This window comes from Paenibacillus sp. MAHUQ-45 (assembly GCF_058133325.1).
Map to the genome: position 1 here is coordinate 295,945 of NZ_JBYUPV010000003.1, position 57,671 is coordinate 353,615.

The 57,671-nt window shown below is 42.5% G+C and carries 50 protein-coding genes and 1 other annotated feature (1 of these 51 running past the window's edge); of the genes, 32 read left to right on the forward strand and 18 right to left on the reverse strand.

What is annotated here, in order from left to right; translation table 11 throughout:
• Positions 1-635: 635 nt before the first annotated feature.
• Positions 636-1,553 (reverse strand): LysR family transcriptional regulator, encoded by a 918-nt coding sequence (locus tag AC3Y23_RS08655; RefSeq protein WP_379197718.1) that lies wholly within the window; start codon positions 1,551-1,553, stop codon positions 636-638.
• Between the two features lie 134 nt (positions 1,554-1,687).
• Between AC3Y23_RS08655 and AC3Y23_RS08660 the strand changes: the two genes are divergently transcribed.
• The 9 genes from AC3Y23_RS08660 (at position 1,688) to AC3Y23_RS08700 (ending at position 10,492) form a co-directional block, all read left to right on the forward strand.
• Positions 1,688-3,514: a sensor histidine kinase gene (locus AC3Y23_RS08660; RefSeq protein ID WP_379197720.1), complete on the forward strand. Its 1,827-nt coding sequence runs from the start codon at positions 1,688-1,690 to the stop codon at positions 3,512-3,514.
• Positions 3,489-4,580, forward strand: a complete 1,092-nt coding sequence (locus tag AC3Y23_RS08665; RefSeq protein ID WP_379197722.1) for a response regulator — start codon at positions 3,489-3,491, stop codon at positions 4,578-4,580. The genes AC3Y23_RS08660 and AC3Y23_RS08665 overlap by 26 nt, the downstream gene beginning before the upstream one ends.
• Before the next feature lie 207 nt (positions 4,581-4,787).
• On the forward strand, positions 4,788-6,119 hold the full coding sequence (locus AC3Y23_RS08670; RefSeq protein WP_379197724.1) for an ABC transporter substrate-binding protein: 1,332 nt from the start codon (positions 4,788-4,790) through the stop codon (positions 6,117-6,119).
• 111 nt (positions 6,120-6,230) lie between these two features.
• Complete coding sequence (locus AC3Y23_RS08675; RefSeq protein ID WP_379197726.1) at positions 6,231-7,106, forward strand: carbohydrate ABC transporter permease; 876 nt, start codon at positions 6,231-6,233, stop codon at positions 7,104-7,106.
• A 19-nt stretch (positions 7,107-7,125) separates the two neighbouring features.
• Positions 7,126-7,953: a carbohydrate ABC transporter permease gene (locus AC3Y23_RS08680; protein WP_379197728.1), complete on the forward strand. Its 828-nt coding sequence runs from the start codon at positions 7,126-7,128 to the stop codon at positions 7,951-7,953.
• 130 nt (positions 7,954-8,083) lie between these two features.
• Complete coding sequence (locus AC3Y23_RS08685) at positions 8,084-8,485, forward strand: NUDIX hydrolase (RefSeq protein WP_379197730.1); 402 nt, start codon at positions 8,084-8,086, stop codon at positions 8,483-8,485.
• Positions 8,486-8,770: 285 nt separating this feature from the next.
• The gene (locus AC3Y23_RS08690) at positions 8,771-9,196 is read left to right on the forward strand and encodes a DMT family transporter (RefSeq protein ID WP_379197732.1); all 426 of its coding nucleotides are present in this window, start codon (positions 8,771-8,773) and stop codon (positions 9,194-9,196) included.
• A gap of 30 nt (positions 9,197-9,226) precedes the next feature.
• Positions 9,227-9,721, forward strand: a complete 495-nt coding sequence (locus AC3Y23_RS08695) for a DMT family transporter (protein WP_379197734.1) — start codon at positions 9,227-9,229, stop codon at positions 9,719-9,721.
• 198 nt (positions 9,722-9,919) lie between these two features.
• Entirely contained in the window at positions 9,920-10,492 is a 573-nt protein-coding gene (locus AC3Y23_RS08700; protein WP_379197736.1) for a TetR/AcrR family transcriptional regulator, read from the forward strand.
• A gap of 254 nt (positions 10,493-10,746) precedes the next feature.
• On the opposite strand, the gene AC3Y23_RS08705 is transcribed toward AC3Y23_RS08700, so the two are convergent.
• From AC3Y23_RS08705 to AC3Y23_RS08720, 4 genes are all read right to left on the reverse strand, one after another.
• A complete protein-coding gene (locus AC3Y23_RS08705; protein ID WP_379197738.1) occupies positions 10,747-10,905 on the reverse strand; it encodes a hypothetical protein in 159 nt (52 codons plus the stop codon).
• A 232-nt stretch (positions 10,906-11,137) separates the two neighbouring features.
• A complete protein-coding gene (locus tag AC3Y23_RS08710) occupies positions 11,138-11,437 on the reverse strand; it encodes a helix-turn-helix domain-containing protein (protein ID WP_379197740.1) in 300 nt (99 codons plus the stop codon).
• Between the two features lie 184 nt (positions 11,438-11,621).
• The gene (locus AC3Y23_RS08715; RefSeq protein WP_379197742.1) at positions 11,622-11,879 is read right to left on the reverse strand and encodes a JAB domain-containing protein; all 258 of its coding nucleotides are present in this window, start codon (positions 11,877-11,879) and stop codon (positions 11,622-11,624) included.
• Entirely contained in the window at positions 11,833-12,231 is a 399-nt protein-coding gene (locus tag AC3Y23_RS08720; RefSeq protein WP_379197744.1) for a JAB domain-containing protein, read from the reverse strand. The genes AC3Y23_RS08715 and AC3Y23_RS08720 overlap by 47 nt, the downstream gene beginning before the upstream one ends.
• A 362-nt stretch (positions 12,232-12,593) precedes the next feature.
• Here AC3Y23_RS08720 and AC3Y23_RS08725 point away from each other — a divergent pair, with 362 nt between their 5' ends.
• Genes AC3Y23_RS08725 through AC3Y23_RS08735 form a run of 3 tightly spaced genes read left to right on the forward strand, consistent with a single transcriptional unit; the run spans position 12,594 to position 16,194 of the window.
• A complete protein-coding gene (locus tag AC3Y23_RS08725) occupies positions 12,594-13,700 on the forward strand; it encodes an ABC-three component system protein (protein ID WP_379197746.1) in 1,107 nt (368 codons plus the stop codon).
• 5 nt (positions 13,701-13,705) lie between these two features.
• A complete protein-coding gene (locus tag AC3Y23_RS08730; protein ID WP_379197748.1) occupies positions 13,706-14,188 on the forward strand; it encodes a three component ABC system middle component in 483 nt (160 codons plus the stop codon).
• Between the two features lie 2 nt (positions 14,189-14,190).
• Positions 14,191-16,194, forward strand: a complete 2,004-nt coding sequence (locus AC3Y23_RS08735) for a DUF3732 domain-containing protein (RefSeq protein ID WP_379197750.1) — start codon at positions 14,191-14,193, stop codon at positions 16,192-16,194.
• Here the strand turns inward: AC3Y23_RS08735 and AC3Y23_RS08740 are convergent.
• The 3 genes from AC3Y23_RS08740 to AC3Y23_RS08750 all read right to left on the reverse strand — a co-directional run bounded on the left by AC3Y23_RS08740 (position 16,109) and on the right by AC3Y23_RS08750 (position 16,948).
• Positions 16,109-16,462 (reverse strand): IS3 family transposase, encoded by a 354-nt coding sequence (locus AC3Y23_RS08740; RefSeq protein WP_379197752.1) that lies wholly within the window; start codon positions 16,460-16,462, stop codon positions 16,109-16,111. The genes AC3Y23_RS08735 and AC3Y23_RS08740 overlap by 86 nt on opposite strands.
• Positions 16,420-16,653 (reverse strand): hypothetical protein, encoded by a 234-nt coding sequence (locus tag AC3Y23_RS08745; protein WP_379197754.1) that lies wholly within the window; start codon positions 16,651-16,653, stop codon positions 16,420-16,422. The genes AC3Y23_RS08740 and AC3Y23_RS08745 overlap by 43 nt, the downstream gene beginning before the upstream one ends.
• 121 nt (positions 16,654-16,774) lie before the next feature.
• Positions 16,775-16,948, reverse strand: a complete 174-nt coding sequence (locus AC3Y23_RS08750) for an IS3 family transposase (protein ID WP_379197756.1) — start codon at positions 16,946-16,948, stop codon at positions 16,775-16,777.
• Positions 16,949-17,190: 242 nt separating this feature from the next.
• Between AC3Y23_RS08750 and AC3Y23_RS08755 the strand changes: the two genes are divergently transcribed.
• Both AC3Y23_RS08755 and AC3Y23_RS08760 read left to right on the forward strand, forming a co-directional pair.
• Positions 17,191-18,672 carry an AAA family ATPase gene (locus AC3Y23_RS08755; protein WP_379197758.1) on the forward strand — a complete coding sequence of 494 codons (1,482 nt, stop codon included), beginning with the start codon at positions 17,191-17,193 and terminating at the stop codon, positions 18,670-18,672.
• Entirely contained in the window at positions 18,669-19,466 is a 798-nt protein-coding gene (locus AC3Y23_RS08760) for a hypothetical protein (RefSeq protein ID WP_379197760.1), read from the forward strand. The genes AC3Y23_RS08755 and AC3Y23_RS08760 overlap by 4 nt, the downstream gene beginning before the upstream one ends.
• Positions 19,467-20,335: 869 nt before the next feature.
• Here the strand turns inward: AC3Y23_RS08760 and AC3Y23_RS08765 are convergent.
• The 3 genes from AC3Y23_RS08765 to radC all read right to left on the reverse strand — a co-directional run bounded on the left by AC3Y23_RS08765 (position 20,336) and on the right by radC (position 21,771).
• Positions 20,336-20,521 (reverse strand): hypothetical protein, encoded by a 186-nt coding sequence (locus AC3Y23_RS08765; RefSeq protein ID WP_379197762.1) that lies wholly within the window; start codon positions 20,519-20,521, stop codon positions 20,336-20,338.
• Between the two features lie 112 nt (positions 20,522-20,633).
• On the reverse strand, positions 20,634-20,975 hold the full coding sequence (locus AC3Y23_RS08770; RefSeq protein ID WP_379198560.1) for a helix-turn-helix domain-containing protein: 342 nt from the start codon (positions 20,973-20,975) through the stop codon (positions 20,634-20,636).
• 187 nt (positions 20,976-21,162) lie between these two features.
• A complete protein-coding gene (radC, locus tag AC3Y23_RS08775; protein WP_379197764.1) occupies positions 21,163-21,771 on the reverse strand; it encodes a RadC family protein in 609 nt (202 codons plus the stop codon).
• 385 nt (positions 21,772-22,156) lie between these two features.
• Between radC and AC3Y23_RS08780 the strand changes: the two genes are divergently transcribed.
• The 7 genes from AC3Y23_RS08780 to AC3Y23_RS08810 all read left to right on the forward strand — a co-directional run bounded on the left by AC3Y23_RS08780 (position 22,157) and on the right by AC3Y23_RS08810 (position 34,784).
• A complete protein-coding gene (locus AC3Y23_RS08780) occupies positions 22,157-23,047 on the forward strand; it encodes a hypothetical protein (RefSeq protein ID WP_379197766.1) in 891 nt (296 codons plus the stop codon).
• 2 nt (positions 23,048-23,049) lie between these two features.
• A complete protein-coding gene (locus AC3Y23_RS08785) occupies positions 23,050-26,613 on the forward strand; it encodes a DEAD/DEAH box helicase (RefSeq protein ID WP_379197768.1) in 3,564 nt (1,187 codons plus the stop codon).
• 121 nt (positions 26,614-26,734) lie between these two features.
• Complete coding sequence (locus AC3Y23_RS08790) at positions 26,735-29,830, forward strand: sacsin N-terminal ATP-binding-like domain-containing protein (RefSeq protein ID WP_379197770.1); 3,096 nt, start codon at positions 26,735-26,737, stop codon at positions 29,828-29,830.
• A gap of 10 nt (positions 29,831-29,840) precedes the next feature.
• Complete coding sequence (locus AC3Y23_RS08795) at positions 29,841-30,677, forward strand: TIR domain-containing protein (protein ID WP_379197772.1); 837 nt, start codon at positions 29,841-29,843, stop codon at positions 30,675-30,677.
• 487 nt (positions 30,678-31,164) lie between these two features.
• On the forward strand, positions 31,165-31,368 hold the full coding sequence (locus AC3Y23_RS08800) for a hypothetical protein (protein ID WP_379197774.1): 204 nt from the start codon (positions 31,165-31,167) through the stop codon (positions 31,366-31,368).
• Between the two features lie 101 nt (positions 31,369-31,469).
• The gene (locus AC3Y23_RS08805) at positions 31,470-31,673 is read left to right on the forward strand and encodes a hypothetical protein (RefSeq protein WP_379197776.1); all 204 of its coding nucleotides are present in this window, start codon (positions 31,470-31,472) and stop codon (positions 31,671-31,673) included.
• 1,029 nt (positions 31,674-32,702) lie between these two features.
• Positions 32,703-34,784 (forward strand): penicillin-binding transpeptidase domain-containing protein, encoded by a 2,082-nt coding sequence (locus AC3Y23_RS08810; protein ID WP_379197778.1) that lies wholly within the window; start codon positions 32,703-32,705, stop codon positions 34,782-34,784.
• 154 nt (positions 34,785-34,938) lie between these two features.
• Here AC3Y23_RS08810 and AC3Y23_RS08815 read toward each other — a convergent pair whose 3' ends face one another.
• The 4 genes from AC3Y23_RS08815 to AC3Y23_RS08830 all read right to left on the reverse strand — a co-directional run bounded on the left by AC3Y23_RS08815 (position 34,939) and on the right by AC3Y23_RS08830 (position 38,235).
• Positions 34,939-35,316, reverse strand: coding sequence for a hypothetical protein (locus AC3Y23_RS08815; protein WP_379197780.1), 378 nt, complete (start codon positions 35,314-35,316; stop codon positions 34,939-34,941).
• A gap of 5 nt (positions 35,317-35,321) precedes the next feature.
• Positions 35,322-35,966: a PadR family transcriptional regulator gene (locus AC3Y23_RS08820; protein ID WP_379197782.1), complete on the reverse strand. Its 645-nt coding sequence runs from the start codon at positions 35,964-35,966 to the stop codon at positions 35,322-35,324.
• A 154-nt stretch (positions 35,967-36,120) separates the two neighbouring features.
• Complete coding sequence (gene trpS, locus AC3Y23_RS08825) at positions 36,121-37,116, reverse strand: tryptophan--tRNA ligase (protein WP_379197784.1); 996 nt, start codon at positions 37,114-37,116, stop codon at positions 36,121-36,123.
• Positions 37,117-37,219: 103 nt separating this feature from the next.
• Positions 37,220-37,481: a binding site (T-box leader), on the reverse strand.
• 52 nt (positions 37,482-37,533) lie between these two features.
• Complete coding sequence (locus AC3Y23_RS08830; protein ID WP_379197786.1) at positions 37,534-38,235, reverse strand: NADPH-dependent F420 reductase; 702 nt, start codon at positions 38,233-38,235, stop codon at positions 37,534-37,536.
• 101 nt (positions 38,236-38,336) lie between these two features.
• On the opposite strand from AC3Y23_RS08830, the gene AC3Y23_RS08835 reads away from it, so the two are divergent.
• From AC3Y23_RS08835 to AC3Y23_RS08855, 5 genes are all read left to right on the forward strand, one after another.
• On the forward strand, positions 38,337-38,927 hold the full coding sequence (locus AC3Y23_RS08835) for a TetR/AcrR family transcriptional regulator (RefSeq protein WP_379197788.1): 591 nt from the start codon (positions 38,337-38,339) through the stop codon (positions 38,925-38,927).
• Between the two features lie 91 nt (positions 38,928-39,018).
• Positions 39,019-40,179, forward strand: coding sequence for an MFS transporter (locus tag AC3Y23_RS08840; RefSeq protein WP_379197790.1), 1,161 nt, complete (start codon positions 39,019-39,021; stop codon positions 40,177-40,179).
• 543 nt (positions 40,180-40,722) lie between these two features.
• The gene (locus tag AC3Y23_RS08845) at positions 40,723-44,319 is read left to right on the forward strand and encodes a discoidin domain-containing protein (RefSeq protein WP_379197792.1); all 3,597 of its coding nucleotides are present in this window, start codon (positions 40,723-40,725) and stop codon (positions 44,317-44,319) included.
• Positions 44,320-44,686: 367 nt separating this feature from the next.
• Positions 44,687-46,990, forward strand: a complete 2,304-nt coding sequence (locus tag AC3Y23_RS08850; RefSeq protein WP_483874846.1) for a discoidin domain-containing protein — start codon at positions 44,687-44,689, stop codon at positions 46,988-46,990.
• A gap of 399 nt (positions 46,991-47,389) precedes the next feature.
• A complete protein-coding gene (locus tag AC3Y23_RS08855; RefSeq protein WP_379197794.1) occupies positions 47,390-48,166 on the forward strand; it encodes an SDR family oxidoreductase in 777 nt (258 codons plus the stop codon).
• 63 nt (positions 48,167-48,229) lie between these two features.
• Here the strand turns inward: AC3Y23_RS08855 and AC3Y23_RS08860 are convergent, their stop codons facing one another.
• Positions 48,230-49,237 (reverse strand): ROK family protein, encoded by a 1,008-nt coding sequence (locus tag AC3Y23_RS08860; RefSeq protein WP_379197796.1) that lies wholly within the window; start codon positions 49,235-49,237, stop codon positions 48,230-48,232.
• Positions 49,238-49,590: 353 nt separating this feature from the next.
• Here AC3Y23_RS08860 and AC3Y23_RS08865 point away from each other — a divergent pair, with 353 nt between their 5' ends.
• The 3 genes from AC3Y23_RS08865 (at position 49,591) to AC3Y23_RS08875 (ending at position 52,411) form a co-directional block, all read left to right on the forward strand.
• Positions 49,591-50,805, forward strand: a complete 1,215-nt coding sequence (locus tag AC3Y23_RS08865) for an MFS transporter (protein WP_379197798.1) — start codon at positions 49,591-49,593, stop codon at positions 50,803-50,805.
• A 207-nt stretch (positions 50,806-51,012) separates the two neighbouring features.
• Positions 51,013-51,615: a YkoP family protein gene (locus AC3Y23_RS08870; protein ID WP_379197800.1), complete on the forward strand. Its 603-nt coding sequence runs from the start codon at positions 51,013-51,015 to the stop codon at positions 51,613-51,615.
• 145 nt (positions 51,616-51,760) lie between these two features.
• Positions 51,761-52,411, forward strand: a complete 651-nt coding sequence (locus tag AC3Y23_RS08875) for a polysaccharide deacetylase family protein (RefSeq protein WP_379197802.1) — start codon at positions 51,761-51,763, stop codon at positions 52,409-52,411.
• A gap of 32 nt (positions 52,412-52,443) precedes the next feature.
• Here the strand turns inward: AC3Y23_RS08875 and folE2 are convergent, their stop codons facing one another.
• Positions 52,444-53,355, reverse strand: coding sequence for a GTP cyclohydrolase FolE2 (folE2, locus tag AC3Y23_RS08880; RefSeq protein ID WP_379197804.1), 912 nt, complete (start codon positions 53,353-53,355; stop codon positions 52,444-52,446).
• 207 nt (positions 53,356-53,562) lie between these two features.
• Between folE2 and AC3Y23_RS08885 the strand changes: the two genes are divergently transcribed.
• From AC3Y23_RS08885 to AC3Y23_RS08895, 3 genes are all read left to right on the forward strand, one after another.
• The gene (locus AC3Y23_RS08885; RefSeq protein ID WP_379197806.1) at positions 53,563-55,164 is read left to right on the forward strand and encodes a peptide ABC transporter substrate-binding protein; all 1,602 of its coding nucleotides are present in this window, start codon (positions 53,563-53,565) and stop codon (positions 55,162-55,164) included.
• Between the two features lie 87 nt (positions 55,165-55,251).
• Positions 55,252-55,896, forward strand: a complete 645-nt coding sequence (locus AC3Y23_RS08890) for an RNA polymerase sigma factor (RefSeq protein WP_379197808.1) — start codon at positions 55,252-55,254, stop codon at positions 55,894-55,896.
• A complete protein-coding gene (locus AC3Y23_RS08895; RefSeq protein WP_379197810.1) occupies positions 55,863-56,822 on the forward strand; it encodes a DUF4367 domain-containing protein in 960 nt (319 codons plus the stop codon). Before AC3Y23_RS08890 ends, AC3Y23_RS08895 begins: the two co-directional genes overlap by 34 nt.
• 156 nt (positions 56,823-56,978) lie before the next feature.
• On the opposite strand, the gene AC3Y23_RS08900 is transcribed toward AC3Y23_RS08895, so the two are convergent.
• Positions 56,979-57,671: the 3' end of an ABC transporter ATP-binding protein gene (locus tag AC3Y23_RS08900; RefSeq protein WP_379197812.1), read on the reverse strand. 1,134 nt of this gene lie beyond the right edge of the window; the window shows 693 of its 1,827 coding nt (coding positions 1,135-1,827); the start codon falls outside the window, past its right edge; the stop codon is at positions 56,979-56,981.

The following is a 57,671-nucleotide window of genomic DNA, read 5'->3' on the forward strand; positions in this document are numbered from 1 at the left end:
CAAACCTAAAGCACAAACCTAAAGCACAAACCTAAAGCACAAACCTAAAGCACAAACCTAAAGCACAAACCTAAAGCACAAACCTAAAGCACAAACCTAAAGCACAAACCCAAACCCAAACCCAAACCCAAACCCAAACCCAAACCCAAACCCAAACCCAAACCCAAACCCAAACCCAAACCCAATCTTTAAACCAAAGACCTGGCGTCACTCCGGTGAAGCCTGGGGCTTTCGGCTGTATTCATCCTATAGCGAATACTTCTCAACAATGAAAATAGGTCTCTATTCCAATTAAGTGCATTTTTGTACCTTATATTCCTCATTTGAAGAGAAAAATGGAATATAAGGGCATTATTGTACCTTATTTTTGCGAAAATACACTGAAGAAGCATAGTTCCGAAGAATTAACATGCAAAAATGCACTTATTTAACTTTTCCGATTAACTGCAGCTGATTTAAGGTACAAAAATGCTTCTATTTACACTTGGGGCGCAATAAAGCAATGTTACTCTTCAATCGACGTTGTTTGTTCATACATCCTATTACATCAAGCTATTGTTACTTATGACCTTAACGTTGGTGCGCCAACAGAAAAATGCCCGGACGCGAAGACCGCGTACCGGGCACATGAAAAGTTACTTGCTTGCAGGCTGTACAGTGGGATTACCAATCCCTTTTTCACGAACAAATTCCTGCAGCATCGAGAGATACGCCTTGACGGGGTGGCTCAGGAACTTACCACGATTATGAATAATCGCTACCTGACGGTTCAGCACGGGATGAACGATGGGGATAGCGCGGATACTACCGTCATTGTAGAGATGGATCAGCGATTTGGATAATACACTGACGCCTGCACCGGATTGGATGAGGCTGAAGATGGAATCGATGGTGTTCGTCTCGATGAATGGCTCCAGCGAGAAGCCGGAGGCGCTACATGAGGCGTCTACTAACTGGCGGCATCTATGCTCTTTAGGGAACATGATGATCGGCAACTTTTGCACCTCAGCAAATTCAATCGAAGGCGAGTCGGCTAAAGGATGTTCGGCGGGTACGGTCAAATAAAATTGTTCCTCATACAGCAGGATCTGCTCTAACCTGTCATCCTCAATCGGAAGGATGGTCACGGCGATATCCATTTCATTGTGAAGGATGGGATCTACGACATTTTCAGCGGCAACGATTCTGATCTTGATCTTCGGAAAACGACGGTTGAACTCCACCAGCAGCAGTGACACAAGATGATTCAGTTCGCCTGGAAGTGAGCCGATCGTAATGGTGCCGCGCTCGCCATCCTGCAATTCTTCCAATTGTTCCTTGGCGCTATGCATTACATTGAAGATGGTGCATGCATGGGTATATAGTATAGATCCGGCCTCAGTGATGGCGATTTTTTTGCCGATTCGATCGAACAGCGGAGTGCCTAATTCATCCTCCAGCGCTTTGATCTGATGGCTAAGTGTAGGCTGGGTAACGCCCAATTTGTCTGCCGCACGCGTAAAATGCAGTTCATCGCAGATGGCTTTAAAATATTCCAGTTGTCGCAGTTCCATGTGTCCGTCTCTCCCTGTTACATTATCGTTGCCTACTATAGCAGAAGCCCTCTTGACAGGCAAATGATTTAATACTTTATAGACAACATCCGTTATAATAAGCAATGCGGAATGTCAGCAAGGGAGAGGGAGAGATGAAGATTAAGCGGATTATCTGGAAATGGTTCAGCGGAATGACGTTCAAGAGTAAGCTTCTGACCGTCTTTATACCTTTAATTGTCGTGTCGCTCAGTATTTTGGGAGTGGTGTCCAGTGAGATTTTTAGCCGTTCTCTCATCAACCGTAGCGTCAATGACGTCATTGATCAATCGGGTCTAATTATCAACAAGCTGGATTCCATTACGAAAAATATGGAGATTTGCTCCAATATGCTGGTCACGGATGTGAATCGGTTATATGATAACTTTCCCACTGAACGAAATGCTGTAGAGGAGAATCAGTTCCGGTCCACCATACAGAGCCGTCTGGCGATTGATCTGTCCTTGTTCGCGGAAACTGATGCAGCCGTTTTCATTGACAATAACGGAAAAATCTATACATCCTATCCAGCACGAAATGATGAAAGCGGAGCCATTCGCAGTGGCGTTCCTGAAGAATTGCTAAAGCAGGGCAGCTACGGTTCAGCTTACTGGCTTCCTATGCAGAAACGGAATTACATGACACCAAGTCCTGATGTGCCTGTTCTGACTTTGGGAAAGGTTGTTATCAACATCAATACGGGGGAACGCTTTGGTACGCTTTTTCTGATTATTAAAGAGCCTACGTTGTCAGCTTTTCTTGTAAGCGGGAACAAGATTAATCAGAAGAACTATTTTCTCGTGGACGAGCGCAAGATCATCGTGGCTAGCCCGGATAAAGAGCAGGTGCTGACCCCAATCACGAATCCAGTGGAGCTTGAACTGCTCCAATCGACCTCCGGCCTAGCCGACACGGCTACTCGTAATACAGACGGTAAGCGATTAATCACCGTTACAGATTATCCAGGGATGCGTTGGAAGCTGCTCAATGTAGCAGATCTGGATGTGCTGACGAAGGATGTTGGCAAAAATACAAAGCTCACGATTCTGATCGGCTTCAGCTGTCTGCTCCTGTCTTTGCTCGGGGCTCATTTTCTCTCCAAGGTGGTTTTGAATCCGTTACAGGATCTGACCAAAAGAATGCGCCGAGTCATGGACGGCAACCTGTATGTGGAAGCACCGGTTCACACCAATGACGAAATCGGTTTGATTTCGCGGGTGTTTAACTCCATGATCAAGCAAATTCAGGAGCTGCTGCAGAATAAGGAGAAGGAACAGAAGCGGAAGCGACAGTATGAGCTGGCACTGATTACTTCGCAGGTGAAGCCGCATTTTTTATATAACACACTAGATACGATTTACATTCTGAACGACATGGACCGTAATCAGGAGGCGCGGGATACGACGAAGGCCTTGGCGGATTTTTATCGGGTGGTGCTGAGTAAGGGCCGCGAGCTTATTATTCTGGAACAGGAAATCAAGATGACCACCGATTATTTGTCCATCATGCAGATGAGGTACCCCGATGTGTTCCAGTATGAGGTTCGTATCCCGCAAGAACTGCGGAATGCTCCGATTCCGAAGCTATCGCTCCAGCCGTTGGTGGAGAACGCTATCTATCATGGCCTGAAGACCAAGGGAGAGCGTGGACTCATTGTGATCTCTGCTGTGAAAGAAAAGGGGAAAATCATCATCCGGGTGGAAGACGACGGAGTGGGCATGAACGAAGAACAGTTGAAGGAGGCCTGTTGCTTCCATGACGAGGACAAGGAGGTCAAATCCATTGGCGTCTATAGTGTTCAGGAGCGAATCAAATTGTATTTTGGATCGAAATACGGTATAACCATCTTCAGTGAAGAGGGAAAAGGAACAAGGGTGGATATTACCGTTCCAGGAAGAACAACAGGAGGGCAAGGAAATGTATCGGATCATGATCGTGGATGATGAACCCTTGTTTCGGGATTATTTACGGATGAAAATGGATTGGGGAGACTACGGCTACGAGGTATGCTGTGAAGCCCGCAATGGCAAAGAAGCACTGGAGGAGGCAGAGCAGCATCGTCCCCACTTGGCTCTAATTGATATCAATATGCCGTTTATGAACGGCTTTGAGCTAGCAGAACAGCTGAAGATTCGCTTCGCGGAGATGACGATTGTCTTCGTAACGGGGCATAATGAGTTTGAGTATGTACAGCAAGCCGTTCGGCTGGGCGTTCATGATTATTTATTGAAACCGTTTAATCGGGAAGAGCTGGCGTCCATGCTGGAACGGATTCAACCGAAGCTGCCGAAGCTTCAGGAATCGCCTGAAGTAGAGCAGACTGCCCCGCTGGGGTCCGATGCGACGATCAAGCAATATCCTGCGACCGCGATCCAGGAGAGTATTCTAATCTCGCTTAGGCTCAGTGATCAGGACACGTTAAGTGAGGTGAAGCGCGCCATTCAATCGCTCCGGTCCCATGATGTGAACAGTGAATACGTGTACACCATGCTTATGGGGTTGGTCTCGATCGGGCTGTCCTTCGCTGGAGAGCGGGGAGTGGCTTTAGAACATTTGCTTGAGAATATGACTGGACCGTCTCCTGACAAGTACCTCCGCGGGTGTTCGACCTGGGATGAGATCGAGGCTTGGCTCCTAAATTTCTTCGAACGGATCATCTGCTTGACGGAAAGCACCAGACAGACCAAGTCTTATAAGCTTTATACCGATGCCAAGGCATATATTGAGCACCATTACACCGAAGAAGAGTTATCCGTTGAGGCTGTCGCTGCCATCTTATTCGTGGACCCCAGCTATTTGCGGCGCGTGTTCCGCAAGGAATCCGGCTATTCGGTGCTGGATCACATCACCCACATCCGCATGAAGAAGGCTAAGGATCTGATCCAGAAGGGCAATATGAAGCTGTCGACGATCGCCTATGAAGTAGGATACAGTGATCCGAATTATTTCAGCAAAAGCTTCAAGAAGAAATTTGGCATGACACCGACGGAGTTTGAACAATTAAGATGAAAGGGAGCCGAGTCTGCTCGGCTCTTTTATTTCTTGCTGAAATGGATACTGTCCCTTAGAGACAGCAAAGCCGTTTCTACGTATTGTCCCGTTTTTTACTTATCCGGCCCGTTTTGCTCATTCTGCGGAAGGCATGGATCATTTTATAATGAAAGCGCAAACAAGAAAGCGCTAACTAAACTAAATTAAGCTACAGGGGGAAAAAAGATGAAGAGCACATGGAATAAAACGTGGGCTGGAGTACTTGCACTGACGCTGGTTGCGTCCCTTACCGCTTGTGGCGGCGGATCTTCTTCAAACAAACCGGCGAACACAGGCGCTTCAGCTTCAGGTGGTAACGAAGCCGGAGCGAACGACAAAGTAAAACTGAAAGTATACGCTCAACATTTTGATGATGACACCTCTAAGCCGTTTGACTATGCGGTTGAAGAATTGAAGAAGGAAATGCCGAATGTGGAGATTGAGCTTGATCCGGCGGTTCAAGACGGATACCAGAAGCTGAAGACTTATGCGGCGACAGGAAATCTGCCTGATATCTACTATACGGATTGGAACACACTGCAAACCTTCTCCAAATCCCAAAATGTACAGGTGCTCGATGATTATGATACCACCAAAGAATACAAGGCAAATCTTAATCCAGGTGTCGAATCCCGTATGGTTGCTCCAGATGGTCACGTCTATGCCTTCCCGGATACAGGTGTAGAGTTCGAGCTTCTGTATTACAACAAGAAGATTTTCCAAGAAGCTGGCATTTCGGTGCCAATCAAAACGATTGACGAACTCGCCGCAGCAGCCCAGAAATTAAAGGCTAAGGGTCTTGTACCACTCTCAATCTTTGCCAAAGAAAAATGGATCACTACAGCGTTCTACAATGCCTTCTTGACACGTGAGGATGGTATCGGAACAGGCGTATTCGAAAAGGGTAACCCTACGGAAACTCCGCAAAGTGCTGTTACTGCTGCTGAGCAAGTGAAAAAGCTGCAACAAGCCGGATTGCTTGATGTCAATGCAACCAATACGAACTATGACCAGGCCTCTTCCATGTTCTATACCGGAAAATCCGCTATGATGATTAACGGCCAATGGGAAATTTACAGTGCGCAAGAGAAGATGGGCGACAATGTTGACTTTATGTACTGGCCAGCCAAAGACGAGCAGACTTACGAGAACATGAAGTTCCAAATGAACGGTTCCGGTGGTCCTCAAGGATATGCTGTATCCTCCAAGAGCAAGAATGTAGACGTGGCTGTCAAAGTAGCTGCTTTCATCGCCAAGAAATCGGCTGAGTATAAATTCACAGTACTGGGCAACCCGATTGTTGCACCAAAAATTGATAAGCCTGTTACAGCTACAGATATTCCGGCAATGATGAAGCGCCTGACTACGGATGTACTGCCTAACGCTAAGGGCTACGCTGTAGCAGTCAGCAAGTTGAGCATCAGCACGGCGATTGATGATAACACGCAAAACCTGCTGGTTGATGGATTTAGTGTAGACGACTTTATTAAAAATATGAACCGCGCTTTGGGAAAATAAAGAGATAGCTACAGAGAAACGTTTAAGAACCCTGGACTTCAAGCTTCGGCTTGGGGCTTCCGGGGTTCTAAACCAGAGAATATTTATTTTGGAAAGGAGCTGTGGAGGGCCATGAGAAATTACTTGGGCAATAAAAAAGCTATTCTATTCTTCCTTCTGCCCGCCATGCTAATCTACACCGTCATTGTCATCTATCCTGTGCTGCAAACCGTATTCCGCAGCTTTTACAATTGGGACGGTCTCAGTGAAGCAACCTTCAACGGGCTGGGGAATTTCCGCGATTTATTCACGGACCCGCTCCTGATGACATCGCTAAAAAACGGCGGGATTTTTGCTTTAGTACTTGTTGTGTTTCAGATCGGCTTAGGTACGATTTTGGCTCTGGTCTGTGCAGACGTTACGGTTAAGGGACGCAAGCTGCTAAAGACAGCTTACTTTATTCCGGTCGTATTGTCCGTGACGGTTGTCTGCCAGCTCTGGATCGCGATCTATGATCCGACCAACGGGCTTATTAATCGCCTGCTGCAAATGCTTGGTATTCCTTATCAGCAGCATTGGTTAACTTCACCGACTACATCGATTATCGCGATTGCGTTCGTTAATGCATGGCAGTTTATGGGCTATCAATTCGCACTCCTGTATGCAGGCGTCAAGTCGATTCCTGAACAATACATGGAGGCCGCGACGATCGATGGCTGCAGCAAATGGAAGGCCCACTGGAAAGTGACTCTACCGCTTATGAAAGAAACGTACAAGTTCTGCTTTACGATCGCCATCACCGGCGGGATTAGCGCCTTTACACAAATGCTGATCATGACCAACGGTGGACCGGGAACGAGCAATTATACGATGACCTTCATGGTATACCGTTACGCTTTCTTGGAAAGCAATTATGGTTATGCTTGCGCCGTAGCGGTGGTTCTGGTAATCATCTCGCTCATTGCAACTGTGGTTATCAACAAAGTATTTGATCGTAACGAGGTCTAGGCAGAAAGGAGAACGTGACATGAAAAAAGCGTTAGGCTTACTTTACCAAGTTCCGCTCTGGATTTATTTTATCGTATCGGTATATCCGCTAGTCTGGATGATTTCGTATTCATTGAAAAATAACGATGAAATCTTCTCAACCAATCCATTTGGGTTACCGACACATTTCCGCTTTGAGAACTATGTGACTGCGTGGTCACAATTCAATATTCCAAAATATTTTATCAACAGTATTGTCGTTTCAACGATCGCTACAGTCTTTATTCTGCTCTTTGCACTGATGTTTGCTTTTGCTGTAGCACGGTTGACCTGGAAGTTCAGAGAGGCTGTTCGGGTCTATATGCTGGTGGGGATGTTCATCCCGCTTCAGGTCATTATGATTCCGCTTGCGATTCTGGTTCGAGACTTCCATCTGTCCAATACGTATGGAGCACTGATCGTGCCTTATATAGCCTTGGGACTACCTTTCTCAACTATGATCTTCTATGGATTTATGCGGGGAATTCCTACTGAGATTGAAGAGGCAGCTTGTATGGATGGCGCGAACATTTACCGGATGTTTTTGCAAGTCATCATGCCAATGGTTATGCCGGCAGTTGCAACGGTTGCAATCTTCCAGTTCCTCACGAACTGGAACGAATTCACCCTGGCGTATATCCTTATCTCTAATGAAGCAATGAAAACTCTGCCGCTCGGTCTCTTGTTCTTCCAAGGACAATACAGTACAGACTGGGGTGGTATGGGGGCTGTTATGACGATGGCTTCACTGCCGATGATTATCGTGTATCTGTTCTTCAGTGAGCAGGTAGAAAGAGCGATGACTGTCGGGTCCGCGGTTAAGGGATAAACTCAATACGCTGAAAATAGCACGGAGTATAAACTTTCTGTCTTTCGAGACAGAGAGTTTTTTTATGGTTTTTTTGAAATGAATCGCCCCCATGCTATAATGTTCAGAAAAACAAACACAGGAGACTGGAATGACTACATTAATTGATAAAATAGCCTGGGTTCATATCGTAGAAGGTCGTGTGCTGGCTGCCCGCTCCATTGGAAAAGATACATATTATTTGCCTGGGGGGAAACGTGAGCCCGGCGAGACCGATGAAGAGACACTTGTTCGTGAGATAGAGGAAGAGTTGTCCGTACAGATCAAGCCGGAGACGATCTCCGCCTTGGGCGTCTTTGAAGCAGAGGCGCATGGTAAAGCGGAAGGCGTGACCGTGCGAATGACCTGCTATTTTGCAGAATTTGAAGGGGAGTTAGCCGCTGCCTCGGAAATTGAGGAACTGGCTTGGTTAACCTATAGTGATCGGGATCGTGTATCTGCCGTCAGTCAATTGATTTTCGACAAACTGCATGAGTTGAAGCAGCTAATCTAAATGAAGTCCTGAAAATTCTAAACGAAGCTCTGAGTAAAAGTCCGTTTACAGCCTATAATAGGCATGAAGCGGGCTTTTTTTGTTCAAATATAAGAATTTATATGTTTCACTTTATAAATCATCCTTATATTTCTCGCTGAAACGGATACCGTCCCTTAGAGGACGGCAAAGCTGTTTCTACTTGCTGAAAGCGGAATTTTCGAATTAAGGACAGATGTCCTTCCCTGAATGGGTCCGAATGTCTTTTAATAAGTAGGAGAGTTAGATGAAGGAGAGAGACAAGAGATGAGAGGAATTATTTTTGCATTTTTGGGTGGGGCCTGCATTACGCTGCAAGGTGTCGCAAACGCGAGAATCAGTCAGGATATTGGCACCTGGCAAGCTGCAACGATCACTCAGTTGACCGGATTTTTGATGGCATTGCTGATCCTGCTGTTCGTACGGGATGGCAAGCGGGATGGTTTTAAGAAAGTGAAGCCTTTATATTTGCTGGGAGGCTCCTTCGGGGCTATTGTTATTTTCACCGAGGTTACAGCGATTCAGATGATGGGTGTGACGTATACGATCTCTGCGCTGCTAATCGCCCAGCTATGCCTGACGTTCTTAATTGATGTTCGCGGATGGTTTGGGGTCAAAAAACTGAAGCTGCGGGTACCGCACTTCATTGGCATCGGGATGATGATCGCTGGTGTCGTAATTATGAAATTCTAAAACTTTAATACACAAATGGGGGATACACATATGCTAGCGGGAATACTACTGGCGCTTATCGCGGGTTCTTTTGTCGCCCTGCAAAATATTTTCAACAGCAAAGTTAATCAACATACGGGGTCATGGTCGACCACTACATTGGTACTTGGTATGGGTTTCATCGCTTCACTAATCATCAGCCTGATTGTTGAAGGGAAAAACACCTTTGCACTGCAAAACATGCAGCCATGGTACTGGATCAGCGGGATGATCGGCGTTGGTGTTGTAATCTGTCTCGTTCAGGGAGTGAAACTGCTGGGGCCTACCTATGCGATCTCCATTGTAATGACTTCACAACTCGCTTTTGCTCTGCTGTGGGATTCTATGGGGTGGCTTGGATTGGAGAAGGTTCCGTTTAACATTAATCAGTTTCTTGGAGTACTGGTCATTGTCGGTGGCATTATTGTGTTCAAATTTGCCGGCAAAGCAGATGGGAAGGAAGCAGCACAACCACCTGTCCTTGGCAGAACGGGTACACAGGAGTAAAACTCACATTATAGAAATACAGAAAAACCAACATCCTCGTTGCTGCGTGGCTCCCGATGGCGCAGACAAGAGGTTTGAGCACCACCTTAGGCCCCGCACCGCGCGCCGGGAGGCACACGCGGTGCGGGGGAACTGTTTAAGTACATCGAGCAAATTGTATCCATTGACTTTAACTGAATGATCATTTAAGGTGAGGTCATGAGACATAAAGACGAGAAAAAGAGTGAAGCCATCTTTGAAGCAACGATTAAACTATTGAATGAAATTGGATTTTCGGATATTTCCATATCCAAAATTGCCAAGGTGGCGAACGTCTCCTCGGCAACCATCTACGTGTATTTCGAAAATAAGGAGGATATGTTAGCCAAGCTTTACGTGAAGGTTAAGGAAAAAATGAGTCAGCAGATGAGCAGGGGATTGGATGAATCCCTGTCCTCCCAAGAATTGTGCGAGCAACTTATGCGCAATTCTCTGGATTTTATCATGAACAACAAGGATTACTTCCTGTTGCTGGAGCAGTATCAGCACTCTCCCTATGTTGAACGGCTATGCCTAGACGATACGACATCGATGTTTGTTGGGCTGTATGAACTATTCGAGAAAGGGAAGCAGAAGGGAGAGCTTAAAGCACTGGAGACTGTGTTGTTGCTGTCCTACTGCTATCTGCCCGTCACCTATTTCGCCAAAGCTGTGTTCAAGGGGCAACTAGAGGGCAGCGAAGAGAATTTACAGCAGATTATTCGTATGAGTTGGGATGCGGTTAGTGCTTAGCAATTGGAGTAACCATCCGTGTGTGGATGAGTGAGCTCAGGACTTAAATCCTGCGGTAGGTGATTACTGTGCCGGTTCGTTCCCGTCCTCGGTACTGGTAGAACAAGGGTTTCAGCTCATTTGAGCTGGAACCCTTATTTGTTTATAAGCGGTTTTGCTAACATTTTGCTAACGACGCTTCTTTTTTATCGATTTGAAGTTTCTGATACGCTCATAATTATGTTAGTACTGACTTCACGATAAAGGCTTCTTGTTTAGACTCTGTGTTCGAAAATTTCGCCTTCGTCTTGATCGTTAACACTAACCATAAACATAGTATTATAAGTGATGCTATGGCCGTCTGAATCATCTCCTACAACCTCATTTGCTTCTCCGAATTTTGTAATAATTTCTTCTTTCGTCATGATCTGCATTTTTGATAGCTCATAAACTGTGGAGTCTCCTCCTGAAGATAATGCACTGGCGGCAATGATTACAACGAAAGCCGCAAGAATCCAGAACTACCAACGTTTTAAAATGGGCTTCTTGATTTTCTTGGTCTTTGTGACTTGTTTCGCTTCAGTTGTGGACATGAGTAATAGCTCCTCTATCTATCTTTTAAGTTCAGTGATTTTTTCTTATCGACAATCATATTAGTATTGTCAATCAAGACTTCAAGTAAGATTGCTTAATCTGTTCAGGGGTAAGAACGGCAGATGATTGACTGCAAAGCGTTGTTGAACCTCCTCCCTTAGAATCAACAAATAATAACAAGTCGATTAGAGCGATTCCCAAAGCCTTGGATATTTTGTCCAAAGTCTTTATAGTAGGATTCTTTTTTCCTCGCTTTATCTGACCAATGTAGGATGTGTTAACTCCTGCATTGAGTGCAAGCTGCTCCTGGCTGAGACCATTTTTCAACCGTGAAATTCTGATGTTTTCCCCAATAGATTCGATGCTGTTCATTTCCCTTCACCCCTAATCAAACGATAGAATTTTTTGGTAGGAGGCTCAACAGGATATAGTGTGGATTTCAGTGCCTATAGTAGAGAATTGATACGGAGTGTAGTTAAACCGTGGATAAAAGTATTTAAGAGGACGTTTTTTTCATTTGATTATGTGAGGAATATACAAATCGAATTTAGAGAATTTAGAAATGACCATGCTCTTTCAAACTGTAGAAGCGATTGCCACCAATAATTACGTGATCAAGGACTTCTATTCCTATGATTTCACCAGCGGCTATGAGTCGTTTTGTCAGATTCACATCCTCTATTGACGGCTCCGGGTCACCGCTCGGGTGGTTGTGAGCGCAAATGAGCGAGGCGCTACAGCGTCTAATCGCTGCATGGAATACTTCTCTAGGATGAACGATAGCGGTGTTCAGAGATCCTATAGAGATTAACATCTTTGAAGATGAGACGGTTCTTGGTATTGAGGAAAAGGCAGATGAAGTGTTTTTTTTGTTCAAACCGTAGTTCGGATTCGAGGAGATTATAAACGTCTTTTAGACTACGAATCACATGTTGATTCTCATTAGGCAAGGCCAAAACCTTTGCAAGTTTTAACATAGAGATGATTTGACGGGCTTTTCCTTTGCCGATTCCTTTTATTAAAACCAATTGTTGTTCCGACACATCCATTAATTCTGTAGCTGTAGGAAAACGATGGAAAAGCCCTTGAATTGTGTAGCTATCAGTGCTATCCCTTAAAGATTCAGATACTAATTGTCTCAAATCATTCTCCTTAACCTGTCCCATAATGTTTATCCTCCCAAGTTATTTCTGATTATCGTATGTATAATATAGATTTATAATTTTCAAATTTACGACATATTTACATGATTCCCTTAAATAGAACGCTTGTTTGGAAGGAGATGGTAGATTATTGACGAATTATGTATTTTGGTCTAGTTCTAAAGTATGTAATTAGGTAGTTTCAATATTTAAATTATCTAGTTTTAGCATAGAATGTTTCATCGAATAGCAATATAAATGAACGGGAGAGATTAACCATTTCTATCAATACAAATAAACATGTTGTACCGGGAAGTATTTCTGGTTATTTATTTCAGCCTGAAAGAGCAGTTTTTTGGCTGGCTAAAAGTAGAATAGGAGCAAAGGTGGGAATTGAAACAGAAGATGATGTAGTAAGAATAGCTAAGGAAGATGAGGGACATGTCTACGAACAGGATAAACATTCAATCTCGGATAATATTCCCTTTGGTGATCATAGCAAAGATTTATGGAATACTCTGTGTATATGGCTTAAAGCTGCTTCAGAACCTGGATTTGATTTAGAAAATACTGAATTTCATCTGGTAACTAACAAAATAGTTAAGAATGGACTAGTAGTACTAATTGCACAGGCAGAATCGGATCAAGAGTGCGAAATTTGCTCAGACCAGATACTAGCTATTGCGACTAATGTCCCTGAAGGTATTAAAAAGTATGCCAATAAGGTATGTGAATATGATATTAGTTTACTTCGGAAAATAGTAAGTAAAATCATTTTATGTGACGGTAATAAGGGAAGTTATGGAGATAAACTGAAAGAAGAAATAAAATCATTATTACATGTATCAGCAATATTGCCTTTCGAGGAAATTTACAATTCTTTATTAGGTTGGGTTCATAATACAGCTATGCATTGCTGGCGAAATAATAAACCCGCTTGGCTGTCTAGAGATGCCTTTACAGAATATTATCAAAAAATACTAAGTAGATATAATCTTAAACGCTTTATTGAAACGGATCAGTCTCTCATCTCTCTATCTTTGGTTGATAAGGAAGCTCAATATAACGAGTTATTTGTTAGACAGCTTTACTTGCTAGCACTTGAAAAAAATGATGACCTCCTTATTAGTTCTATTGAAGATTATTTACGGTGCAATCACGAAAGAACTCGATTTAGCATCGAAGGAGATATAACAAAAGAAGAAATGGATAGGTTTGATCAAAACTTAATAGAGAGATGGAGGCTTATTTTTGCTCAGAATGTTAGAAAATACAAAAGAGCACTAAGTACCTCCCCAGATACTAACGCCCTAGGTGAAGATGCTGGATTTGAGATACTTGCCCAGACTCTTGATCATAGAGAATCCTTAGCAAACCAGCCTACGGAGCAATATTATTTGACACGCGGTAGCTATCACAGACTTGCAAATAATAAACAATTAATTTTGGGTTGGCACCCTGAGTTTACACTATTGCTTAAACAAGGAGAATAAGAGTATTGGAATATTTAGATGAGTATGAAATCGTTCAAAATGTAGCTCTAGCTTCTTTAGTTCTGTGGTCATTTACCGTGAAGTATTACTCCACAACTGAAGAAAATAAAGGTATAGATTTACAAACCCTCATGTTAGTTCTTCCACTAGTATTTAATGAGAGTATTGTTGAATCTATTCACAGGAGAAATTTCAAAAAAGGATTCTTTATAGCACTAAATGACAATAAGAGTTTTTTTGTAGGGTTGCAAGAGAGGACTCAAAACATGTCAAAAATGACTTTTAGTGCTATTAATATGTGCCTCTCTAGCAAACTCCTCATGTATGAACAGGAAACCTTCAATTTTATACCAGTACGGACTTCTGTTCCAAAATACAGTGAAAACGAAAGTATTAAGCGAATGATTGCAGCATCTGATCGTCTTGGTTATTGGTTTGCAACGATTGACTTCTCTGAACTATGTTATCTGTTAAAAGTGAGGTTTTAATTATGGATTTTAAGATAAAACATATCATATTGTGGCCAAAGGACAAAAGTAAAGAGGAAAGAATTTTAAGTTTCGATCTGACAAAAATCAACGTTATTACTGGTGATAGTCAAAAAGGAAAATCCTCTATAATCCCCATAATTGATTATTGCTTAGGGAGTTCTAAGTGCACAATTCCTGTGGGTATTATAAGAGAAAAAACCGAGTGGTTTGGTATTGTAGTGGCAATCAAAGGAGAACTGCTATTACTGGCTCGTAAAGAGCCTGGAATACATAGCCAAAGTGGCGATGTATTCATTTTTGAAAATGTGGATATGAAAAAAATGCCCAGACCCGAAGCTAAACGCAATGTTGAATTTCTGAAAAATAAACTTAATGAAATTGCTACCCTTCCTTTCCTAACATTATCCGATGAGAATGATAGTGAATCTTCTAACAAAAGAGCAAGTTTCAGAGATTTTTCAGCTTTTCAGTTCCAACCTCAACATATAGTAGCAAACCCATATACTCTTTTTTATAAGGCTGATACATATCAAAACAGAGAGAGATTGAAAAATATCTTCCCACTTGTCCTTGGTGCAATTGATAAAGAAATTTTATATTTAAGACAACAACTGAAAGAATTGGAAAAGGAGCATAAACAGAAGCAGAACGAGCTTGCTGAACTAAAAAAGATCAATTCTCATTGGTTGTATAATTTGAAAAGTTACTATGCTCAAGCAAAAGAATACGGATTACTCTTAAATCCCTCTAGTTCGGAATTAGGCTGGTCTACGCAAGTGTATATAAGTCAATTATCAGAAATACCAAAAAGAATTCAATCAAAGACGTTAACATTTAAGGACATAGATACACAGGCTGCTGTAACAGAGCTAAGTAATTTATTTAAAGAAGAACTTAATCTTTCTCATGAAATTGGCTCTCTGAGACAGAGATTATATAAAATGACAAGACTTTTTGAATCAGAAAAGCTCTATCAGGAATCTCTTGATGCGCAAAAGGAAAGGTTACAGCCGTCAAATTGGTTAGTTCAGTTACTAGAGCCTAAAACAATATGTCCATTTTGCGGTTCTGAAAACAGTAAAGCACATGATGAAATACATCGGCTTTACAATTATCAATCTAAAATCAGTTCAACATCAAATAATATTGAAAAATCCTCCGCTATGTTAGATAGGGAAATTATAAAACTTAGAATTCGACTGAAGGAATTAGAAAGTTCACTGAACTACGTTAGAAAACAAAGAACTGAATTAGAAATAGAATCAGAGGAATTAAGAAGATCCAGACAAACTGAACAAGAGATTTTTCGATTTATTGGACGTTTAGAAAAATCATTATCTGATTATAAATTAACTCATGAAAATAATGACTTAGAAACCGAAGTAAAGGCACTCGAAGAGCAAATATTTATTTTAAGGCGGAAAATAGATCCTAAGAGTATTGAGGCAAAACTTAAACTAGCTTTAAATACAATCTCAGAAAAAATAAATAGGTATGCGGACTTTTTAGGTGTTGAAGATGCAGATCAGCCAATTGAACTTGATATAACTAATTTAACCTTGAAAAAAAAATCCGGGCAAAGGGAAGATTATCTTTGGGAAATTGGTAGTGGTGCTAACTGGATGGGGTATCATGTAGCCACTCTACTCGCCTTACATGAGTTTTTTATTGATTTGAAATGGAACCCTGTGCCTCAATTCCTTATCATTGACCAACCTAGTCAAGTATATTTTCCTGAGAAGATTGTACAGAGTAGATCAGAAGATCAAGCTGAGGAAGGAGAACAAAGTACTTCTCTTCCTGTTTTTCGACAAGAAGATATATTACGAGTCCAAAAAATTTTCACTGCTCTTTCAACCTGTTTAGGTTTAACAAAACACTCAGTTCAGTTGATAATTATTGAACATGCTGATGAAATTACTTGGAGTGGCACAGAACAAGACATATTTGTAGTGGAAAGATGGAGAGGAGAAAGTGAAGCTTTAATTCCTGGTGACTGGTAAACTGGATTGTCAACAGTAACTCAGACAGCTTTTTTAAGGGCTGTAAGGCGATCATGTAGCCAAGTGTTTCGTGAATCCGATGCTTGTTAAACCAGTCGACGTAATCGAATAACTCCAATTCCCAGTGACGAAGGCTCTGGAAGCTCATCTGATGGATGAATTCCGTTTTCATGACTTTGTAGGTGGCTTCAGCCACGGCGGTGTCATAGGGGCAGCCTTTCATACTCAGAGATCGGCCGATTTTAAAGCTCTCCAGAAGCTCGTCCATCTTTTGATTTTAAAACTCACTGCACCGGTCCGTATGAACCACTGAATCTGCTGTAGATCACCCTGAACGGTTGCGAAGGCACGAGAAACCAGCGCAGCATCCTTTTGGGGACTTGCACTATAGCCTATAATCTCTCGACTGAACAGGTCGATGAGCACACAAATGTAATGCCATCTGTTTTGAACCTTCACTTACGTCAGATCGCTGACGACAAAGCGTTTGGCTTGCTTCTGTTCAAATGCACGATCAAAAACATTTGTGATCGTTGCTTCATTACAAGCCGATTTACGGGCCTTGTACGAAACTACCCGTTTAGGTAGAGACCAATCCTTGCTCTTTCAAGATTCGCCAAATCCGACGTCTGGACACGATGAGTCCTTGTTCCTGGAGCTTGACTTTAATTTTACGTGTGCCGTAGATTTTGCGATTCTTGCGAAAAATTTCCACAATCGCTGCTCTGGTTTTTCCATTTTCATAGAGCTTCACCATTTTTTTAAAACTCAGTTGTAAACGTACGTCGTTGTTGTTTTGGCATTGTAGAAATCCGCTCCTTAGCATTATAGGTTTATTCTACAAGCCCTTATTTTTTTCTGTCCAATTTAGTGTAGCCAATCCAAACAAAAGCTTTTTCAACGACAGAGAGGGTTTCTGAAATGAAACTCTGATGGAGAAAAGGATAAGAATTTTTTAATACTTTTTGTGGATAGAGATGAGGATGAGAGTGAAATATGAAAATTTCAATTGAAAATTTTAAAGGGATCAAAAGTTTGGAAAGTTTTGAACTGAGTCCTATTACTATTATTTCAGGGGTTAATAGTGGAGGGAAAAGCTCCCTTATTCAATTAATGCTTATGATTAAACAAACACTTGAGAACAATTATTCTGAGCAACTTCTTTCACTTAATAAACCCTATGTTTCTCTTGGAAGATACAAAGACATAATTTATGAAGGCAAGATTAAAAATAACCCATTAATGTGGGAGTTAATCTTCAGTAAAAAAGATATTCCTCCCTTTCTTTCAAGGACGCCTTTCTTTAGAAAGCTTGATCAAAACAGTGTTGAATCACTTACAGTTCGTGTGAGGTTCGCTTCATCAGCTATAAACAATCCTGTTTTTGTAAAAGAATTTTATGTTGGTTGGAAACTATCTAAAAAACCGTTAATATATCTAAAACTTGATAAAGACTACGGTAATATATATAGAGTTGCTAGCAACAGCCGACTTTTCTTTAAAGATAGCTATAATGAATTTATAAGGGAAAGGAGAATCACCAAACTTACTTCCGATTTGGGTGAATGGAAAGCTAGAATAGAGTTTGATAAATTTTTTCCTTTTGAAAGCATCTCTACTACTCTTGATAAGGATGCAGCATATGCGGAAGAGTATTTTTCGCCACTAGCTTTACAACTCATTAACAGGATCCTTGCAACATATTTTGAAAGGATATCTTATTTAGGACCTTTAAGAGATGAACCTCATCCATTTTATGTTAATGATGATGATACAAGTAAAAAAATTGGAAATAAAGGTGAATTTGCTGCTCATATTCTTGAGCGAAACTCCAAGAACAAAGTAATTAACTATAGAATGAGAATGAAAAAAGATGGAGTAATTGAATATTATGATGTCGAAGAAACACTTCAAGATGCTGTGAACTACTGGATATGTGATGTTTTTAAAATGGCAAATTATATAAAGGCTAATCCAATTCAGAGTGGATTGATGTACCAAATTGAGATTCAAGATGTTAGTGGAATTAAAGTTCCTATAAATCACGTGGGTTTCGGGATAAGTCAAATATTGCCAATTGTTATTGAAGGTCTGTTGTCCTCTAAAAAATATACCTTAATTTTTGAACAACCGGAGATACATTTACACCCCAATGTTCAAAGTATGTTATTTGATTTCCTCTATAGTTTAACTCTCAGAGGAAAGAATGTTATCGTAGAAACACATAGTGATCATCTGATAACAAGGCTTCGAAGAAGAATAGCAGAAGATACTAAAGACGAGTATCTTACAAAAATCAAGCTAACTTTTGTTATTAAGGAAGGGTATACTGTTCTGGAACTCACAGATAAAGGTAGCCTTACTTATTGGCCTGAAGATTTTTTCAATCAACTTGATCAAGATATTAGAGCAATTGTGAGGGCTCAAGCTAAAAAGAAAACGTTGAATAAAAGTGAGACAAGTGAGGAAATTCGATGAATTATATAGTAGCCTTAGATCCTCAATGCATAATATGGGAAGAAAATGATTATACATCAGATCCTGTTAAATACTCTCAATTATCAGTTGAATTGCTTGATTTTATGGATATGATTGAATCAATAGATAATAAATTAGTATTAAGTACAGTTATTCAAAACCAGCTTGAATATTATTTCCCACATCTTGATCAAAACTCTGATATTTCACGAGCTATATTTCGTTTTCTTTCAAGAGTATCTGATAATATTATTGATTGCCACAATGAAGCGCTACCTGGTATTATATCTTCTCCCGAAGTTATTAATTATACACTTGATACTGAAGTTCAATCTGAGATGAAAAAGTTATTATCTTATATGCATGAATATAAAAATGAAGAGAAAGAGAGGGAAATTGAAGATATAGTTTTTTTTACTATATATAATCATAATTCTCAGTCGCTTAAAATTTTCTATCGAGAAAAACAAAACCTAGTTTCAATATTAAATAATAGTGGTGAACTCGAAGATTTATTAAAAAGATCCTCAAGAAAGTTTGAAATGAATCCTAAACATGATCCTACTGTCGGGTGGGGTTCTCCGTTAAGTGTTGGAGTAACTCAAGCTCAGAAAATGTTGAATGATGCCATAGCAAGCAAAAAGAAAGAAACATCACAAGCTTTATATTACTATGATTTTGAAAAAAAAGTGACAATTGTATTTAGGCCTCATACCAATAATACATATCATGGTTATGAAAACAACGATACTGAATCTTTGCCTTCGGATATACGGAAGGAATTTAAACTATAAATTAACTTTTAGTCATTTTTAAGTTTTACTACTTAGACTTTTGAGTGGTTAGTTAAATATGATTTTAAAAAACGCCTACACCTGGCTTCTTTCTCTAATCTCATTGCCGATCAGATTTCGTCTTGACAATGTAGGGCATAGGGGACCTAACTATCCTATAGATATTTTCAACTAAAAAAGACTAAGGACACAAGGCTCCTAATCTGCTAACATAACTGCATACCCAAATCTCTGAACGCAGAAAGTATGGAACATAAAAAAGAACCTTAAATCCTTGTGGTTAAAGGCTTTATGTCCGATCTTTCCGTAGTGTAGAAAATGGACTAAGGGAGCTGTTTCAGGACTTAAAACCTTCGGTAGGTGACTACCGTACCGGTTCGATCCTGGTCCTCGGCACTAATAAAACAAGGGTCTCAGCTCATTTGAGCTGGAGTCCTTGCTTGTTTTTAAGCGATTTTGCTAACACTGCTTATTTTTCGTGCCCCGTAGAAAAAACGTTTGATACTCAATCACCTACATTAATTTGAACCCCATGCTGGTCAATTGGTTTATTACTATTAGAAATATTGGGCTTACTATTGTTATTATAGTTGTTTGAATTAGACAAAGGGATAAAGTAGTTGTTGTAGTCATTTGGGTAAGCGTCAAATTCGCCACGATATTGATTCTTGCTATCCCATATAAATGTGATTCCGAGGTTGCCACTTTCAATAAAATTCAATGGAACAAGTGTGCGCCCCTCAGATTAAGTAAAAGGAGCAGGGTCCAAAGTCTTCAAAGATTCCTTCACATAAGCTTTGGTATTATTTAAGTAAAGAGCGACATTGTTATTACCTAGTGTGAGCGAGGCTTGATGATCCGCGAAATTCTTAAATAACACTTGCGATAGGAATCATAACTCGGTTATTTCTAATTTCAGGAGTTGCATACAATTGTGAATCAAGAAGTGTAGAGGTAGTGACGTCAACTAAAAACATTCCGGTGTCATTGACTTTTAAAATAACCTTTTTGGGAGTTATGACCGATTCTGCTGAAGCGGCATTTCCATAAGCCATAATTATAGAGGCGGCGGTTATCGCCACGACCCATTTTCGCGTTCATGTAGCACCCTTTTTTCTGGGATTTTTGAAATTTGATAAGCTATGTAGCTGCTGGGGACGTTTGAAATCATTCTTCAAAGTGTCGATATGATTTCAGAGCGTTCAATGTCACCAAATCTGTGTGCTCAATTAGAACTTCCAACAGGCATTGCTTGATTCTAGCGGGGGTAAGAATTTGCATGAATTGGATACTCACTCCTTTCTTCGGATTTGAGTGCAAAAGTAAATCAAGTAAGGTTACTTTGAGAGCTAGCGCTATTTTCTCCAAAGTTTTTATCGTTGGATTCTTCTCTTCGCATTCGATTTGGCCGATATGGGAGGTGTTTACTCCTGCATTCAAAGCCTGCTGTTCCTGGCCCTGTCCTTTACCAGTCCGCAGAATTCGGATGCTTACTCCGATAAATTCGATGTTTTACAATTCCCATCACCCCTAACAAAACAATAGAATTTTTTTGGAAGGATGCTCAACAGGATATAGTGAGGATTTAAGTGGTTATAACCATGAATTAATACAGGGTGTGGCAATTCAGATGCCAGAGGTATTTATTGAGAGGTTTTTAGTAAGAGGAACATACATTAACAAGGTGGTTTTAGGATTATATCAAGCAGTGCTCCTTCAAACTGTAGAAGCGGTTGCCATCAATAATTACATGATCAAGGACCATTATTTCTATAATTTCTCCAGCGGCTATGAGTCGTTTTGTTAAATTAACGTCCTCAATTGACGGCTCCGGCTCTTCGCTCGGGTGATTGTGAGCGCAAATGAGCGAGGCACTACAGCGTCTTATCGCTGCATGGAATACTTCTCTAGGATGAACGATAGCGGCGTTCAGAGAGCCTACTAAGATGACTTCCTTAAAATTTAGGCGGTTCTTAGTGTTGAGGAAGAGACAGATGAAGTGTTCTTTCTGTTCAAAGCGGAGTTCGGGTTCAAGGAGATTACATACGTCTTCGGGAATTCGAATAGAACTGTTAGTCTGCTCAGGGTAGGTGAGTGCTTTTGCAAGTTTAAGCATATCTATAATTTGTCGGGCCTTTCCCTTGCCGATTCCTTTTATAGATATTAACTGTTGCTCTGATACATCCATTAGTTCTGTAGCTGTAGGAAAGCGCTCGAAAAGCTCTTGAATTGTGTAGCTGTCATTGCTCTCCCTTAATGATTCAGATACTAATTGTCTCAAAACATTCTCCTTAACCTGTCGCAAAATGTTTATCCTCCCAAATAATATTTCATTATCGTATGTATAATAAATAGATTTTTAATTTTCAAATATACGACATATTTACAAAATCCCCTTAAATAGAACGCTTGTTTGGAAGGTTGTGGATGTTATGATGTCGAAACTTACTATTAAAATAGTTCATAAGTCTTATTCACTTTTTTTGTGGTAGTAGCGAACTTACCTTTAGAGTTATCAACTCGGAATATACTTATAAAAAAGCCATAGATGATATTACTGTAGTTGATGTTTTTAGTTTCATTACTTAAAAGCTGGCACTATTAAAGAAGCCGGTCTTGATTCAACTACGCTTTTTAAGACGAGATGCAAAGCTAATTAGTAGTACCCTTATAAACAAGGAGCCAAAAAAATGATCAAGTCACTTAGTTTGCAGACTATAAATGATTGGTTAAATAATACTTTAAACGAATCAGATGATAAATCTTACAGGCACCTTTTGCTAAAAGAGAATTGGGCTGCTAGAACACAAGTGATTGGCACATTAACGCAGATGGTGCATGAAGCTCATGAAGATGCAAGGCTTCGCTTAAGGAAAGCTTTTGAAATTTCTTTAGATCCGATAGAGAATGATCAGAATGATATATATGATCCAACATTTGGATATCCGGAAGTGTTTGATATTACCACGCTAAAAGGATATTTTGGTGAAATTTTTGCTGGCATAATTGCAGAAAATTTCTCTCCATTTAACGAACAATCTTGGAGGGTGCCGGCATTTTCTTTTAGGTATCATGAAATAGCATTTGACCAGTTAGAGATGTTAATGATGACAGGAGAAATGATTAGTGCTATTCCCGGTAGAACCGGTGATGATTGCCTAGCATTTGTAATGGAAAATGAAAAAATAATAAAAGTTCTTTTTTGTGAGGCGAAATGTACAGCTAGTCATTCATCAACTTTAATCAGTGATGCCCATGAAAAGATAAGTAGTAAAAACTCCATCCCTGTAGAAATAAGAAGATTAATTGAAATATTGCGTGATTACGATGATGACGACGCATTAAAATGGATAGATGCTTTACGCAAATTACGGGTGAATATGGAAAAAGACTGTGAGAGATACGATCTTGTTAGTTACATATGTGGTTCATCCCCAAAAAAACCTAAAAACAAAACAACCTGGATGGCTTTGGATGTACCACATGTTAAATATACCGGAAAAAGAAATTTGGAAGCTGTTGAAATACATTTATCTGATGTTGAAGAATTGATAAAAATGGTTTACGGAAAGGAAAATTAACAATGGAAGATAACGGCCAAGCAGAAGCAAATCACTACAGTGATCTAGTGGAGCAAATATCAATTCTTCCTTCAGCTATTGCTAAGCTATATAGCCAATTTACGAGACTTAAGATGAATCAGCCTAGTCTTAAGGGGTGGTATGGCACGCAGGAGTTCAAAGATCGTTTAGATGATGCAGTTCATTTAATTGATGCTGGATTATACGAGCGGGAACTTAGTGGGAAGAAATGGAGAGATTTATTAATGCGCGCAGGTGAAATATTGGAATGGTTGTCTTATCCTGCAATTAATCAATCTAACTTACCCCTTCGTTTGTTGTCGGCTTCTGCTTATCAATTGGCCGGATACCCAGCACTTTCGCTGGGACTATTGAACAAAGATTTGGGCGAAAATAATGAATCACGAATTCTTGGTTCGTTTTTAAAAGCTAATTTTCCAGAACTAATTTCATACATACTAGATTATTGGGAAAAAAGATTCCAAACCAAAGAGACTCAAACAATCACTTATAATACAAAGATAATTGATGAAACGATTAGGGCGTTGGGAGTTATAGCCTCGTATATGAGATGGGGGGAAGATACTCGTTTAGAAAAAGCAAATAATAAGTTCATTGCTCTTTCAAAGGTAATGGTTGACGGAACAGATTCATATTCATGGTTAGTTGCTAAGTTAAGTGCTGAAGTCATTATGGAATTTAACGATAATTCTCTACGGAATCATACTGAAAGTCTATCTTTAGGTTCGACCCCGATAGGGGTAGAAGCTTTTCAAAGATATCTTCGAAACAACTTTATCAGTGGGAAATCCATAGCATGGAGTTCTCAAATTAAAGGTATTGATCGTTTAAAGACGGATAAATCATTTGCGCTTTGTACCCCAACAGGATCGGGGAAAACGACTATTGCAGAACTTGCGATAATTCAGAGTTTATTCAAATCTGATAATAAATCACTCACTGAACTCACTGGGGTATATCCCATAGCTATGTACTTAGTTCCTTCAAGGGCTCTAGCTACTGAGGTCGAGTCAAAATTATCTCGTGTGCTAAATAATTTAGGTAGTCGTCCTATTCAAGTAACAGGTTTGTATGGTGGTACAGATTGGGGGCCGACTGATGCGTGGGTTACTTCAGATAGTCCTACTGTTTTAATATGTACTTATGAAAAAGGTGAAGCCCTTTTAAGATTTCTAGGACCTTTATTTATAAATAGACTAGAACTTGTAGTAATTGATGAAGCTCACGCGGTTCAATTTAATGGGGATTATAAAACCTTAGTCACTGCTGATAATAGAGGTTTGAGGTTAGAGACATTAGCGAATCGGTTGATCAATAATTCAGAAAAAAGAAAAGTAATCGCTTTGTCTGCAGTTGCAGAACAGGGGAATCAGGCGCTGTCTGATTGGATATCTAGTTCTTTGAATTCAGCACCTGAGATTACTCCATATAAAAGTACTCGACAATTGATTGGTCGTTTAGAATGGTATAAAACTGGAAAATATGAAATTCGATACGATTTATTAAATGGTAATGATTTAAGTTTTGCAGAAGAAGAAGATATAGATAACGTTCCATTTATCCAGAACCCATTTGATAGTTTCCCTTTAGGTTATGATGAACTACCGAAGAAGTATACCTCAAAGGGTGTAGATAAACGTCAGCGTCCATTGTTATTTTGGGCAGCTTTACAATTAATTAAGCCCGATGATTTAGGAAACCAGCATTCGGTGTTGATTTCAATTACACAAAACATTAGTGGTTATGCTGAAGATTTTGTCTATTTTTTCGAGGTGATTTTAAAAAATAGAATTGAAGAAATGGTATTCAATACTCCTAGTGATCCGCCTAGAAAGAGTTTATGGGAAAAATGTTTATTATCTTGCGAGGATTACTTTGGAAAGAACTCAGACGAATATAAATTACTAGAAAAAGGAATTGTTGTACACCATGGAAATATGCCAGGCCGGATGGCTAGATTGTTAATTGAAGTAATTGAAAAACGTATAGTTTTTCTTTCATTAGCTACATCTACACTCTCAGAAGGGGTGAATCTACCTTTTGAAACAGTACTTATACCAACGATAATGAGAAATGGTAAGCCCCTAAATACTTCTGAATTTAAAAACTTGATAGGACGGGCTGGACGCCCTGGTTGGGGGACGGAGGGACGAAGTCTTATTATGTTGGAAAGTGCTTCCTCTGATTGGAGTGTTCAAAATGTACGTAGTGCATATTTTAGTGTGATTCAGGAATTATCAGAATCACATATAGACGATATGGGAACTAAAAAAAGCAAAAGTCCTCTGGCAGAGTTACTTAAATATTTAGCTACTCAATGGGAGATTCTTTCTGGCGCAAATTCTATTGAACAGTTTTGGAACTGGTTAGAAACTACAATCCCATCAGACATAATTGAAAACATGAATGCAATTGATGCTGAAAATTCTTTAGATACATTAGATGGTTTACTACTTTCAATAATAGTTGAATACGAGCAACGGAAATCAGAAGTGTTGACCCGCGCTGAACTTGAAAATCATCTAAAAGAATTATGGATCAAAATGTATACTTATTATACAAACTCCAAAAACGAGAATATATGGATGGAAAAGATTTTCTATCGCCGAGGTGGAGCTATAATTGATCATGTTTATCAAGATCCTTCATATCGAAGAAAACTTTATCGTACCAGTTTATCACCTAGGTATGGTAAACAGTTAATACATCAGCACAATGATATAATTGCTCAATTAAAAATGGGTGATAAATATGCGGTATGGTCGGTTGATGAAAAACTAAGTTTTATTTTTAATTCAGTTGAAGTAATAACAAATCTTGAAAAATTCAAGATACCGAATGGGATAGGTTCCAGAACGTCATTTAAAGAATGGAAACAAATATTGCATTGGTGGCTCCATCCAAGTAGTGCTACAAGTCATCCGAAAAACAATGAGATTTCAAAATGGATTAAGTTTATCAAACAGAAGTTTGAGTACTTATTTAATTGGGGACTCGGAAGTGTGATTTCTTTATCAATGGACTCTGCAAATGAGGGGACGTTGAGAGCGACAACAATTCAGGAATGGCCAAACTTAGAATTACCTTGGATCGTATTTTGGTTAAAGGAACTTATAGTTTGGGGTACACTTGATCCAGTCGCAGCTTATTTTCTTGCTCATGGTATTGACAACACACGCATTGAAGCTGAAAAAAGAGCTGAATCATATTATTATGATAAAAGTTCTGAGCTAGATGAAGAATTATTAAATGCTTCTAGTATTAGATCATGGGCAGAGAGTCAATATTCTAGCTTAAATAAAAGTAATCTTCTTATAGCTAAAGAAATGAAAGTAGAAGTTAATGATAGAGTCTTAAAAAGTTCTTGCAAACAGTGGAGAGTATTACCTATAAATACTGGTGATAAAATAACATGGATTGACGCTGCTGGGTATGAACTAGCAACAGGCTCAATTCCAAGTAATTGGAATTATCAGGTGGCTCACAATGTTGATTTTATCTTAAATAGTGATAAGTCAATAATATTAAGCTCAGATTATCTATAAGTGTTGTAATAGAGCCATCCTAAATATTAATAGCAGAACGGAAAGTAAGTAGATCAAATCTGCTGTTTTTTAGAAATCATTCAAGAATACTGATTTACTTAATGAGAGTGGGGAAAATTATATGTCCTATAATTCTAAAATTAAGCATTCTAAAGAAAAAGTATATAGTCATGCCATTGCAACAAAGATTCTAGACTTGATGGATAAATTGAGATTTGATGAAAATGAGGATTCTTCAAGACGCTGGATATGGGAATTATTACAGAATGCAAAGGATGTAGCCCATGATAACAGCAAGCTTAAAGTTCAAATTGATTTTAAAGAAGAATTCGGAGACAAAATTGTTGAATTTAAACATAGGGGGAAACCATTTACAACTGATAATGTAACCTTTTTAATAGAACAAGTCTCTACAAAAGAAAGGTCAACTCAGGAAAATGTAAAGAAAAAAACAACAGGAAAATTTGGCACAGGTTTTCTAACGACACACTTGCTTTCCGAAAAAGTTGAAATTGAGGGTATCTTAAAGGAAGTGGATGAACCCTATAGAAAATTTAAGATACAACTTGATCGTAGCGGTACTAATATTCACGAAATTATCAGCTCAGTAAATAACTCACACCGTTCACTTGAAGGGATTGATCTACAACCTCCATTTGATGGTTACTCACCGAATGAATATAATACTGTGTTTAGGTATGTTTTGGACGAGAATGGTGAGCAAGTAGCAAAGAAAGGGATTAATGACCTTCATACTGCCTTAACCTACACACTAATCTTTTTACCCGAGATAGAATCCGTGAAAATAGTCGATGAGAATGTTGATTATGAGTTATCACCAGATATCCGTGAATTAACTGATAATATTAATGTTTACAAAGTGGTCAAAACCATGAATGGGGATAAAGCCGAGACTTTGATTGTGGTTTTAAACGAAAACGATGTTTCTATAGCTGTCGAGATTGAATTTATTAATGATAGAATATTTCTAAAAGAGTTTAATCCATTAATTCCAAGACTATTTTGTGATTTTCCTTTAGTCGGTACTGAAGATTTTTCATTTCCTGTTATTGTTAACAGTGCGAACTTTAATCCAAATGAACCGAGGAATGGAATATATCTTACTGATCGTTCTGGGGGAAAGATCGAGGAGAATAAATCTATAATACTCAAAGCTGTTAAACTCTACAGTGTTCTGTTGGAACATGCCTCAAGAGAGAACTGGGGAAATATTCATATTCTTGCAAAGATTCCGACACAGAATGAAAAATCGTGGATTTCTAAGGAATGGTTTAACAATGAAGTGATTCAACCTATTAAAACAAAAATACTGAATACTCCAATAGTAGATACTGAAGATAATAAAAGAATTACTATTCTTCGTGGGGATGGAACAGCAAATGTATGGTTTCCATCAGCTTCTTCTGAAGATTTAAGAAAAAAAATTTGGGATCTAGCATATCAATGGATTCCGTCGATGTTGCCACGGAAGGCTCATGTTGATTTGTGGAATGAGCTTTCTTGGCTTGAAATAAGTAAGCTTACATCGAATGTGATATCTAACTCGATCCAAAAGAGACTTGATTTGGCAAGTTTGGAGAAAATGCTTGTTAAAGGAATTAGCCCAATCGATTGGCTAAATTCTTATTATGAGATATTAAATTTAGATCAGTCTTGTTTGAATGATGTGAATAACGATGTGTTTTCAGTTATCCCTAACCAGAAAGGGATATTTAAGAAAAAGTCAGAACTAAATATTGATGATAATATAGAGGAAGAACTAAAGAATGTAATGGAACTTCTAGGAATTGATACTCGGGACTACTTAATAAAATGTAAAATATATACTGGCCAACTCAAGTATAAGGTTAAACGGCAAGAAGACATGATAGAAGAAATAAACAAGATCATTAGAGAGGGTAAACGCGAAAAGATCTCAAAAGCATGCAACTATTTGGTGACTTTATTTTCAGATGCGGTCGATTTTCCAGAAAAAAGAGAATTGATCTATCAATTTTGTAAGGCAGTCTATCCAAATGAGATAAACGAAAAGAAAAAAATATATAAGTGGTCTGAAAGTATCTGGAAAGAAGTCGATAAAAAACAAATCGGTTGGATCGCACAGGTGATATCGAGAACAGAGAGCGTTCCAGCATTAACCGTACATTTAAAATTGGAAAATGATCTTCAGACTCTAAATTGGTTAGATGGGTTTATTTCATATGTAAAGAACAATTATGTTGATTTTTTAAACGATAGTTCTAATCCTATTCTTCCTAATCAAAAGGGTGAATTTATCACAATAGTCGATTTGTATTTAGATGCTGGTGGAATTGATGAGATCTTAAAAAAAATTTCTGCTGAATTAGGTTATGATTTCCGAAAAGAACTGCTTGACTTAAATATTTTCTTCGATATATTACCAGATACCAGAGTTAAGAATGAACAGGATATAGCAGATCAAATATCTACCATGTTAATAAAAAGATTAAACGAATTTCCTAGAAATCCGGATACCAAACTATTATTTAGAAAATTATATATATGGTTTAACGAAAATAAAGAAAAGGCTAAAAAGATGTTTCCTGAAATTCATAAAAACAAACATAAGCTAATAGATGATGAAGAGATTGCTGATAATATGGATAAAGCCGAAAAGTTCGATAAAATATTGGGGAAATATGGGCTTAAGGATGAGGGAGCTTTAGACAAACTATTAGCTCAATCTAAAGTAGAAAGTAATTTAATCGATGAAAAGCATAGAATAACAGAGGAACTTCTAATTCAATCTGGAATATTCTCGGATGAAGGATTGGAAAAAGCATTTGAGAACAGCTCATTCGCTGATAATTTCATCCATACATCTGATAGGGATGCTATAAAATATAACTATGTTCAAAAAATATTAAATAGATCAAAAGATCGAATTATTGAATACTTAAAAACCAAAAAAGAATATAATTTAGATAATATCATCCCAATCGATAAAACGATTTTTTTGATATCGAAAAATGACGAGGAAATATATCTTATAACCAGACCGTCGGATTATGGCCAAATAATAATTTATTATGACACAGAAAGAGATGTACTTGATTATGAAAAAGATTGGGAGATATGGGTTGAAAATGGAGAGGATGATCCTGAAAAGATAACATTTGGAAAAATACTAAAAACGACTGGTATAAATAAAATCCCACTAAGAAAAATTCGATAGGTGCTGAAAAATGTCCTTAGCAATCGATATTGAAGAAATACTAACAAATAAAAGTAATACCAATCTTATCTGTAGAGAATTTCAATTAAAACCTAGTGCTATTGCAACATATATATGTGCCTTGGCAAATACAGAAACTGGTTATATTATTATTGGTGCTACGTATGAGGATCAAAAATTTCATTTGAATGGAATTAGCCCAACATTTAATTTTCAAAATATAGTTGATAATGCCCTGAAGTTATTATCGTTTAAACCTGATATCAATTACGAGGTTCTAATTAATAAAAATAAACACTTATTTGTGATTAAGGTTCAAAAAACCGAGATAAGCATTTTGGTTAATAATAGAAAATATATGTTGGAAGGTTCTGAAATAATAAAATGTAAAGAGGAGATAATATTGGATACTACAAAAGTTTTTATTGTACATGGTCATGATAATGAGGCTAAATATACAACAGCACGATTTGTTGAGAAGTTAGGTTTAGAAGCGATTATTTTACATGAACAGGCGAGTAAAGGAAAGACAATTATTGAAAAAATTGAAGAGCATTCCAATGTTGGATTCGCAATTGTTTTATATACCTCATGTGATGTTGGAAAGTCTAAAGATGAGCAAGATTTAAAATCAAGGGCAAGGCAAAATGTTGTTTTCGAGCATGGATACCTCATTGGAAAAATAGGGCGAGAAAATGTATGTGCATTAGTGAAGGGACAAATTGAAAAACCTAATGATATCTCAGGTGTTGTATATATTGATATGGATACTCATGGTGCATGGACCATAGCCTTAGCTAGAGAAATGAAGAGTGTAGGCTATCAAATTGATATGAATAAGATTTAAATGAGTTTTAAAAGTAGTTAGACAGTTTCTAAACCCAAAATAGAGGCTTGAGTTATCTCTGCCGATTGAAAATAGGTACATTTTCAGTGAAGAAGCAAATTTAACTCCTGACCTTCATTTTGCTAACATTTTTGCTAACATGGCTGCATATCCAAATCTCTGAACGCAGAGTGTATGGAACACAAAAAAAGCCTTTAACCCGCATGGCTAGAGGCTTTATACTCGATCTTCCCGTAGTGTAGAAAAGGGACTAAGAGGGCTACTTCAAGACTTAAAATCCTGAGGTAGGTGACTACCGTACCGGTTCGATCCCGGTTCTCGGCCCCCTTGATTTATAAGGGTTTACGAATGTAGCCTTTAAAAAAGCTTCCGTCAAAAGCTAAAGATTCTGTGTATCTAGGAATTACATTCCAACACACAGGACCAAGACGATAATACTCCTTTTCAGTGCTTGTCTAATCACAAGTTCTGGAGAGGAGTTTTTATTATGGTTAGAAATACAAAAATTAAGAACACCAAGGCAGTATTTTGGACAGAGACATTGACGCAATTTTTATTTTGGAAGAAAGCACAGGGTGTCAGTGAACAAACAGGGAAGGATTATGAGCAGCATGTGATGCTCTTCTTCAAGCGGTACAGAAACTCGTTTGAGACAATGGATTATCTTAAAACAACCTGTTTGAATATCTAGAACTATAAGGTATTAAGCCATGCACCTATAACAATCACCTAGTGTATTTGAGGACGTTTCTAAATTGGTGCGTAGAACAAGAGTTGATTGACTCTAATCCTGTGAAATCACTTAAGAAACGTAAAGATGAAGGACGAGATGTAAATATAGATCAGGATATAATAATGAAGTTGCTCACAATTCCCAATAAGGATACTTTTGTTGGACTGCGGGATTTTGCTCTAATTCTCTTGACCTTGGATACTGGTATTAGACCAAAAGAAGAGTTGGCGCTTTCAATTCCAGACTTTAACGCACAATCTTAAGAGATCTATATAACCTTTGAAATGGCAAAAACAAGAGTCTCCAGAACATTACCGATTTCAGTGCCAACCATCAAGGCTATTGTTATTTTTAACAAAATGGAATATGAGGAACCCCCTTATGTCAAAAGCTCTAAAAACAATCATGACTTTTTGTCGCATCCCTGGCATGAAAGAGGCTTTAGCGCAGCCCAATGCCTTCCATACTGAATATTACTGCGATTGGACGGAAATACGTGACTCTTTTTGGTAGTTCGACCCTGTCCCAAAAACTGTAAGCATTCGTATTGTGCACAACCCCATGCTGGCTTAGCGTTCCTCAGCTGAATGAACACTTATAGAGAAATGGAGACTTCACACCAATGCTCCAATTGTCTATTACATGGAGCCTAGGTTCCCGAAATAGCGTAGTGACATTATATTCTCAAAAATGGTTGATGTTACCTTTATATACATTGTACAATGTGTAACGAGACTGGTGTTCATTATGGCGATCATTTATCAAACTAATCTGCTAAAAACCGAGGCTTCTACCGATCACCCGCTTTTAGCGCAGTTTCTATAGCGCAGCCTACCCGTTAGAAACAAATCGGACAGGCCATCGGCGTTGCAACTGACCTCAAGACTTGTTTCTCTGACACCTACAGGAAGATCTTGTCCATATCCTATTATCTGATTCTAGCAGGAAACAACTCACTCAGCCGTTTTTCTCGTGGATAGCGCATGCCAATTCACCCCTCTGTAGCAGATATTCCTTCTTAGCGAAGCAGCAAGCTGTTCCAGTCGATTGAAGAGGCTCAGAGTATGGCCTTTATCGAAAGACAGGGGAATCCAACGAAATGGAATACTGGGCATTTGCTATATATGCTGACGGTAGTCGTTTTTGCTCTCGTGGCTGTCCTCTTGTTTTGGCGTTACGTCCATATCTATGAATTGAACTTAAATATATGTTTGTGGGGTTTGCTTATGGTGAAGAGAATAAAACTTCGCACGTTGTTAATAGGAGGGTGTATTACCCTTTTTTTTCTTGCTTTGCTCGGCAGAGTATTCTGGATTCAAGTGTTGGACCGGGATTTCTGGCAAGCCAGGGCCGCAGAGCAATGGGCCCATACCTCGGTGATTAAAGCGGTGCGTGGCACGATCGAGGACCGCAACGGCAAGGTGCTGGCTAGCGATATGCCAGCCTACACGGTAGTGGTCAATCCGGCTGCGATTGCCACACTCGGCATCGGGAAAGAAGTTATCACCGGTCTGCATAAACTGCTCGGGAAGCCTGAGGATGAGCTTAAGGCGCTCGTGGAAGCTAAAGACGAGAACGGAAAGTATCTGAAGAACCGGGAGATTCGTAATGAAGGCTGGAAAATAGACCGGGAGCTACGTGACAAGGTCGATGAGTTCATTGAGAAACTGAAGGATGAACATGACACTCCAGAGACTGGCGTCGGCCTGATTAGGGAGCAGAAGCGCTATTATCCGCAACAAGCACTGGCTGCACACATTTTGGGCTATACAGACCGCGACGGCAATGCGGTGATGGGGTTCGAAAAGTATTTTGACAAGCAGCTTAAGGGTGCGGATGGCAAGCTATTCTACCAGAGCGACGGCAAAGGCATTAAGCTGCCTAACTCGGAGGATACTTACCAGCCGGTGGTCAATGGAAGTGATTTTAAGCTGACGATTGATAGCACAATCCAGTATTTTATCGAACAGGCAATGCATAAGGCCTATAAAGAATATAAGCCCAAGAGTATCACGGTAATTGCCGCGGATCCGAGCACCATGGAAATATTGGGACTGGCGAATATGCCGACCTTTAACCCAAATGAGTTCTGGAATTATGCCTCCGATCCCGGGGTATTCTTCAACCATGCCATCAAAACAAGATTTGAACCAGGCTCTACGTTCAAGATTGTACCGCTTGCCGGAGCAGTGGAAGAGAAATTGTTCGATCCGAATGCAACCTTCATGTCCGGTTCGATCCGCATTAAGGGGTACGGCAAGCCGCTGTTTGACCAGAAGAGAAGCGGCTATGGCGAAATCTCCTTCCTCGAGGGTGTTAAGCGTTCAAGTAACGTGGCCTTTGTCAAGCTTGGCTATCAAATGCTCGGCCCGAAAAGGCTGCTGAAATACGTGAATGATTTCGGATTTAACGAACTTACCGGTATTGATCTGCCGGGCGAAATCAGTGGAATCGTCAATCCGACACCAAACAATGCTTCGGAGAACGCGACGATCGCATACGGGCACGGCAAAGTACTTGTTACTCCGATTCAACAGCTTACCGCCATCTCGGCCATCGCGAACGGCGGCAAACTGATGGTGCCGCACGTGGTCAAGAAGACCACGGATCTCAATACCGGCAAGACTATCGTAACCCAGTCGCAGGTGGTACGTCAGGTTATTTCCGAGGAAAGTGCCAGAGAAACCAGCAGCTATCTGGAGCAGGTCGTTGCAGATCTGGACCATGGAACCGGCCGTCGTGCGTACATTGAAGGCTATAGGGTAGCAGGCAAGACCGGTACGGCGATTAAACCTGACGGTAAGGGCGGGTATGACCGTAACAAGGTGCACTCGTCCTTTCTCGGATTCGCACCGGCTAATAATCCGAAGATTGTGGTCTATGTCGGCATTGACGAGCCTGCTAATGCTGCTGGTGGTGGTGCTGCGGCGGGACCGGTGTTTAAAGAGATCGTATCCGAGGTATTGTCTTATATGGGTGTGCCAAAAGTTACAACGGGCGACGGAGACAGTGTTTCCATGTCCGTCAAGAATGCACATTCCGCGCAGCGCTCTACACCCGATCTTACTGGAAAAATGGTGCAGGTGGCCAGAAAATCACTGATTGATCAGGGCTTTGACTTTGAAACGGTCGGAGGTGGAAGCAACGTGGTCAGCCAGTATCCAGAGGCGGGCACTCTACTTGCTTCGGGACAGCGGATCTATCTGTTAAGTCAGCAGGGCGACCAGGCATCCATTCCTGACCTCCGGGGACAGTCGCTGCGTGATGCGCTGGAGGTGCTCAATCTGCTGAAGGTCAAGATTTCGTCGAAGGCGAAGGGTATATCACCGAGCAGACAGAATCAACATGGCACTCCAAAAGGATTGTACAGCTGAAGCTTAGCCCGATGGGTGCATACGGCGAGGATATTTCGGTATCTACGACGGAAGAGGAAGATACGGATACCAAGGAAAGAGAAGGGTAGTCGGCAGCTAAGAAAAAGGAGTCCCAGCAGCCTATTAAAAGGCTATTGGGACTCCTTTTGAATCTTTAGTGTGAACCGAACCATTCTTTGGCTTCAGTCTTATTGAGTCTCCATACAACGAGGATGGGCAGGATGATGCCTACAAGAAATCCTAAGTTGTGCCAGACAAAATATTCAACGATTCTAAGCACGATTAATATAGAGGCAAGCAGGACTGCATTCTGGCGGCGGGAAGGTGCAGGATATCCCAGGCGGCTAGCTACCCACAAGGCTACAATTCCAAAAATGATCATCACGGCTGCAAGGACAACCTTCATGGTCTGCTGGCTGCCGATGGAGTAAAAACCGTTGAATAGATTCACTACCGCAGCGAGATATAAAAGGATCTGAGTCAACATCACTGCCGATGGTTTCTTGCTTCCTGTGCGTACATTGCTTGACATAAGGATCACTCCTCTTTTGAGATAGAATCTGTGTGAGTTGCTGCTGTTAATACGGCTTCGGCCTGGTCACACCAGGCTAAGGCGGTTCGGGCGAATTCCATCCCGTATTGCTTCAGTAGCAAGGGAACGGTCAACGGAGACGTGTCTTCAGATGATTCCCAGCTTGCTCCCGGCTGTACCTCCTGAATGGTATTCAGGAACCATTGAAAGCTATCACGCCGTTCCTTGATCAGGTTTAGCAGCAGTTCAGGATCTTCCTGACTGGCGAACAATAATTTAACCAGATTCTCGTCCCTGATGTGTAAATGGGCAGAGGAAGTGGACAACCAGGCCCGCAGTGCTGCGCGGCCTTTTTCGGTTAGCTGCCACCGCTGGCGGGATCTGGGGCCTTCGACTCCGTTGAAAGGCTGAATCAGTTCTTGCTTCTCTAGTACTTTCAATTGAGGATATAACTGCCCGTCACTGATGCCCCAGAAGAACCCTGCGGATCGCTTGGCTGCTTCACGAATTTCGTAACCGCTGCGTGGTTGCAGAGAGAGAAAACCTAGGATCGTCCATGCGGTTGGCGTCTGCTCCATATGCGCCGGTTCTGGCGTCATTACTGGCTGCACAGGTGCTTGTTCACCATTGGCAGAAAGGTCATTATTCATCTATTAGTTCACCTCGCTTAATACCTCTGGCAGAGATATAATCGCATGAAAAAATGAAATTGTCAATTTTCATCATTTTTATAATTCCTGATTAGAGCTGCATTATGCAACAAAAAGGAGGAGCCCAAGGCACCTCCTTTTTGTAACAGGCGATTTATTTACCTTTAAAATAGTTCATACCCATCGCCTCGCGCACCTCAAGCATCGTTTCTTTGGCGGTCAGGCGTGCTGTCTCCGTGCCTGATATCATGATCTCATCTACACGCTTGGGATGATTCTGGTAGGTTACACGCCGCTCCCGCATCGGCTCCAGCAGGTCATTGATGGCAGTGAAAATCTTTCTTTTACACTCTGAGCAACCCATTTGCCCTTTAGTACAGTCTTCATGAATTTCCTGCGCCCCTTGTGGGCGAAAGGCCTGATGATAAGTGTAGATTGGACAGATGTCAGGATGACCGGGGTCGGATTTGCGGATACGGGCGGGGTCCGTAGTCGCTTTTTGAAGCTGCAGGCTGATTTCCTCCGGTGTGGAGTCCAGATAGATGGCATTTCCAAGACTTTTGCTCATTTTGCTGTTTCCATCCAGACCGACGAGACGAGGGATCTCCCCCACAAGGGCTTTAGGTTCGATTAACACGGGCTTATACAACTGGTTGAAGCGGCGGACGATTTTGCGGGACTGCTCAATATGGGGCAGCTGGTCTTCACCCACCGGCACCAATGATGCTTTGCAAAAGGCAATATCTGCGGTCTGACTCACTGGATACCCCAGGAATCCGTAATACATATCCTGAAAGCCGCGCTCTGATGCCTCTGCCTTGATTGTAGGGTTATGGCGCAAAGCGTTCACCGTTACGAACATGGAGAAATAAGCTGTCAATTCTGCAATCTCTGGAATCAAGGACTGTACCACAATGGTAGCTTTCTCAGGCTCAATTCCCGCTGCCAAATAGTCCATGGCCACTTGACGCAGGTTCCGCTGAATTAGCTCCGGCTGTTCGAAATGGGTCGTGAGGGCCTGCACATCCGCAAGCAGTAAAAAGGTGTCATATTGATGCTGTAAATCTACCCGGTTCTTCAGACTTCCGACGTAATGTCCAAGATGGAGCTTCCCTGTAATCCGGTCTCCAGTTAATATACGTTCTTTCATGAATAATCCTCCTCAATAATAGGTTTTTGCAACAGGAATTCGGGAACCACCAACCATCGTCCATGGACATCACCTCCTTTAAAAAATACAAAAAACCCCGTCCGTAAAGGACGAGGTTATCGTGGTACCACCTTTTTAACCGCTACCAAGCGGTTCACTAAAAGTACAGGAAGACGCCATAAATAGGCGGTCTTGCGATACTCCTCTCTTGGTAACGGGGAGAGACTCCCGGCAGCGCCTACTTAAGGTTTCAGCGTAGCGACTCAGAAGCCCATTCGGCATCAGGTGAGGATCGGTTCACAGCGACCACCGACTCTCTGGACCTCAACATCTGATGCGTACTTACTCTTCGTCAACATCGTTCATCCGTTTCACATTTCTGTTATTATAATCCATCTTATGTTGAAAATCTAGATCTCAGGCTTTATAATCTTCAATTCGTTCAGGACTGGCTTCGGCCAGGGCCTGGCGCAGACTGTCCGCACCATGCTCCCGGTAGCTCGGTGTACCCGGCTGCTGACGCCAGGACTCGTCCAGTCCGCCAGCATCTATAGCGTCAAAGCCTAGCTCTTCGACAAGTTGAAGCACAATTGTCTTGGCAGCGGGATCATCCCCGGCAACTGGCAAGGCAATGCGGTTGGGTGAACCAGCAGGCACGCCGCGTTCAAGCAGATTAGCAGCGGTAATCCCATTGAACACTTTGTTGATGGGGCGTTTCAAGTGCTGCTCGACCCAGCGACTCTCCGGCAAGCCAGCCTCGATCTCCGCAATGAGGCCGTCACGCTGACGGGGATAATAATTACCGGTGTCAATAATGACAGCGTCTGGTGCAGTGTGATCGAAGAGACCCTCGGGAAGATCAGGAATGTTCTTTTGCGGAATCGTGACAATGACCAACTGGGCTCCACGGGCAACTTCCGTAACATCTTGAGGCGTGGCACCGGTCTCTGCGGCGAGTTCTGTTAAGGTGTGAGGAGCGCGAGAATTGGCAATTGAGACTTCATGTCCTAGCTTGGTAAGACGACGGGCAAGATTTCCACCGATATTTCCGGCTCCAATAATTGCAATTTTCATATATTCCGACTTCCTCTCCCGATATAATGTGGTATTGCAATTCAACTGTAGCAGAGAACTTAGAGACTGTAAACAACTTCTTGACTGATCGTTACAAATTATCTATACTGTGATTTATCTTTACATAGAGAGGGGGGCAGATTACCATGACCAAAGGCGGGAGACCGCGAGAGTTTAAAGACACGGCTGTAATTGATGCTGCCATGGAAGCCTTTTGGATACACGGATACGAAGGGTGCTCCACTGAGGATTTGTGCAAACAGACAGGCCTTGGCAAAGGCAGCTTGTATAATGCGTTTGGCAGCAAACATGAATTATACTCACAGGCACTTCAGCGGTATCATGAGCAGGGTATACGGGAGCAGGGTGAGATTTTAAAGCGTCCAGTGTCATTGAAAGACAGGCTCCGTGGGCTGTTGGAGTGGGCCATTGAGGAGGACTTTTCTGAATCGGAGCGAAGAGGGTGTTTTTTGATCAACGCTGCGATGGAACGGGCAGGGAGCGACCCCATGGTGGAACAGGTGGCAACGCGGCATATCGCTTACCTGGAAGAGGCATTTTATTTGTTAATGGAGCAGGGCATTGCGACCGGCGAGATCACATCAGGGAGAGATGCGAAGGAACTGGGAAGCGTGTTTCTTAGCAGCTATTACGGACTGCGCGTACTTAACAGTTCTGCACAGAATCGTGTTTTGGCCAACACCATTGTCGAAGGCACATTGGCAGCCATTTATTAGCCGGATATCCGGCGCTTTTTTTTGCGCTAGAATTGTACCGATCATTACAATACTTAGATTTTACAATATATTATGAAAAGAGGAGATTAAATTGCCATTTGCCATCTATGTGCTTAGTTTGGCTATCTTTTGTATGACCACCTCAGAATTTATGGTAGCGGGAATGATGAATACACTTGCTGTAGAATTCGGAGTAACCGTATCAGCGGTGGGATATCTTATTACCGCCTTTTCCGCAGGGATGGTTGTGGGTGGCCCATTGCTCACCGCAGCTTTGCTGAACACAGCGAGGAAAAAAGCGTTTATAACCCTAATAGCCGTCTTTTTTGTCGGTCAACTGCTTGGCGCAATGGCCGGGAGCTATGAGCTGATGATGGTCTCACGTATCATAACTGGCATTGCTTCCTCGGCTGCATTTGGTGTGTCGATCTCTATCTCCGCTTCGCTGGTGGAGGAGAATCGGCGTGGACGTGCGGTGTCGATTATCTTCGGCGGCCTTATGATTGCCACTGTTCTCGGTACACCTGCTGCGACATGGGCCGCAGATGCTTATGGCTGGCGCTTCAGTTTTTGGGCTGTCGCTGTAATTGTCCTGTTGTCAGGAATTACCGCGCTGCGCATGGTTCCGGTATTGCCAAAGCCCGAACCTACCAGTCTGCGTCATGAGATGAAGTCTTTTCGCAATCGTAGTCTTTGGGCAGCATATCTCACCAGTTTTCTAATTATAGGAGCGACATTTGCAGCGTTCAGCTATTTCGCGCCTATTTTCACTGAGTTGACAGGCTTTTCTGCTGCATCGGTTCCACTGCTCTTTGTCGTTTATGGAGCTGCGACTGTAGTTGGGAATTTAATTACGGGTAGGCTGGCTGATCGATATATGATGTCACTGCTGACCATAGGTCTGGTTCTTCTGTCGGTAGCGCTCCTGATTTTTGCTATAGGTGTACATGAGCCTGCTGTAGTCATTCCGGCTGTTATCGTCATCGGACTGGCTGGGGTTCCTATGAACCCGCCTATGGTAACAAGAGTTATACGAGCGGGAGGAAGTGGTCTTATGGTTAACACCATACATACCGCGATCGTCACTTTTGGTGTAGTGGTAGGATCGTCGGTTGGGGGGCTGGCGATCAGTGCTGGCTATGGCCTGGTCGCACCGCTCTGGGTAGGTCTTATCCTCGCCCTGGCGGGTGTAATTTCCTTGCTGCCATTTTTGCCCGGAGTCTCTCGCAGTAAGGGTACAGAGATAAATTAATCCTTTGCAAGCTATGCTAAGGTCACTGATTTAGTTTTAAAAAGGGGATCCCACGACATGGAGTGAACTCCATGGGATAAGATACAGAAGAAATGACAAGCTTGGGTGGTAAAACGCCCAGTTAAAAGATTGTAATATCAGAACAAAGAACAGGCTGGAGGAAAAGAACTCTGACCTGTTTTTGCTGTGAACCTAAGTATTATTTGGAACACCTTGGAAGTAGGGCGGAAGCATCACATATGGGAAACAGGGCATGGATTGAAATTCCTACTTATGGATTATTTGACTCCATTATCATGAAAATGCCTATATTTACCGTAGGATTGCTACTTATTGCTGGCCAGTGATGCCTCTATAATGAGTGTGAATGTCATAGAAGGGAGGATCGCCTGCTATACCAGATAGTCCAAAGAAGATCGGGTCGGACAAGAAAGGGTAAGCGCTTTAATGAATGGATGCGTTTTTTTGTAACCGCTAACAACTCGTCCATTTATGGGAATTAAAGCTTTTAACGTATCCACACATTACTTGAGGAGGAATATAATGCGCAACAAGTATGTAGCGTGGTCACTCGTGTTGACGATGCTGATTTCAAATTTATTCCTGACCATTGGATCTCCCGCACCTGTATCAGCAGCCGGTGGACCAAACCTGGCACTGGGCAAGAATGTTTCTGCAAGCGGATATACTCAAACTTACAGTCCGAACAATGTGAATGACAGTAATCAAGGGACTTACTGGGAAAGCACGAACAACGCGTTCCCCCAATGGATTCAACTGGATCTCGGTTCCAACACCAGTATTGACCAAATCGTGTTAAAGCTGCCGACTACCTGGGGTACAAGAACACAGACACTTGCCGTCCAAGGCAGCACGAATGGTTCAACGTTCACAGATATTGTCGGGTCTGCGACTTATGAATTCAATCCATCCACTGCTGGCAATTCCGTTACCATCAATTTTGCTGCGACCAACACGCGTTATGTTCGTTTGAATGTGACGGCTAACACCGGCTGGCCAGCGGCCCAATTGTCCGAATTCGAAGTTTATGGTGCCAGTGGTCCGACACCGACACCGACACCGTCGCCGACCGCAACAGCAACGCCAACTCCGGTGCCAACTGCATCGCCAACCGCTGTTCCTACCGCGACACCAACAGTCACTCCAACGGTCACACCGTCGCCAACAGCCACACCGACGGTTGCCCCTACAGCAACACCTACTGCGACAACGACTCCAACGCCAACGGCAACTCCAACGCCAACGGCAACTCCGTCGCCGATTCCTACGGTAACACCGACGGCAACACCAACCTCTACGCCTCCAACCGGTAGCAATATCGCCATTGGCAAGCCGATCACAGCTTCTTCCAACACGCAGTCCTTCGTAGCTGCCAACGCCATTGATAATGACACCAATACCTATTGGGAAGGCGGCAGCAATCCAAGCAGTCTTACACTGGAACTGGGTGCAAATCATAACATTACTTCCATCGTTCTGAAGCTGAACCCGGCTTCGGTATGGAGCACACGCACACAGACCATTCAAGTGCTCGGTCATAACCAAGACACAACAACCTTTAGTAATTTGGTTGCTGCTCAATCCTATACATTTAACCCGGCTACCGGCAACACAGTAACGATTCCGATTACGGCAACGGTTAAACGTCTGCAATTGAACTTTACAGCCAACTCCGGTGCGCCTGCCGGGCAAGTAGCAGAATTCCAAGTATTCGGAACACCAGCACCGAATCCTGATCTGACGATCAGTGGCATGTCCTGGTCCCCGGCTTCTCCGGTGGAGGACAATGATGTGACCCTGAATGCTACGGTCAAGAACATCGGCTCTGCCGCTGCTCCGGCAACGACAGTTAATTTCTACCTGAACAATCAACTGGCTGGCTCTGCACCAGTATCTGCGCTTGCAGTTGGAGCAACGGCGACTGTATCGATCAATGCCGGTAAGAAAGCAGCTGGAAGCTATACACTCAGCGCCAAGGTAGATGAGAACAATATTATTTTTGAAGAAAACAAAAACAACAATAGCTACACCAATACTTCTCCGCTCGTTATTGCACCGATCAGTAGCTCTGATCTGGTAGGTACCACTTCCTGGACACCTAATAATCCGACGGTTAATAATCAGGTTGCCTTCACTGTTAATCTCAAGAATCAAGGCAACATTGCAACAACAGGTGGTGCACATGGAGTTACCGTAGTACTTAAAAATGCTTCTGGTGCAACGCTTCAGACCTTGACCGGTTCTTACAATGGTACATTGGCGCCGGGTGCATCAGCCAATATTAGTGTCGGTTCCTGGACGGCAGCTGTTGGCACATACTCGGTAACTACTACGGTTGCTGCGGACGGCAATGAAGCACCTGTCAAACAAGGCAACAACGTTAGCACTACTGACTTGACAGTGTACTCGGCGCGTGGTGCAAGCATGCCGTATACCCGATATGATACGGAGGATGCTACCCGTGGCGGCGGGGCCACATTGCAGACTGCTCCGACCTTCGATCAGTCGCTGACCGCCTCTGAAGCTTCCGGGCAGAGTTATATTGCTCTTCCATCCAATGGTTCCTATGCACAATGGACTGTTAGACAAGGAGAAGGCGGTGCAGGGGTAACTATGCGCTTCACCATGCCGGACTCTGCGGATGGTATGGGGCTTAATGGCTCGCTGGACGTGTATGTGAACGGAACCAAAGCGAAGACGGTTCCATTGACATCCTATTATAGCTGGCAATATTTCTCGGGTGATCACCCAGGAGATACGCCTGCTGCGGGCCGTCCATTGTTCCGCTTCGACGAAGTACACTGGAAACTGGATACACCGCTGAAAGCGGGAGACACGATTCGGATTCAGAAGGGCAATGGGGACAGTCTGGAATATGGCGTGGATTTCCTGGAAATCGAGCCCGTTCCAGCAGCGATTGCCCGTCCGGCCAACTCCGTCTCTGTAACAGATTTCGGTGCGGTACCGAATGATGGCAAGGATGATCTTGCAGCGTTCGAAGCGGCTGTGCAGTCCGCAGTTTCAACTGGCAAGACATTATACATTCCAGAAGGTACTTTCCATTTGAGCAGTATGTGGAAGATTGGTACGCCTGCCAATAAAATTAACGATATTACAATTCTGGGTGCAGGCATCTGGCATACGAATATCCAGTTTACTAACCCGAACGTTTCCGGTGGCGGTATTTCCTTCCGTGTTCAGGGCAAGCTTGATTTCAGCAATATCTACATGAATTCCAACCTGCGTTCACGTTATGGCGAACAGGCCATCTATAAAGCGTTCATGGACAATTTCGGTAAGAACTCCAAATTCAACAACGTTTGGGTAGAGCACTTTGAATGCGGCTTCTGGGTAGGGGACTATGCTCACACACCAGCCATCATCGCTGATGGTCTGGTCATTGAGAACAGCCGGATTCGCAACAATCTTGCTGATGGTGTGAACTTTGCTCAAGGTACCAGCAACTCTACCGTTCGTAACAGCAGCATCCGTAATAATGGTGACGACGGTCTGGCGGTATGGACCAGCAATGTGAATGGGGCACCTGCCGGTGTGAATAACACGTTCTCCTTCAATACGATTGAGAATAACTGGCGTGCAGCAGCTATTGCATTCTTTGGCGGTAGCGGACATAAGGCAACCAATAACGTGATTGTTGACACCGTTGGCGGTTCCGCATTCCGCATGAACACCGTGTTTCCTGGTTACCATTTCCAGAACAACACAGGCATTCTGTTCTCTGATACGACGATTATCAACAGTGGTACAAGTAAAGATCTGTACAATGGTGAACGTGGAGCCATCGATCTTGAGGCCTCTAATGATCCTATCAAGAACGTAACGTTTACCAACATTGATATTCAAAGAACACAGCGCAGTGCCATTCAGTTTGGATATGGCGGCGGCTTCCAGAACATCGTGTTTAACAACATCAACATTAACGGAACAGGTCTGGATGGTATTGAGACATCGCGCTTCACTACACCGCATAAAGGAGCAGCGATTTATACCTACACCGGTAACGGTTCGGCAACCTTTAATAACCTGAAGACCAGTAATATCGCTAACCCGAATATTAACTTCATTCAAAACGGCTTCAACCTGATCATCAACAACTAATGGTTAAAATCAAAAGCAGGGTGCTCTTCGGAGTACCTTGCTTTTTTTCATTGGGTTATTCCAAAAGAAAGTCTGGAATTAGAAATATAAATTCAGGAAAAATAAATAAAAAATACAATTTATTACCTCTATTATCATGAAGATGCATACATAAATCGTAGAATTACCACTTATTTCTTTGGCTATGATTCATCTATAATTGGGTGTATGTCATAGAAAGGAGGATAGATAGTAATTACGATTCGTAGACAGAGAGGCGGGTAAAGAAGGAAAAGAGCATTTTATTAAACAAATTGTAACCGCTATCAATCATTCGTTCTATGATACTATGCTTTATCGTACTCACATCTACCTTAGGAGGAATAGAATGCGTAAAAAATATATCGCGTGGTCTCTGGTATTGACTATGCTAATCACAAACTTATTTCTGACAGTTGAATCTCCTGCTCCAATGTCTGCCGCCGGTGGACCGAATCTGGCGTCAGGGAAAAATGTAAGCGCTAGCAGTTACACTCAAAATTACGGACCAGGCAATGTGAATGACAGTAATCAAGGAACTTACTGGGAGAGCAACAACAATGCTTTTCCACAATGGATTCAAGTAGATCTTGGTACGAATACGAACATTGATCAAATCGTGTTGAAACTGCCAGCGTCCTGGGGAACACGGACACAGACATTGACTGTACAGGGAAGCACGAATGGTTCGACGTTCAATAATATTGTGGGTTCTGCCAACTATACGTTCAATCCTAACGTTGCTGGCAATTCTGTTACCATTAATTTCGCGGCTGTAAGCACCCGCTATGTTCGCCTGAACATAACAGCTAACACGGAATGGCCTGCAGGACAAATATCTGAATTCGAAATTTATGGTGCAGGCGGTGCGACTCCTACACCAACGCCGGCACCTACACCAGCACCTACAGCCACTCCGGTTCCAACGCCACCAGTTAACTCCAATCGTGGAGCAAGCATGCCGTACACCCGCTATAATACTGAAGACGCAACTCGTGGCGGCGGGGCAACACTAAAATCCGCACCGAATTTCGATCAGTCACAGACAGCTTCGGAGGCTTCTGGCCAACGCTATATTGCCCTTCCTTCCAACGGTTCCAGCGTACAATGGACTATAAGACCAGGTGAAGGTGGCGCAGGTGTAACCATGCGTTTCACGATGCCAGACTCTGCAAACGGTATGGGTCTTAACGGAGCACTGGATGTCTACGTGAACGGAACCAAAGCTAAGACCATTCCATTGACCTCTTACTACAACTGGCAGTACTTCAATAGCGATCATCCTGGTGACACGCCAGCAGACGGACGTCCGTTGTTCCGCTTTGATGAAGTACACTGGAAGCTGGATACTCCGCTTAAATCCGGAGATACCATCCGCATTCAGAAGAACAATGGCGACAACCTGGAATACGGTGTAGACTTCCTTGAAATTGAGCCTGTTCCGGCAGCCATTGCCCGTCCGGCGAATTCCGTATCTGTAACGGATTTCGGCGCCGTAGCCAATGACGGCCAAGATGATATTGCTGCCTTCGAAGCAGCCGTTCAATCGGCAGTATCTACAGGCAAAACGCTCTACATTCCAGAAGGCACCTTCCATTTGAGCAGAATGTGGAAAATCGGCACAGAGACCAACATGATTAACAATATTACGATCATGGGTGCGGGCATCTGGCATACAAATATCCAGTTCACGAACCCGAATGTTGCAGGTGGCGGGATTTCCTTCCGTGTTCAAGGCAAACTTGATTTCAGCAATGTCTACATGAACTCCAATCTTCGTTCACGTTATGGTGAACAGGCGATCTACAAAGCGTTCATGGACAATTTCGGCAAGAACTCCAGAGTTAGCAATGTTTGGGTAGAGCACTTTGAATGTGGTATCTGGGTGGGCGATTATGCTCATACACCAGCTATGATCGCCGACGGCCTGGTAATTGAGAACAGCCGTATTCGCAACAACCTTGCAGACGGCGTTAACTTCTCCCAAGGTACCAGTAATTCCACTGTGCGTAACAGCAGCATCCGCAACAATGGTGACGACGGTCTGGCGGTATGGCCAAGCAGTGTCAATGGTGCGCCTCAAGGTGTGAACAACACCTTCTCCTTCAACACTATCGAGCACAACTGGCGTGCTGCGGGTATCGCTTTCTTCGGAGGCAGCGGTCACAAAGCCACTAACAATCTGATCGTTGATACAGTAGGCGGTTCCGGTATCCGTATGAATACGGTGTTCCCTGGTTACCACTTCCAAAACAACACCGGAATCACTTTTTCAGACACTACTATTATCAACAGCGGTACGAGTAAGGATCTGTACAATGGTGAACGTGGAGCGATCGACCTCGAAGCATCTAGTGATTCCATTCGTAATGTAACGTTCACGAATATCGATATCATCAACACTCAGCGCAGTGCCATTCAATTCGGGTACGGCGGCGGGTTCCAGAATATCGTATTTAACAACATCAACATTAACGGCACAGGTCTGGATGGTATTGAGACTTCACGCTTTACCTCCTCGCATAAAGGGGCAGCGATCTATACCTACACAGGCAATGGTTCGGCCACCTTCAATAACCTGAAGACCAGCAACATTGCCAACCCGAATACCAACTTTATTCAAAACGGCTTTAACCTGACCATCAACAATTAATGGTTAAAGTCCAAAGGCAGGGTGCTCTCCGGAGCACCTTGTTTTTTTATAAACTAACTGTTCCCTTTCTACATTATCCGTGCCGCCAGCGATCAATAGGAAATGATTTACTATACTGTATACATATGATACGATGCCAACAGGAGATGTTACGAAAGGAGCATGGACTGGTATGGGAGATATCCTTTAATGGCTACGTAATGGAATAGATGGGCTGATGTCTTCATTAATGGAGGGGTCAATTTTGTCTATTTTCAATTTAACCATTATAGGAATCGCTGGGTTCATGTGCTATAAATACGCCAAGCGAATGCCTGCATTAGGGTATTCGTTTTTTATTGGCAAATTACATCTCCAAGTAGTACATTATTCGGCGTTTCCGCAAGGAGATGCTATCGAATGAGATCATTAATGAATAAGATTGCGATTGTTACTGGAGCTAGCAGGGCACAAGGGATCGGTACTGCAATATGTCTAGAGTTAGCTAGAGCAGGTGCTGATATCTTTTTCACGCATTGGTCCGTGTATGATCGCGGAATGAGCTATTATATGAATGATGATTTAGACTGGCCGCAGCAACTGAGAGAGGAAATTGTCAGCTTGGGAGTACGGTGTGAGTCCATGGCGCTAGACCTGTCGCAGCCGGATGCACCACAGATATTATTGGATGAAGTCCAGAAGCAACTGGGTTCTCCGTCTATTCTAGTGAACAACGCAACCTATTCTGTGGATGTAGATTTCCGTTCCATCGATGCAGCAATTCTGGATGCTCACTATAGCGTGAATGTCAGAGGAACATGTCTCTTGATGGTTGAGTTTGCCCGCCGGATAGAAGGACAACATGGTGGACGTATTATTAATATGGTGTCAGGCCAAGACAAGTCACCAGAGCCCGGGAATTTAGCCTATGTTGCGACCAAGGGGGCGATTTCTACGTTTACCAAATCCGTTGCGCTTGAATTAGCCCCGCTGCAAATTACAGTTAATGCGGTAGACCCTGGACCTACAGATAGCGGATGGATGGACAGCGGATTGAAGGAATACTTACTGCCTAAATTTCCGATGGGTCGGATCGGTGAACCTAAGGATGCTGCGAAGCTAATCGTTTTTTTGGCAAGTGAAGATGCGGGATGGATTACGGGGCAAATCATTCATTCGGATGGGGGCTTCTGGTAAAGTAACGATTTATATACTAACAAAGGGAAGGACAACATGTCCTTCCCTTAATTGTTCGCTCAGCTATTCATTAGCTATTGTCATACTCGGTTCCAGTTCCTTAAGCGTTAGCCATTTCATCCCTATTTCAAAATCTTCTTGGAACGTTGTTTCCAATACAACTTCAGGTTCAACAGGCATATAGTGCTTGGCCCTGTACTCCTTCCAGTATTGCGCCCAATCTGCTGGGTTCATCTGTTGCTGATAAATGATAATTTTATGCGGAGCGAGAATCGCATTGGTAATATGAATCGTCTGGCTAACCGCCTCGGCAAACACCTGAAAGTCCAGAGAGCTTCCCCAATCTATATTTTGCGGGAGGAATTTAATTTCACCAGCCATGCCATCTTTTCCTTTGACAATTCTACCATCCAGATAGATGCCCATACCGGGAGGGGCCTTGTCTGGAAAATAGATGCTGACTACAGATTGTTCTTCTTCAGCCTCTCTCTCTACACAATATCCGACCACAGCGGCGTTGACGTCATTTTCAAGCACGACAGGTAGGCCAAACGCTTGCTGCAAATCATCAATGATCCGAATTCCATTCAGCCGTTCATGACTGCTTACCGTAATTTCACCACGAACAGATTGGCCAGGAATACCAAGCCCGATGACATTAACAGAAGGATGCTGCACTAGAAATTGATTAATAATTGCCAGGAAACGTTCTTTTTCAAAGAAAGCCATGACATAGTCTTCTCGTGCTAATACATCTCCTTGCAAATTGATTACTGTCGCAACAAAGGTGTGCTGCCCCTGATCTTCCTTCATATAGAGGACTAGTGCCAAATGGAAGTTGAAATTATACCGATAATTTAGAGCCGGTCTTCCTCCGCTGGATGAAACTAGCTCATCCTCTAATAACTCTCCATCCTTTACAAGATCTTTGACAAGCGAATTAATGGTCACGACACTTAACTTCGTTAACGCTGATAATTGAGGTTTTGTTGCTGAGTGTACTTGCTTCATTACTCTTCTTACGTGATTCAGGTTAATTTCTTTGATAAGGTTCTTACTCGGCTGATTCATCTGGAGCCTCCATTATTTCTTAATGAAGATTTTAATTCACTATGCCGTAAGAATGATTCTAAAGTCAAGTGCAGTTAGAGCGCGCAAGTTCATGAAACTGCTTGGAACAGTATTGCAAGAATTAATCTTGACAATAAATTCGTACTGCATTATAAATAAAGTGTATTTATAAAGTTAGTTTAGTAAGTGGCTGATCAGTCAATGAAAGCGAGGAATTAACATGTTATCATACATGATCTTATGCATGACAATATGGACAGGGACTTATTTATGCCTAAGGTTATCCAATGAACCGATAGAAGTGACACCCGTTCAATCTATTGATGATCTGTTCGAATAGGAGAGGATAATAAATGAATCATACCTTAAATCATCGCCAAGTCCAATTGTGGCGGATCGCTATATATTTTATTTTTGCACTACCCGGGTTTGCTTTTGCGTCATGGGTATCTCGTACTCCGATGATACGGGATACACTTGGTGCCTCTACGGAACAAATGGGGTGGATCATTTTCGGGCTGGCCACAGGCTCGATCATCGGGCTCCTGAGTGCCAGTCATTTGATTGCACATAAAGGCGGACGTTTTGTCATGATGATGGGCCTGATCATTAGTTCAGCTGGACTCGTTATCGTTGGTCTGGGTGGATCATGGCTGTCGAACGAATTTCTCGTATTTGCGGGACTAGCTGTTTTTGGTTTTGGAAACGGAATATGCGATGTCGCGATGAATGTGGAGGGGACTGCAGTAGAGAGAGCTGCTCAGAAGTCGCTTTTAACTGGTTTTCATGCTGCATTTAGCGTAGGTACACTGCTTGGGGCTATGTTTGGATCTGCCACAATCCATTTAAACCTTCCGCTACCACTCCACATGGTGATTGTTGTAGTCATTATTATTTGTTCTACACTATTCTTCTGCCGTCTCGTACCCGCAGGAACCGGAAAAGAAACCGGTGATTCAAATGTACCGTCAATGAGTGCGAAGGAGCGCATGGCGGTGTGGAAAGAACCACGTACTGTTCTGATTGGTACCATCGTCCTTGGCATGGCCTTCGCAGAGGGCGCAGCAAATGATTGGTTGCCACTGATCATGGTAGACGGTTATGATGTGACGCCTGCTATGGGCTCATTCGCTTTTGGAATGTTTGTAGGTGCAATGACGATAGGGCGTATTGCAGGTGGCTTCTTGCTTGATCGTTTTGGTAGAGTGACCGTTCTGCGAGCGTCTGCAATTTTTGCAATTACAGGATTACTTATTGTTATATTAAGCCTAAGTTATGAGGTCGCGATGATTGGAATTATACTTTGGGGACTTGGTGCGGCCTTCGGATTCCCGGTAGGATTGTCTGCGGCTGGCGATGATCCTCGCGGAGTCGCTGCAAGAGTAGGGGCAGTATCCACTGCTGGCTACCTCGCTTTTCTTGTTGGCCCACCGGTGCTTGGAATCATCGGCGAATCAGTTGGATTACTTCGGGCCTTGATTGTAGTACTAATTGCTGTAAGCATAGCGGGATTATTCTCACATGCAGCAAAGCCTATTCGGGAAAAAAATAGCCAATCAGAAATGTAGTGAGCCGAATTTGAAGTCCGCGATCGTCGCGGGCTTTTTTTCGTTATTCGTTATTTTTCATTTATCGGCAGGGGTACGCCCTTTTGTAACGTCCATTAAGTAGAGGCCTCTTTTCGTTTAAGTTAATCTTAAGATTTATGTAAGTAAGTTGAAAGAATGGATATGTACAATGAGATGCAAAAGGAGATATTCCTAAATTTAAAGGGAGTGAACTTATTGAGTATCAAGGCACGTAAAACGGTATTGCAATCTCTCTGGCTGCTGTGGGAAAAAGGATTTGCGCTACTGTCCCATCTTCGCAGTTCACATACGTCCCAATTTGGCATTTGCAAGGTGCTGCTAAAAAAACACAGGGGGAAGTCTATTGTTTGCGAGGATTCCACTGTGATTCATTATGGGGATTGGGTAGGGGAGATTCATCTCGATAATGAAATGGTTGTTAAGCTCCATCAATCTGAAGGAAGTGGCCGCGCTGCCTTGCAAAGTGCACGAATGCTTCGCCGATCAATGCAGCAGATTCAAGAAGCGTTCGAGACTAGGGATGAGTTCCAGGAGGTTAAGGGGTTGCTTGGAATTACGCTGCTGCATCGTGGATTGATTCACGGCTTGGGATTCGAACAGAGACCCATGAAGCCAGGCTTTTTCCGCTGGTTTACAACGATTTATCTGCGTTTACTACTGTCCTCTCTTCACCCCGATGGCAGGGACAGGGTCAACCGGCGGACTGAGAAACTGGTACCCATGCATTTGATTCACACCCGTGCTTCAATGAAGAAACGGTTCGCTCCGTTACAACAAATCAGCGGTTAAGACGAATATTCGTAAAAAAGGGAAACGAGCTATTCTCCCCTGACATTAAACGCATATATTTAATTTACCATCATTATTTTTCATATGGAGGAGAATCATGCTCGAATACCTGGCAGGTGGAATATTGTGTGCAACCTCATGTTACATGTTTATTCCCAGCATGATCAGTCGATTGACCGGTCTTGGTGTTTTTCGCAAGGGAAGAGCTCAAAAGCAGGTAGCTTTTACTTTTGATGATGGCCCGCACCCGAAATATACCCCGGAATTATTAGATTTATTGGAACTGTACCAAGTCAAAGCAACCTTTTTTGTGCTTGGAGAGCAGGCAGAGCAGTATCCAGAGCTTATACGCAGGATAAACCGCGAAGGCCATCAGATCGGCATTCATAATTATAATCATAAGACCAACTGGTTGATGCTGCCCGGTACGGTTCGGCGTGAGCATCTGGAACGTTCTGCTGATATCATAGAATCGATTGTTGGAATTCGGCCGGACCATTACCGCCCACCTTGGGGCTTAATCAACCTGTTTGATTTTTTCCATTTCAGACATTACCGTATTGTTCTCTGGTCGCTAAAAGGCGGCGATTGGAGCAGCAGGGTCTGTCGCACCCGCTTACAGTCCACACTGTTAGGCCGTATTACCGATGGTTCCGTTATTCTGCTGCATGACAGTGGAGAGACCATGGGGGCAGACCCGAATGCGCCGTACTATATGATGCAAGCGTTGGAGGAGGTACTGGGAGAGCTAAAGACCCGGAACCTGCAATTCGTGCGTCTAGATGAGATGGCTTAGGGGAGAAAGAGAGCTGGGGTCCGTTACGGACCTCAGCCTTTTTGCCTTTTATCAAAGGTGATTCGGGCGATCGCATCATGCTGATGAATAGATTCCTCATTACGGCATTCCACGGTGAATCTTTCCACAAAATCATATTCGTAGAGATCAGCTGCAACCAGCCTGGCAAGATCCTCGACAAAACGGGGGTTCTCATAAGCCCGCTCGGTCACCATTTTCTCATCCGTTCGTTTCAGTACGGGGTGAAGTGCAGCACTGGCATTCGACTCAGCAGCCTCCAGCAGTAGTACATTCCAGCTAGCGTTCACAAGCAGCGGGTCAACACTGACCTTGATCGTCACCATTCCCCGCTGATTGTGCGCACTATATTCACTAATTTCTTTGGAGCACGGGCAAAGTGTAGTGACAGCGGTAGTAATACCCACCGTAATTTCAAACTTCTGATCCGCAGACTCATCATACTTTATTTCAATATAAAGCTCGGAATGGCTTAATCCGATTAGACTAGAGGCAGGTGCCGAGCGCTCATAGAACCACGGGAACTCCATCACCAGCTTCGAGCTACTCTGATTCATGACTACCGCCAGTTCTTTTGTCAATTCACATAAATGTGCAAGATCCGTAGATAACCCCCTCTGCCGATAGGATTCCAAAGTTTCCGTCAAGCGGCTCATATTGATCCCCTTGCTGTTTTGCCCCAGGTTGGTAGTCAATTCTATCCTGGCAATGGTCGTCTGAACACGCGGCGCCATCGTTGAATGGATGGTGATGGGATGCGAGACTCTTGTAATGCCCACCTCTTCAATCGCAAACAAATAATCTTCGCTGTGATTCTGCAGGTCTGTCATCTGTTCTTTAAGAGTCGGTTTACTGCCGGGAACGGGAGGGACAGAACCGAACAAGACATGTCGTTCTTTTTTGGCTGGAAAAATGGGCTTGGTCATCTATATGAACACTCCTTATTGTAAAGTAAATGAATTATTATATTAATAGTAAACATTACTAATAACAAGTCAATAACTTTATTGGAGCAGGAGCCATATTTTATCCCATAATTCGACAAAAAGGATAAAGAATCTCGTTTATAATAATTGAAGTGTTTCTGGGTGAAGGAAGTTTGGCATTGTTAAGATACTAAAGGGGAATGGTCGATGAAAAAATGGTTGTATGTGTGTTTGTGTATTAGTTTGCTGATGAGTCTGGGTGTGGGTAAGGAACCTGTGGCCTCTGCTGCAAAGACTCAACAGGTATTTCGGATTGGGGTTGAACATCTGCCACAATCGCTCGATCCAGCATTAGCAGAGCCGGGCAGTTCTAATACGATCGTAAAAGGGTTATTTGAGGGCTTGGTTCGTCTGAATAACGCGGGACAAGCTGTTCCGGGCATGGCTGAAAAATGGACGCTTTCGGATGATGGCAGAACGTATACCTTCACCCTTCGATCTGCTGCCAAGTGGAGCAACCAGCAGCCAGTGAAGGCGTCGGACTTCGAGTATGCGTGGAAACGGGTTCTTGCGCCGAGTGCTGATAATCTGTATGCGCCCAACTTCTTCGTGATTGCTGGCGCGGAGGATTACAACAGCGGACAGCTGAAAGATCCTGCGAAAATCGGCATTAAAGCATTAAATAATAATACGCTGCAGGTAAAGTTGACGCAAAAAACACCTTCTTTCCTCCAGCTTCTTGCACATTCGATCTTTCTGCCGGTTCATGCAGACACGGTCAAGGGAAATAAGAATTGGGGCAATACGGACAAAACCATGGTCACTAATGGTCCATTCAAGCTTAAATCGTGGGATGACAATGAGGCCGTTTTGGTCAAAAATCCCGACTACTACTTGGCGCAAGAGACTTCTTTCTCTGAGGTTCGTGTAGTGGTTCCAAGAATCAGTCTGGATAGGATCAACGCTGTGACATCAGCTTATCTTATGAACGATGTAGATTGGGTGGGCGGAGAAGAGAATATAGATTACGAAGGTTTGGACAACAAGACTTCCCGTGATCTGATCAAAATGCCATACGGTAGCACGTATTTCTACCAATTCAATCTTAACAAAGCGCCGTTCAAAAATCTAAAGATACGTAAAGCGTTGGCGATGGCCATTGACCGGGAAGCACTGCCTTATGGCACGCCCGCATATGGTTTTGTTGCTCCAGGTATTCGGGGGACTAAAACGGAATTTCGCTCAGAAATTCCCGATACTGCATACTTCAAAGAGAATCTGGCCCAAGCCGGGCAGTTGCTAAAGGAAGGTCTGAAGGAAGAGGGACTGAAGGTACTTCCAAGCTTCTCCATTCTTATTAACGAAGGTGATATGCATAAGTCTGTAGCACAAGCAATTATTGGGAACTGGAAGAAGAACCTTGGCATTAACGCAAGCATTGAAGTGAAGAGTTTTGTAGAAATGATCGATAAACGGTGGAAGGGGAACTATAGCATAGCCAGAGCAGGTTGGAGTGCAAGCTTCAATGATCCAGAGACCTTTTTGGAGTATTTCACCTCTTGGAGTGATTTAAATTATTCAGGCTGGAACAGCCCTCAGTATGATAACTATATCAAACAAGCGCAGCAGACCTTTGATATTCGCAAACGCATGCAGCTTCTAGCTAATGCAGAGAAAGTTTTGATCGACCAAATGGTCATCCTTCCGCTTTATTATTATGTGGTTGATGTTTTACGTAAACCCGATATCAAGAATGTGTATATTGATTATGATAGATCGGTTATATTCAGCAGAGGATATTTTCTGTGAAATTTAACGTGTATTTTTGAAGATCATCACATAATGCCCGCGGTTTGCGGGCTTTTTTAGCTGTCTGGATACAAAAATTAGATAAGAGTGTCCGTTTCTAGTGGCCTGCGGTGTTATATAGGTATTCATATAAGAGAGGGGGACTCCACAATCGACACTACAGGGATCGAAGATTATATTCAACAGGTGCAGGAGGGGAACGTGGAAGCGTTTATCCCTATTGTAGAGGCTTATCAGCGGCAGTTATTTATCTACTGTTGTCGGCTGCTGGGTGATGAGCAGGATGCTGAGGATGCGGTTCAGGATATTTTTCTGAAAGCCTATAAGTCAATTTATAGCTATGCGCAAGCCGTCAGCTTCAGTGCCTGGCTGTACAAGATTGCTTACCATCATTGTCTGAATTTGATTCGTAAACGTCAATTGTACGATAAGCTCAGCCGACTATGGAAAGGGCATTTTGTTGCAGAGAGCGCCGAACAGGAGTATTTAAGAGGGGTTTTCAATGAGCCACTTTCTAAAGCACTGACCAAACTTTCTGCGGAGGAAAGAAGCTTGCTAATTCTGTATGTTTTTCATGAGAAGAGTTATACAGAGATTGGGGAAATTGCAGGCAAAAGCCCGGAAGCCGTTCGAAAAAAAATAACCCGGGTTCGCAATAAGGTGAAAGAAAATATCTATTCATGTCAGGAGGAAGGTCAATGGGAGCATTCATGGATTCAGACGAAGAGTTAAGAAGGTATTCCGTGTCCGACGATCATTTTCGAGAGATAGACCTCACGTCCAGCATCAGTCAGGAAATTGCGAAGATGGGGCATACCAATGCTACAAGATCCCGGCCTGTTAAAAGAAAAACGATTCTATCCATTGCTGTAAGCTGTGTTTTTCTGCTCTCATTTACCGCGTATGCGGCCTCTGGACATCTGCAAATCTTTAATAGTAAAGGGGAAGTTGTCGTTAAAACGACCGATCCATTGCCTTCGTTGCCTAATAAGCTGAGCAATGAATTGGAGATATACCATAAACAAGTATTAAGTATTTTACAACCCGGCGAAGTGGCGGCTTATTACATCAAGGATGATTATATCAACAAGCTGAACGGCTATGACACGGTAAATGAACTTAAATTCGAACAGCTTCCCATAGATTATCGATCCTATAAAGATTTCTTGGCTGAGCAGGCACGGACTTCGGCACCGAGACTTCAGCAGCCCGGATATATTCCCCAAGGGTTAAGCTTCTCTTACGGAAAAGTATTTCTTGAGGTACCTCTTGGTAAGGAGCGCGAACCGTTAAAACAAAAGCTAATCGATCGGGCGAATGCTTCCAAGAACACAGATAAATTATTTATCGAAAAATTGCAGGGGGCCAAAGCTTATTCGTCAGTCCTCCATTTAACAGATGGGAAGAACGATACCGCTGTGGGAATCATGGCCAGTTATGGCCAGGGAATAAGTCTGACCAAATCACCGGATGCTACGTCCGAGATCATACAGCTAAAGCAAGTGGAGGCGATGTATCTCAAGCAGCCTACCCTTGGCGAAACAATCACCTGGTATGACAGCAAGCAAGGCATTGTATACACGATAATGGTGAATAAAGAGGGGCTAATGAGTAAGACGGAGCTTATAAAGATGGCGGAAAGTTTGGTTTCTGAGTGATATCTGCATTGCGTTAGCAACGGCTGATTAAGAAGGAAGCCAGCCATGTGGCCATGGGCTCATGAAGTGAAACACAACAAAGGAGGCTGATCCCAAAGATATATCTTCTTATGGGACAGCCCCTTCTTTTTGTAACAAATCTAATTTGTTGTGATTCTAAACGGGATATGTGGCTGTTAATTCATCTGCATGAGTGCCTTCTTGTTCTGAAGCTTGAAATTGAATGTTATATAACTGTGCGTAAAGCCCATTTTTTTCTAATAAAGAATCATGTGTGCCTTCCTCAACAATAGTACCTTGATCTAAGACGATAATTCTAGACGCTTCTCGCACGGTTGAGAGTCTGTGCGCAATCACTAGTGTTGTTCGATCCTTCATTAACAGATCAAGTGATTCCTGAACCATTCGCTCGGACTCGTTATCGAGAGCGGAGGTAGCTTCATCCAGAAGAAGGAGTGGAGCATCACGAAGGAAAGCTCTGGCTATGGCTATACGTTGTCTTTGTCCTCCGGATAAAGTCGATCCATGTTCACCTAGCAAAGTGTCATAACCGTTAGGCAGCTTCGATATAAATTCCTCTGCACCTGCGAGACGGGCGGCGTGCTCTATATCTTCATCCGTTGCTGTACTAGAACTGTAAGCAATGTTATCCCGTATCGTCCCTGAGAACAAATAAGGGGATTGTGGGACATAGGTGATCATTGCCCGGGCTTCTTCAAGCTGATCGGGAATAGATCTTCCATAAACAGAGATGCTACCTGCATTTGGCTCATACAGTCCACAGCATAATCGAACGAGTGTCGTTTTCCCCGACCCGCTTGGTCCTACAACAGCGACGGTTTCACCGTG

Excerpts from the sequence above, each read along its gene's own strand:
- AC3Y23_RS08760 (WP_379197760.1), top strand. The coding sequence starts at position 18,669 with ATGAATTATATAGTAGCCTTAGATCCTCAATGCATAATATGGGAAGAA.
- AC3Y23_RS08845 (WP_379197792.1), top strand. The coding sequence starts at position 40,723 with ATGCGCAACAAGTATGTAGCGTGGTCACTCGTGTTGACGATGCTGATT.
- AC3Y23_RS08715 (WP_379197742.1), bottom strand. The coding sequence starts at position 11,879 with ATGTTAATCTCTATAGGATCTCTGAACACCGCTATCGTTCATCCTAGA.
- AC3Y23_RS08795 (WP_379197772.1), top strand. The coding sequence starts at position 29,841 with ATGTCCTTAGCAATCGATATTGAAGAAATACTAACAAATAAAAGTAAT.
- AC3Y23_RS08655 (WP_379197718.1), bottom strand. The coding sequence starts at position 1,553 with ATGGAACTGCGACAACTGGAATATTTTAAAGCCATCTGCGATGAACTG.
- AC3Y23_RS08860 (WP_379197796.1), bottom strand. The coding sequence starts at position 49,237 with ATGAATCAGCCGAGTAAGAACCTTATCAAAGAAATTAACCTGAATCAC.
- AC3Y23_RS08685 (WP_379197730.1), top strand. The coding sequence starts at position 8,084 with ATGACTACATTAATTGATAAAATAGCCTGGGTTCATATCGTAGAAGGT.
- AC3Y23_RS08800 (WP_379197774.1), top strand. The coding sequence starts at position 31,165 with ATGGTTAGAAATACAAAAATTAAGAACACCAAGGCAGTATTTTGGACA.
- AC3Y23_RS08660 (WP_379197720.1), top strand. The coding sequence starts at position 1,688 with ATGAAGATTAAGCGGATTATCTGGAAATGGTTCAGCGGAATGACGTTC.
- folE2 (WP_379197804.1), bottom strand. The coding sequence starts at position 53,355 with ATGACCAAGCCCATTTTTCCAGCCAAAAAAGAACGACATGTCTTGTTC.
- trpS (WP_379197784.1), bottom strand. The coding sequence starts at position 37,116 with ATGAAAGAACGTATATTAACTGGAGACCGGATTACAGGGAAGCTCCAT.
- AC3Y23_RS08855 (WP_379197794.1), top strand. The coding sequence starts at position 47,390 with ATGAGATCATTAATGAATAAGATTGCGATTGTTACTGGAGCTAGCAGG.
- AC3Y23_RS08740 (WP_379197752.1), bottom strand. The coding sequence starts at position 16,462 with ATGGACGAGCTTCTGGAGAGCTTTAAAATCGGCCGATCTCTGAGTATG.
- AC3Y23_RS08695 (WP_379197734.1), top strand. The coding sequence starts at position 9,227 with ATGCTAGCGGGAATACTACTGGCGCTTATCGCGGGTTCTTTTGTCGCC.
- AC3Y23_RS08680 (WP_379197728.1), top strand. The coding sequence starts at position 7,126 with ATGAAAAAAGCGTTAGGCTTACTTTACCAAGTTCCGCTCTGGATTTAT.
- AC3Y23_RS08835 (WP_379197788.1), top strand. The coding sequence starts at position 38,337 with ATGACCAAAGGCGGGAGACCGCGAGAGTTTAAAGACACGGCTGTAATT.
- AC3Y23_RS08665 (WP_379197722.1), top strand. The coding sequence starts at position 3,489 with ATGTATCGGATCATGATCGTGGATGATGAACCCTTGTTTCGGGATTAT.
- AC3Y23_RS08815 (WP_379197780.1), bottom strand. The coding sequence starts at position 35,316 with ATGTCAAGCAATGTACGCACAGGAAGCAAGAAACCATCGGCAGTGATG.
- AC3Y23_RS08670 (WP_379197724.1), top strand. The coding sequence starts at position 4,788 with ATGAAGAGCACATGGAATAAAACGTGGGCTGGAGTACTTGCACTGACG.
- AC3Y23_RS08700 (WP_379197736.1), top strand. The coding sequence starts at position 9,920 with ATGAGACATAAAGACGAGAAAAAGAGTGAAGCCATCTTTGAAGCAACG.
- AC3Y23_RS08710 (WP_379197740.1), bottom strand. The coding sequence starts at position 11,437 with ATGAACAGCATCGAATCTATTGGGGAAAACATCAGAATTTCACGGTTG.
- AC3Y23_RS08885 (WP_379197806.1), top strand. The coding sequence starts at position 53,563 with ATGAAAAAATGGTTGTATGTGTGTTTGTGTATTAGTTTGCTGATGAGT.
- AC3Y23_RS08865 (WP_379197798.1), top strand. The coding sequence starts at position 49,591 with ATGAATCATACCTTAAATCATCGCCAAGTCCAATTGTGGCGGATCGCT.
- AC3Y23_RS08790 (WP_379197770.1), top strand. The coding sequence starts at position 26,735 with ATGTCCTATAATTCTAAAATTAAGCATTCTAAAGAAAAAGTATATAGT.
- AC3Y23_RS08720 (WP_379197744.1), bottom strand. The coding sequence starts at position 12,231 with ATGGGACAGGTTAAGGAGAATGATTTGAGACAATTAGTATCTGAATCT.
- AC3Y23_RS08755 (WP_379197758.1), top strand. The coding sequence starts at position 17,191 with ATGAAAATTTCAATTGAAAATTTTAAAGGGATCAAAAGTTTGGAAAGT.
- AC3Y23_RS08785 (WP_379197768.1), top strand. The coding sequence starts at position 23,050 with ATGGAAGATAACGGCCAAGCAGAAGCAAATCACTACAGTGATCTAGTG.
- AC3Y23_RS08735 (WP_379197750.1), top strand. The coding sequence starts at position 14,191 with ATGGATTTTAAGATAAAACATATCATATTGTGGCCAAAGGACAAAAGT.
- AC3Y23_RS08895 (WP_379197810.1), top strand. The coding sequence starts at position 55,863 with ATGGGAGCATTCATGGATTCAGACGAAGAGTTAAGAAGGTATTCCGTG.
- AC3Y23_RS08705 (WP_379197738.1), bottom strand. The coding sequence starts at position 10,905 with ATGCAGATCATGACGAAAGAAGAAATTATTACAAAATTCGGAGAAGCA.
- AC3Y23_RS08765 (WP_379197762.1), bottom strand. The coding sequence starts at position 20,521 with ATGGCTTATGGAAATGCCGCTTCAGCAGAATCGGTCATAACTCCCAAA.
- AC3Y23_RS08675 (WP_379197726.1), top strand. The coding sequence starts at position 6,231 with ATGAGAAATTACTTGGGCAATAAAAAAGCTATTCTATTCTTCCTTCTG.
- AC3Y23_RS08690 (WP_379197732.1), top strand. The coding sequence starts at position 8,771 with ATGAGAGGAATTATTTTTGCATTTTTGGGTGGGGCCTGCATTACGCTG.
- AC3Y23_RS08820 (WP_379197782.1), bottom strand. The coding sequence starts at position 35,966 with ATGAATAATGACCTTTCTGCCAATGGTGAACAAGCACCTGTGCAGCCA.
- AC3Y23_RS08780 (WP_379197766.1), top strand. The coding sequence starts at position 22,157 with ATGATCAAGTCACTTAGTTTGCAGACTATAAATGATTGGTTAAATAAT.
- AC3Y23_RS08875 (WP_379197802.1), top strand. The coding sequence starts at position 51,761 with ATGTTTATTCCCAGCATGATCAGTCGATTGACCGGTCTTGGTGTTTTT.
- AC3Y23_RS08850 (WP_483874846.1), top strand. The coding sequence starts at position 44,687 with ATGCGTAAAAAATATATCGCGTGGTCTCTGGTATTGACTATGCTAATC.